General features: G+C 48.9%; 39 protein-coding genes and 1 riboswitch (2 of these 40 only partly in view). Of the genes, 25 read left to right on the top strand and 14 right to left on the bottom strand.

The annotated features are described in order from the left end of the window. The 6 genes from F453_RS0105020 to F453_RS0104985 form a co-directional block, all read right to left on the bottom strand. Nucleotides 1-456: the beginning of a DUF4954 family protein gene (locus F453_RS0105020; protein ID WP_026292461.1), read on the bottom strand. It extends 1,374 nt beyond the left edge of the window; the window shows 456 of its 1,830 coding nt (coding positions 1-456); its start codon is at nucleotides 454-456; its stop codon lies beyond the left edge, outside the window. Continuing rightward, complete coding sequence (gene hflX / locus F453_RS0105015) at nucleotides 453-1,697, bottom strand: GTPase HflX (protein WP_018967028.1); 1,245 nt, start codon at nucleotides 1,695-1,697, stop codon at nucleotides 453-455. The genes F453_RS0105020 and hflX overlap by 4 nt, the downstream gene beginning before the upstream one ends. Before the next feature lie 250 nt (nucleotides 1,698-1,947). Next, entirely contained in the window at nucleotides 1,948-2,268 is a 321-nt protein-coding gene (locus F453_RS0105010; protein WP_018967027.1) for a hypothetical protein, read from the bottom strand. Between the two features lie 35 nt (nucleotides 2,269-2,303). Then, nucleotides 2,304-2,798 carry a DUF4251 domain-containing protein gene (locus F453_RS0105005; protein ID WP_025789917.1) on the bottom strand — a complete coding sequence of 165 codons (495 nt, stop codon included), beginning with the start codon at nucleotides 2,796-2,798 and terminating at the stop codon, nucleotides 2,304-2,306. A 1,865-nt stretch (nucleotides 2,799-4,663) separates the two neighbouring features. Continuing rightward, entirely contained in the window at nucleotides 4,664-5,662 is a 999-nt protein-coding gene (locus F453_RS0104990; RefSeq protein ID WP_018967023.1) for a 2-hydroxyacid dehydrogenase, read from the bottom strand. 44 nt (nucleotides 5,663-5,706) lie between these two features. Next, on the bottom strand, nucleotides 5,707-5,910 hold the full coding sequence (locus tag F453_RS0104985) for a hypothetical protein (RefSeq protein WP_018967022.1): 204 nt from the start codon (nucleotides 5,908-5,910) through the stop codon (nucleotides 5,707-5,709). Between the two features lie 85 nt (nucleotides 5,911-5,995). On the opposite strand from F453_RS0104985, the gene rsmA reads away from it, so the two are divergent. The 9 genes from rsmA (at nucleotide 5,996) to F453_RS0104935 (ending at nucleotide 16,911) form a co-directional block, all read left to right on the top strand. Continuing rightward, complete coding sequence (gene rsmA, locus F453_RS0104980) at nucleotides 5,996-6,799, top strand: 16S rRNA (adenine(1518)-N(6)/adenine(1519)-N(6))-dimethyltransferase RsmA (protein ID WP_018967021.1); 804 nt, start codon at nucleotides 5,996-5,998, stop codon at nucleotides 6,797-6,799. Beyond that, entirely contained in the window at nucleotides 6,796-7,260 is a 465-nt protein-coding gene (msrC, locus tag F453_RS0104975; protein ID WP_018967020.1) for a free L-methionine (R)-S-oxide reductase MsrC, read from the top strand. Before rsmA ends, msrC begins: the two co-directional genes overlap by 4 nt. 204 nt (nucleotides 7,261-7,464) lie before the next feature. Further along, nucleotides 7,465-8,094, top strand: coding sequence for a hypothetical protein (locus tag F453_RS0104970; RefSeq protein WP_018967019.1), 630 nt, complete (start codon nucleotides 7,465-7,467; stop codon nucleotides 8,092-8,094). A 209-nt stretch (nucleotides 8,095-8,303) separates the two neighbouring features. Then, the gene (locus tag F453_RS0104960; protein ID WP_018967017.1) at nucleotides 8,304-8,705 is read left to right on the top strand and encodes an FMN-binding protein; all 402 of its coding nucleotides are present in this window, start codon (nucleotides 8,304-8,306) and stop codon (nucleotides 8,703-8,705) included. A gap of 243 nt (nucleotides 8,706-8,948) precedes the next feature. Continuing rightward, nucleotides 8,949-11,756 (top strand): SusC/RagA family TonB-linked outer membrane protein, encoded by a 2,808-nt coding sequence (locus tag F453_RS0104955; protein ID WP_018967016.1) that lies wholly within the window; start codon nucleotides 8,949-8,951, stop codon nucleotides 11,754-11,756. A 25-nt stretch (nucleotides 11,757-11,781) separates the two neighbouring features. Further along, nucleotides 11,782-13,413 (top strand): RagB/SusD family nutrient uptake outer membrane protein, encoded by a 1,632-nt coding sequence (locus tag F453_RS0104950; RefSeq protein WP_018967015.1) that lies wholly within the window; start codon nucleotides 11,782-11,784, stop codon nucleotides 13,411-13,413. A gap of 250 nt (nucleotides 13,414-13,663) precedes the next feature. Further along, the gene (locus tag F453_RS0104945) at nucleotides 13,664-14,536 is read left to right on the top strand and encodes a DUF8429 coiled-coil domain-containing protein (RefSeq protein ID WP_009236337.1); all 873 of its coding nucleotides are present in this window, start codon (nucleotides 13,664-13,666) and stop codon (nucleotides 14,534-14,536) included. Between the two features lie 72 nt (nucleotides 14,537-14,608). After that, the gene (locus tag F453_RS0104940) at nucleotides 14,609-15,550 is read left to right on the top strand and encodes an efflux RND transporter periplasmic adaptor subunit (protein WP_009236338.1); all 942 of its coding nucleotides are present in this window, start codon (nucleotides 14,609-14,611) and stop codon (nucleotides 15,548-15,550) included. A gap of 848 nt (nucleotides 15,551-16,398) precedes the next feature. Continuing rightward, on the top strand, nucleotides 16,399-16,911 hold the full coding sequence (locus F453_RS0104935; RefSeq protein ID WP_018967014.1) for a ferritin: 513 nt from the start codon (nucleotides 16,399-16,401) through the stop codon (nucleotides 16,909-16,911). On the opposite strand, the gene F453_RS15650 is transcribed toward F453_RS0104935, so the two are convergent. The 3 genes from F453_RS15650 to F453_RS0104925 form a co-directional block, all read right to left on the bottom strand. After that, nucleotides 16,884-17,030 (bottom strand): hypothetical protein, encoded by a 147-nt coding sequence (locus F453_RS15650; protein WP_154650686.1) that lies wholly within the window; start codon nucleotides 17,028-17,030, stop codon nucleotides 16,884-16,886. The genes F453_RS0104935 and F453_RS15650 overlap by 28 nt on opposite strands. A gap of 554 nt (nucleotides 17,031-17,584) precedes the next feature. After that, the gene (locus tag F453_RS0104930) at nucleotides 17,585-18,256 is read right to left on the bottom strand and encodes a bifunctional 4-hydroxy-2-oxoglutarate aldolase/2-dehydro-3-deoxy-phosphogluconate aldolase (protein WP_018967013.1); all 672 of its coding nucleotides are present in this window, start codon (nucleotides 18,254-18,256) and stop codon (nucleotides 17,585-17,587) included. Between the two features lie 12 nt (nucleotides 18,257-18,268). Next, the gene (locus F453_RS0104925; protein ID WP_018967012.1) at nucleotides 18,269-19,291 is read right to left on the bottom strand and encodes a sugar kinase; all 1,023 of its coding nucleotides are present in this window, start codon (nucleotides 19,289-19,291) and stop codon (nucleotides 18,269-18,271) included. Nucleotides 19,292-19,522: 231 nt separating this feature from the next. On the opposite strand from F453_RS0104925, the gene F453_RS0104920 reads away from it, so the two are divergent. The 15 genes from F453_RS0104920 to F453_RS0104850 all read left to right on the top strand — a co-directional run bounded on the left by F453_RS0104920 (nucleotide 19,523) and on the right by F453_RS0104850 (nucleotide 44,417). Beyond that, the gene (locus F453_RS0104920) at nucleotides 19,523-20,893 is read left to right on the top strand and encodes a PTS galactitol transporter subunit IIC (protein ID WP_018967011.1); all 1,371 of its coding nucleotides are present in this window, start codon (nucleotides 19,523-19,525) and stop codon (nucleotides 20,891-20,893) included. 45 nt (nucleotides 20,894-20,938) lie between these two features. Continuing rightward, complete coding sequence (gene kduI / locus F453_RS0104915) at nucleotides 20,939-21,907, top strand: 5-dehydro-4-deoxy-D-glucuronate isomerase (RefSeq protein WP_018967010.1); 969 nt, start codon at nucleotides 20,939-20,941, stop codon at nucleotides 21,905-21,907. A 73-nt stretch (nucleotides 21,908-21,980) separates the two neighbouring features. Next, entirely contained in the window at nucleotides 21,981-22,772 is a 792-nt protein-coding gene (locus tag F453_RS0104910; RefSeq protein WP_009236347.1) for a gluconate 5-dehydrogenase, read from the top strand. A gap of 368 nt (nucleotides 22,773-23,140) precedes the next feature. Further along, nucleotides 23,141-25,441 carry a BT3233 family polysaccharide utilization protein gene (locus tag F453_RS0104905; RefSeq protein ID WP_018967009.1) on the top strand — a complete coding sequence of 767 codons (2,301 nt, stop codon included), beginning with the start codon at nucleotides 23,141-23,143 and terminating at the stop codon, nucleotides 25,439-25,441. A 776-nt stretch (nucleotides 25,442-26,217) separates the two neighbouring features. Further along, nucleotides 26,218-28,476 carry a TonB-dependent receptor family protein gene (locus F453_RS0104900; RefSeq protein WP_025789915.1) on the top strand — a complete coding sequence of 753 codons (2,259 nt, stop codon included), beginning with the start codon at nucleotides 26,218-26,220 and terminating at the stop codon, nucleotides 28,474-28,476. A 40-nt stretch (nucleotides 28,477-28,516) separates the two neighbouring features. Further along, nucleotides 28,517-31,900, top strand: a complete 3,384-nt coding sequence (locus F453_RS0104895; RefSeq protein WP_026292458.1) for a SusC/RagA family TonB-linked outer membrane protein — start codon at nucleotides 28,517-28,519, stop codon at nucleotides 31,898-31,900. A 60-nt stretch (nucleotides 31,901-31,960) separates the two neighbouring features. Continuing rightward, nucleotides 31,961-33,481 carry a RagB/SusD family nutrient uptake outer membrane protein gene (locus F453_RS0104890; protein ID WP_018967006.1) on the top strand — a complete coding sequence of 507 codons (1,521 nt, stop codon included), beginning with the start codon at nucleotides 31,961-31,963 and terminating at the stop codon, nucleotides 33,479-33,481. Between the two features lie 31 nt (nucleotides 33,482-33,512). Beyond that, nucleotides 33,513-34,481, top strand: coding sequence for a putative zinc-binding metallopeptidase (locus F453_RS0104885; protein WP_018967005.1), 969 nt, complete (start codon nucleotides 33,513-33,515; stop codon nucleotides 34,479-34,481). After that, nucleotides 34,471-35,505 (top strand): DUF4302 domain-containing protein, encoded by a 1,035-nt coding sequence (locus F453_RS0104880; RefSeq protein WP_018967004.1) that lies wholly within the window; start codon nucleotides 34,471-34,473, stop codon nucleotides 35,503-35,505. The genes F453_RS0104885 and F453_RS0104880 overlap by 11 nt, the downstream gene beginning before the upstream one ends. Before the next feature lie 28 nt (nucleotides 35,506-35,533). Further along, complete coding sequence (locus F453_RS0104875) at nucleotides 35,534-36,154, top strand: hypothetical protein (RefSeq protein ID WP_025789914.1); 621 nt, start codon at nucleotides 35,534-35,536, stop codon at nucleotides 36,152-36,154. A 38-nt stretch (nucleotides 36,155-36,192) separates the two neighbouring features. Next, entirely contained in the window at nucleotides 36,193-37,362 is a 1,170-nt protein-coding gene (locus F453_RS0104870) for a DUF4856 domain-containing protein (RefSeq protein WP_018967002.1), read from the top strand. Nucleotides 37,363-37,400: 38 nt separating this feature from the next. Continuing rightward, complete coding sequence (locus F453_RS0104865) at nucleotides 37,401-38,552, top strand: fibronectin type III domain-containing protein (RefSeq protein ID WP_018967001.1); 1,152 nt, start codon at nucleotides 37,401-37,403, stop codon at nucleotides 38,550-38,552. A 3-nt stretch (nucleotides 38,553-38,555) separates the two neighbouring features. Next, entirely contained in the window at nucleotides 38,556-39,485 is a 930-nt protein-coding gene (locus F453_RS0104860) for a hypothetical protein (RefSeq protein ID WP_025789913.1), read from the top strand. A gap of 50 nt (nucleotides 39,486-39,535) precedes the next feature. Next, nucleotides 39,536-41,056 carry a leucine-rich repeat domain-containing protein gene (locus F453_RS0104855; protein WP_018966999.1) on the top strand — a complete coding sequence of 507 codons (1,521 nt, stop codon included), beginning with the start codon at nucleotides 39,536-39,538 and terminating at the stop codon, nucleotides 41,054-41,056. Between the two features lie 868 nt (nucleotides 41,057-41,924). After that, nucleotides 41,925-44,417, top strand: coding sequence for a YfhO family protein (locus tag F453_RS0104850; RefSeq protein WP_018966998.1), 2,493 nt, complete (start codon nucleotides 41,925-41,927; stop codon nucleotides 44,415-44,417). 213 nt (nucleotides 44,418-44,630) lie between these two features. Here the strand turns inward: F453_RS0104850 and pnuC are convergent, their stop codons facing one another. Both pnuC and F453_RS0104835 read right to left on the bottom strand, forming a co-directional pair. Then, a complete protein-coding gene (gene pnuC / locus F453_RS0104845) occupies nucleotides 44,631-45,224 on the bottom strand; it encodes a nicotinamide riboside transporter PnuC (RefSeq protein WP_018966997.1) in 594 nt (197 codons plus the stop codon). A 514-nt stretch (nucleotides 45,225-45,738) separates the two neighbouring features. Beyond that, the gene (locus tag F453_RS0104835; RefSeq protein ID WP_018966995.1) at nucleotides 45,739-48,021 is read right to left on the bottom strand and encodes a TonB-dependent receptor; all 2,283 of its coding nucleotides are present in this window, start codon (nucleotides 48,019-48,021) and stop codon (nucleotides 45,739-45,741) included. 32 nt (nucleotides 48,022-48,053) lie between these two features. After that, nucleotides 48,054-48,148, bottom strand: a riboswitch (TPP riboswitch). Nucleotides 48,149-48,413: 265 nt separating this feature from the next. Here F453_RS0104835 and typA point away from each other — a divergent pair. Then, complete coding sequence (typA, locus tag F453_RS0104830) at nucleotides 48,414-50,216, top strand: translational GTPase TypA (RefSeq protein WP_018966994.1); 1,803 nt, start codon at nucleotides 48,414-48,416, stop codon at nucleotides 50,214-50,216. A gap of 895 nt (nucleotides 50,217-51,111) precedes the next feature. Here typA and F453_RS0104825 read toward each other — a convergent pair. The 3 genes from F453_RS0104825 to F453_RS0104815 form a co-directional block, all read right to left on the bottom strand. After that, complete coding sequence (locus tag F453_RS0104825; RefSeq protein WP_018966993.1) at nucleotides 51,112-52,968, bottom strand: glycoside hydrolase family 13 protein; 1,857 nt, start codon at nucleotides 52,966-52,968, stop codon at nucleotides 51,112-51,114. A gap of 197 nt (nucleotides 52,969-53,165) precedes the next feature. Next, nucleotides 53,166-55,139, bottom strand: coding sequence for a type I pullulanase (gene pulA, locus F453_RS0104820; RefSeq protein ID WP_018966992.1), 1,974 nt, complete (start codon nucleotides 55,137-55,139; stop codon nucleotides 53,166-53,168). 203 nt (nucleotides 55,140-55,342) lie between these two features. Further along, on the bottom strand, nucleotides 55,343-57,671 hold the 3' portion of the coding sequence (locus F453_RS0104815) for a 4-alpha-glucanotransferase (RefSeq protein WP_018966991.1). It continues 368 nt past the right edge of the window; the window shows 2,329 of its 2,697 coding nt (coding positions 369-2,697); the start codon falls outside the window, past its right edge; its stop codon occupies nucleotides 55,343-55,345.

The following is a 57,671-nucleotide window of genomic DNA, read 5'->3' as shown; positions in this document are numbered from 1 at the left end:
GGCATTGTGCTTCACCATAAAGGCTGCCAGCTGGCTGTTCAGCCCGCCAAAGAGGGTTATGTTGCCTTCGCCCACCTCGTTAAGCACCGATATGAGGTTGCCTTCACCATAGGTTGCGCCCTCCGTTGTCTCCATCGTGCTAACGTTGGAGATGTAGCATTCTTCGCCGATAGTATAGTTGTTGATGTAGTTACCGATGTTTTCCACCAGACTATTATCGCCTATACACACGTTGCGAAGCGTGGCATTGCGCAGCCCTGAGTGTTTAAGGAAGCCCCTACTCACCTCTATGTTCTTCTCGAACACGCCCAATTGGATGTCGCCATAAAAGGTAACGTCGTGCACGTAGGTGGGTTTGAAATCTTCGGCCACTATGATAGCCTCCCAGTTTTCGGCCTGACAGCCGTGGTCTTCCAGCAGTGCTATCTCCTCATCGGTAAGTAATCGGTACATCATTCCATTTCGTATAAGAAGTCGTTATAGGGATATTTCTGCACGTGCAGTTCGCGAACCTTGGCGTATAGACGATCTCTCAGTTCGTCGACATTGATTTTTTCGCGTGCCGAGATGAATATGCAGTTGTCGTTTAACCGTGCCATCCACGTTCGTTTCAGGTCGTCGAGGGTCAGATTTTCCTTTGTTGCAGGCGTAAGGTCGTCCTCGTCTTTCTTCACGAAGGTGTAATTGTCTATCTTGTTAAACACAATCATGCTGGGTTTGTCGGCACAATCCAGTTCGGTCAACGTCTTTTCCACCACCGCAATCTGCTCTTCAAAGTCGGGATGCGATATGTCTACCACATGCACAAGCAAGTCGGCCTCGCGCACTTCATCTAGAGTCGACTTGAACGAGTCAACCAAATCGGTGGGCAACTTTCGTATAAAGCCCACGGTATCGGCCAAAAGGAAGGGCAGATTTTCAACCACCACCTTTCTTACGGTCGTGTCGAGCGTGGCGAAAAGCTTGTTTTCGGCAAACACTTCGCTTTTAGCAAGCAGGTTCATAATGGTGCTTTTGCCCACGTTTGTATAGCCCACAAGTGCCACGCGCACCATCCGACCGCGATTTTTGCGTTGTGTTGTCTTCTGTTTATCTATCTCGGCCAATCGCTCTTTTAGCAAAGCCATGCGCGAGAGAATAATTCGGCGGTCCATTTCGAGCTGCGTTTCACCAGGTCCACGCAGTCCCACCGACCCTTTTCCTCCGCCACTACCCGATCCGCCACCTTGTCTTTCGAGGTGGGTCCACAGTCGTTGCAGTCTTGGTAGCATGTATCGGTATTGCGCCAGTTCCACTTGCGTTTTGGCGTTAGCCGTTTGCGCACGCATGGCAAATATGTCGAGGATGAGCGAAGTGCGGTCTAATATCTTCACATTCAGTTCTTTTTCGATGTTGCGCATTTGCTTAGCCGACAGTTCGTCGTCGAAAATAACCATTCCCACTTCGCGTTCGGCCTCTTCTTCGGCCAATATATATTGCTTTATCTCTTCGAGTTTGCCTTTGCCCACGTATGTAACCATACTTGGTGCGTTTAGCCTTTGGGTGAAGCGTTTCACCGTAACGGCCCCTGCGGTGTCGGCTAAGAACTCCAATTCGTCGAGATATTCTTTGGTTTTAGCCTCGCTTTGCTGTTGCGTTATCAGTCCCACCAACACGGCGGTTTCGGCTTTAACCTCGGATATTACAAATTCTTTCATTTCAGGTGTCTTATTGCATCTAGTCTATATTAAGTGCAAATATAGTGCAAAAACCTAAAACTACAAAGCCTTGCATCGTGTTTTTCGATGCAAAGAGTCAGGCTGCCGCTTACTATTTGCCAGCTTTGCCAGTATGTATGTTTACAAGTTGAAAGCTAATAGATTAACTCACCTCCGCATAAGCTTGCCAATTATCCGTTTTGTAAACTTACTTGTCGCGGCTACTAGTGTAAAAACGCTCCTCAACTATTCAACTTTTATGGCATTGTTTGTTATTTTTAACTGCCACAGGGTTATCGTTCGAACCCCTCATAAACCCATTCGATGCGAACAATTGCTCATAATAAATATCAAGACTTTCCGAAAACAGGTCTTTCTCCAAGCGTTTTAGCTCGTGTACAATTTCTTCTCTCGAGTTAAATTCTTTTGCTATCCACCTTTTGTCATCTTCATCAACGTCTTCTTTTTCTAAGTAACGAAAAAGTATATCGCAAACAAGCACCCTATCATCCGAACAATACCTGGGATGCCATTCTTCAACAAATCGCCAATAAGACATTTCCGCCTTCATACGTCATCCATTTAATGTGCATTTCGTTCTTTGGCTTACCGCCCCACGTCCATCATCCCCGAAAAGCCTATTCGGTCGCGTTCGTCAGACGAGACATCGAGGAAGGCGCGGCCGTTATCATACACTTCAAGGTGGTAGGTATAGCGATCTTCGCGATTGTCCACCTTAATGTCAATGTTCATTCGCCCGCCTTTGCCTTTGGTTATGATGTATTCGGTCATCTTCTCGGCAAAATCCAGTCCCTTTCCACCCCCGTATGGCACGCGATAAGCATGCCCGAAATAGGGCAGATACGAGTAGAGGGAGTCGCCCGACACCTTTATGTAGTAGCCATACGACAAGGCCTTGGCGTGCATTCTTTGGGGATATACATGGTTAACCTCAATGGTATACCGCTGCTTTTTTAGGCCTTCGCTCACCTTTTGGGCTGTTTCGGCCTGTCGTTCCGCCTTTTCGGGCGATAGGTTTTGCGTTCCTGCGCAGCCTGCTAGCACTGCTATAACGATGGCTGCCAATATCATTCGTTTCATATTAACCTCCTTCTTTTGAAGTCTAAGTTACGTTCTTTTCTCGGATTTCGCAACATATTGCCGTGGCTTTAACTCTTTTTACCCCTCCTGTTAGGTTGAAAAGGCAAATTGAAGATTAAAGGCGAACGATGCCAAATGGGGCATATCGGTGGGTAGATGGTGGAATTTATGGTAAGATGGGCGATGTTTTGCAAGTGGACGAATGTAGATTTGTACGCAAGTTTGGGATAAGAGGAACTCGTTATACCAACTACCGCGTAGCGGTTGGTCTGTTGGTAGGGCAGGGTTGGGAACGAAGTGAGCTACCCTGCCTTGCAAATGGAATAACAAAACTAGGCCGAAGGTCTTGGTCTTTTTATGCTTACCGCAGCTGTCGTCTAGTCGATAGACGGATAGAGTGGTAAATGCTATTGACGTTGGGCATTGTTTTTATCCATTGGTTTCACCAAACAGATTGTTCAAATGTAAAAAGACCAAGGCCTTCAGCCTAGCTTTTCCCACGTACGACTTAGGCAGGGTAGGTCGCCGTTGCTCCCAACCCTGCCCTACCAACAGACCAACCGCTACGCGGTAGTTGGTGAGATAGTCTTTCGCTTTTTATCTAATCTCCTCGAAAAGCACGGTACCTTATCCCGAATTCGCGTAGATTTGTAATATTTATCGCCCGTTTTTTAACATTATGAGCACCCTTCTAACCCATCATGTTCCCATCGCCTGCCAAATAATCGATTCTCGCACGTATTCGGCGAGCTCAAAAGGAGATACTTAGCCACTTGATTTTGCGTGTCAATCAAACCGTCTTTGCGAGACCGGCAAACATCCCTAGGCAACCCATCTTATCTCCAATCTGTTGGCCAACCATCAGCTACGGCCTGCCGACAAACCTGCGTTAACGCTTTGTTTAAAGGCTTTACGCAGTGCATTTAACATGTGGGACGAGTGTTACCACTTAGCCGGAACACGGTTCCATATCATTTGGAACATCGTTCCAGATGAACTGGAACACTATTCCAGCTTAGCAAAAACCATCTGTTTTGTGCAAAATATAATTACAAAAACAGGCGAAACGGAGGACGGGGAACAAAAAAAGGCCAACGGATTGCACAGTGAATTTTGAAGATATAGCGCAAGGAAGTAAAGCCCAAAAGAGACCCAAAAGCGTCGATAGAAAAGGTAATAGACAAGAGACAACCTCACATCTCGACCAATTTGCATTCCCGAAAGAAGCCATTTTATCCTCTAAAACCGCTAAAAACACAGATTAACGTCCCTAGAATGGGAAGTGCCCGAAGGCATATTTTGTAAATTTTATCTACCGCATTTCCCACAAATTCACCAATCGGGATAAGCACTAATGATTCGAGTTCGAGATAAGAGAAATTCGTTGTACCAACTATCGCGACGCGGTTGTTGGCGTAATAGATGTCTGTTACATCTAGCCTAGCTTAAAGTATATGGTGCTTAATCTCAAATTAGGGAAGTGTAGATGTTATCAAACCTTGACCATCTTCAAAACCAATGATATGTTATCCCAAGCTAGCGCAGGTATGAAACTTGCCAGCCACAGAATAATCGCCCATCTTTACAACAAAGAACAAAAGGCACCTGATTACCGCAGGCTGTCATCATGCGCAATAAAAGAGACAGAAAAAGGGGCTGCCTAGATGGCAACCCCGCTGTTTTTGGATTGGGAAGTGACGTTTTAGAGTTTCTAAGCTCGTAAGTTTACGAAGCTTATAAGTTATCAACTATCGAACTTTTACAGAGTTAGTAAATTCGCAATCACCTTATTTGTGGGTGTTCACGATAAAGCTCGCATGTCCAAAAGCTCATGAACTCAGAAACCTAAAACCCCTACTTCACTCCTATTGCTCCATCACTTCATTCGTAAGAGCCTTGCCTTCGCTAAACTCCTTGATGCTTTCAAGTGTGGTAAGGGCAATATTGTGCATGGCCTCGGCAGTGAAGAAAGCCTGATGTGAGGTAAGAACCACATTGGGCATCATCAGCAAACGGGCAAGCACATCATCGTCGATAATCTTATCGCTACGGTCTTCGTAGAAGTAATTCTTCTCTTCTTCGTACACATCTAGGCCTGCCGACCCTACTTGCTTTGTGCGCAAGCCCTCTATTAGTTCCTCGGTATGGATCAGTTTTCCACGTCCTGTATTGATAATCATCACGCCTGGCTTCATCTTCGCAATGCTCTGGGCGTTGATAAGGAAAGTTGTTTCGGGCGTAAGTGGGCAATGTAGCGAGATAATATCGCTCTCTGCGTACAGCTCATCTAATGAAACCATCTTCACGCCATATTGTTTGGCAAACTCCATATCTGGGTAAAGGTCGTATGCCAGCACCTTCATGCCAAAGCCGTGCAATATCTTTATCAGTTCTTTTGCTATCCTACCCATGCCCACAATGCCTGCCGTCTTGCCGTACATATCAAAGCCCATCAAGCCTTTAAGGGCAAAATTACCCTCGCGCGTGCGGTTAACGGCGCGGAAAATCTTACGATTAAGAGCCAGCATCAGCGAAACTGCATACTCTGCAACAGCATGTGGCGAGTAAGCAGGCACGCGAACAACCTTTATCCTATCCTTTGCTGCCTTCAAATCTACGTTGTTAAAGCCTGCACATCGCAGTGCTATGAGCTTCACGCCATTTTTAATCAATTCGTCGATAACGGCTGCATTGCATTCGGCGTTTACGAAAATGCACACCACATCGGCACCTTTGGCCAGCGGAACGGTTTTAAGATTGAGATGTTCTTGATAATAACGGATGTCGAAACCATAATCGGCGTTCGTCTTGTTGAATGATACTTCATCGTATGATTTGGCGTCGAAGAATGCTACTTTAATCATAAAGTTGTGATTTTTTGAATGTTACTAACTACGTTTGCTTGGCCTCATGCGGTGCGTTTATGCATACCGCCACTGGGCGAAAACCGCTCTTGCGACTCGTCTTTGGTTATCCTGTCATGGCCAAACATCATTCTTACAGTCTGCAAAGTAAACACTTTTTTCCGAGATAACGGCCGTTCGGGCAGACAATATATGGCAGCGAGGGCGAAGTTTGCCACTTCGCGCAGGCCATAGCCAAACAAAAACATCACCTTTATCCCAAACAAACGACCTAAAAACGACCCTATTCCTCCTATATTTTACTAACTTTGCAAACGCAACAACATATTTAAGATGAAGCTTGTACGACCCAAAAAGCATCTTGGTCAGCATTTCTTGACCGACCTAGGCATTGCCCGACGCATTGCCGACACCGTAGACGCGTGCCCAGAACTACCCATTCTCGAAGTGGGACCAGGTATGGGCGTGCTCACCCAATATCTTGCCACCAAGGAAAGACCACTGCGCGTGGTGGAAATAGACACCGAATCGGTGGAATACCTGCACAAGAACTTCCCCCTTTTGGCAGAAAACGTGTTGGGCGAAGACTTCCTGCGCATGGATCTCGACGGTGTTTTCTCGGGTCAACCCTTTGTGCTGACGGGCAATTACCCTTACGATATCTCCTCACAGATATTCTTTAAGATGCTCGACAATAAGCACCTCATCCCCTGTTGCACAGGGATGATACAGCGCGAAGTGGCCTTGCGCATCGCTTCGCAGCCTGGAACAAAGGCCTATGGCATTCTGTCGGTGCTTATTCAGGCGTGGTACGATGTGGAATATCTCTTTACCGTAGACGAAAACGTGTTTAATCCGCCGCCCAAAGTGAAGAGCGCGGTTATCCGCATGACGCGAAACAAAGTAGAAAATCTTGGTTGCGACGAGGCATTGTTTAAGCGCGTGGTGAAAACGGTGTTTAATCAGCGACGCAAGATGTTACGTGTTAGCCTTCGTCAGCTATTTGCTGGCATGCCCGCTTCTGCCGAATTTTATGCGCAAGAGATGTTCACACGCCGCCCCGAACAGCTTTCGGTGGCCGAATTTGTGCAGCTAACCAACATGGTAGAACAAGAAATGAACGCCCATAAACAATGAATAAGGAAACCACCTACACCGCCCTTTTGCCGCAGATAGCAGCTCTCATTAAGGGCGAGAGCAACGAAACCAGCGTGTTGGCCAATGTTGCAGCCGCCTTGCACCAAGCTTTCGAGCCGTTCTTTTGGACGGGTTTCTACCTGCTTCACCCTGATGGCATGTTGCGTTTAGGCCCTTTTCAAGGTCCGCCAGCCTGCTATGCCATCGCCATTGGTAAGGGCGTGTGTGGCCAGGCGTTTGAGTTGGGGCGCACCTTGGTTGTTCCCGACGTGGAACAATTCCCTGGACACATCGCTTGCAGCACCCTTTCGCGGTCGGAAATCGTGGTGCCCGTATTCGCTAAATCGGGCAAACCCGTTGCCGTTCTCGACATCGACAGCAAACAACTTGCTGCTTTCGACGATACCGACAAGCATTATTTGGAGCAAGTGGCACAGTTGCTCACCGACACGCTGTACTAAACAGCACATCGCCTACTCTCCACCCACTCTCCCTCTCATGTACACCTATTATTATATACACATACACGAGGGAATAGAAACTAACCACAAGCAGAAGTGTTGAACAACTATCCACGGGTTTAGAAGGCATCATCGCCCTCCTGAAACACGCCATACTTTGACTCTTTGTATTAGGAAATATGATATAATAAATGGGTGACTTATATGAAACGGAAATACTTCTTTATACTCTCGACTTTGCTCTGCCTATTCCTCACTGCATGTTCTGCCATATATCGCACTTGGTATTACACCTCGGAATCAGAAGATTGGAAAAGGGTGGAACCCCGTTATGCGGGCGGTGTAGCATACGGTTATGAAACAATTCCCGACACAATCACCCTTGTTGTTAAGGCAACACACACGTCAGCTGTGATTGTAGGGCCGATATTTCTTCCCGTTGTTTTCCCTACATGCCTTCAATTTTGGGCGAAACAAGAGTTTAAATCTACTGTGGATGCCACGTTCAACACGTGCCAGCCCTTTACGCTTTATCCGCAAACCATTCGTTTTATAGACAACAAAGGGCAGGCAATGACTCCCACTATGATAGAATGTTTAAATGTGGAAGATGAACGAATTGCGTCTAAGCTAGACTCTACTGCCATTGAACAAGGAATAAATATAAGTAAAACAATAAAGATACGTTGGCATTTTAAAGACAAACAAGCAAAAGTTAAGGGCTTTAGTGTTTTTATGGATGTTCCACTTACCAACGAGAAAGATGGTAAACCGCTGTCTATTAAGTTTAGGCGCGGAACATATTACCAATACGTTCCGCTGATTGTTCCTTGATTTAAGATTCAGATTTAAGCCACTAGAAAACACCTAAATCATAACATCTTCGCATACAAAACACCCACACCTACATCACATTTTACCCTTGCCTTGAGGTTTTTCTCTTTTTTTATTCCTACCTTTGCATCAAAGGCGCCCCTGTATTCTGTGTACAAACGGAGAATAAGCGGGTAGCCCAAGACTAACATATCAGTAAATAAAGAATTATGAGAAAGGTAACATCTAGATTGTTATTCGGAATAGCCGCCGTGGCTTTCACGGCAACACTGACGAGCGCAGGTCGCAACGACGGCGTTATAACCAAAGAAAACGGAATGACCGTTATTAACACCACCGAACTTACACGCGATGTTAAAGGCTTCAAAGGCGGAACACCCGTGAAGATTTTCATCAAGAAAGACAAGATCGTAAAGGTGGAAGCACTGCCCAATCGCGAAACGCCCAAGTTCTTCGAGATGGTGAAACCTATGCTGAAATATTGGGAAGGAAAGAAGGTTAGCAAAGCCATTAAGAACGAGCCTGATGCCGTTACGGGTGCCACATACTCGTCGGATGCCATCATGAAGAATGTGCAAATAGGCTTGGAATACTATAACGCCCATAAATAAGCAGGTTTTACAGCACCAAAAAAAATAAAAGCCAGCGACCCACAACATGGGGCAGAGCCACCACATGGGGCATCAATCCAATGGCTTTACTGAACATACTAAGAGGAATACGGCATATATTGCCACGTTCTTAAACCCTACAATCTGCGGGCGAGCATATAGGCCACCGCCCCAACACTCGCCCGCAGGTTTTCGCACTACCATCCACCTCGACCACTACAACCACCCTAAACAGTCGCCCTTATGAATATTGATGGTATTTTTTCGTATCCTAAACAGCGTCTTTGCTCCTTACAGCAAGGCAAAAGTAAAGCTACATCGCGCATTTGGCTTGTAGCATGCGTGCTTACGGCATGGTTCTCGACCTTTATTTGCCCTGAAAGCGCTTTTGCGCAAGTAAGCCAAGGCACTCCCAAAAACATGTCGCCCATACATCCCGACAGTTTAATTGGCGACCATGCACTGATACACATCCAACGTAAAACAGGTGGCTTTGGCGACAAAGGACTCGTTTTTAACCCCCTCGACGCAATTAACGGTCGTCTGCCAGGCGTAAATGTGTCGCGTGGAGGCGACCAACGCCAGGCCATGCTCACAAGTGTACGTGTACGTGGAACGACCTCGCTCACTGGCGGTAACGATCCTCTGGTGGTTATCGATGGTGTTTCGAGCGACCTCGCCACACTTTCCACAGTATTTCCATCCGATATTCTTTCGTTCAAAGTTCTGAAAAACGCCTCCGAAACAGCCCAATACGGTTCGCGTGGAGCATCGGGCGTAATCCTCGTAACCACTGCCAAGGGTGCGCGCGGTAAGTTCAGCATCTCTTACGATGGCAATGTGGGCTTCGAAACGGTATATAAGAACCTCGAAATGCTGAGTGGACGCGACTACGTAGCTACGGCAAAGGGCCTCGGACTGAGCGTTAACGATGGTGGCGAAGACAACGATTACCTACGCGCCATCACACGAACGGGATTTATACAGAACCATCACTTGGCCTTTTCGGGTGGTACCGACCAAAGCAATTATCGCGCATCGATGAGCGTTATGGACCATCAGATGGTGGTTCGAACCAATAGCTACCGCAACTTCACAGCCAAATTCGACCTGATGCAAAAAGCATTCGATGACTGGCTCACGGTCAATTTCGGCCTTTTCGGTTCGTCGTTATCCAACAAAAAGATTTTCGACACGCAGAAACTATTCTATTCTGCCGCCTCGCAAAACCCCACTTTCTCTACCCGCCAGAATGCTTCTGGAGGTTGGGACCTCAATACCCTGGCCTCACAGATTGCCCACCCCATGGCGCTTTTACGTCAAAAAGACCACGATCGTGGCTTTAACTTCAACACACACCTATCTTTCGACTTTGCCATTGCTAAGGGTCTTACGGCTCGTCTCTTTGGTTCGTACTCGTTTACGACGCTCGAAAACGCGCTCTTTCAGCCTACTTGGACCGAGGCGCAAGGTAAAATGTATCGTCGCGAGAACAAGAACGAAGACCTGCTGGGTAGCGTACAGCTGAATTACAACAACACTTGGGGCGCACATAAGCTAGAACTGACGGGTACGGCAGAATATCAGAACAACCGCAAACAATTTTTCTTCACCACCGTGAAGGGACTTGTGAGCAACGATTTTGGCTACGACAACCTTATGGCTGGTAACATCCACCCCCATGATGGCACAGGAAGCGGCTACGAATCGCCTAAGTTAACCTCGTTCATGGGTAACCTTTCGTACACACTTTTAGGTCGTTACGCCCTTTCGCTCTCGCTTCGTGCAGACGGTTCGACGCTTGTTGGCAAGAACAACACATGGGGTTACTTTCCCTCAACAGGTTTAGAGTGGAACATGAAGGAAGAAAACTGGTTGAAAAAGGTGCTTTGGCTCGACCAACTTAAACTGCAAACCAGCGTTGGACGCTCGGGAAATCTTGGCGGAATAATGGCCTATTATGCACTCCAAACGTTGATGCCCAACGGCATAGTACACCATTATGGCATCCCCACCGTTACCTTGGGACAATTGCGCAACGTCAATCCCGACCTGAAATGGGAAACCCGCACATCGTTTAATGTGGGCTTAGAGGCTGGATTTTTTAAAAACCGGATACACCTTTACGCCGAATATTACTACTCGAAAACCACCGACATGCTCTATAACTACGACGTTAGCGTACCGCCTTTTGCATATAACAAGCTGTTGGCCAATATCGGCAGCATGAGCAACAGCGGCTTCGAGTGCGGTCTGGGCGTAGATATCATCCGCAAAAAAGACATGGAACTGAGCGTGAACATGAACCTCTCGCTCCAGAAAAACAAGTTGCTGTCGCTCAGCGGGACGTATGACGGCGAGCATTTGTCATCACCCGACATCACACCCATTGGCGGATTAAACGGCGCGGGCATGCACGGCGGACACAATTTTATTACCTATCAGATAGTGGGACAGCCTCTCGGCGTGTTCTATCTGCCCCATTGCACGGGTCTGAAGCAGAACGCCGACGGCTCGTATAGCTATACCTGCGCCGACCTAGACAACAACGGACGCATCAATTTGGAAGATGGTGGCGACCGTAGGGTGGCTGGACAGGCCGTACCAAAGGCTACACTGGGTTCAAACATTAGTTTCCGCTATCGCCAGTGGGATGTAACCATGCAGCTAAACGGTGCCTTCGGGCATAAGATATACAACGGCACGTCGCTCACCTATATGAACATGGCCAGCTTTCCCGACTATAACGTGTTGCGCGAAGCACCTCAACAGAACATCAAAGACCAAACCGCCACCGACTATTGGTTGGAAAGGGGTGACTATCTGAACATCGACTACCTCACCATCGGTTGTAACCTACCCGTTCGTTCACGGTTCGTAAGCGCGCTGCGCCTATCGCTTAGCGTCAACAACCTTACCACCATCACGGGTTACAGTGGTTTAACGCCCATCATCAACAGTTATGTGGTGAACAATACGCTTGGCATCGACGACAAGCGTTCGTATCCTCCGTATCGCTCTTTCTCATTAGGGCTTAGCGTTCAATTCTAACATCTCACACTAAACAACGTGCATCATGAAACCCAAGTCGCACATCATACACCTTGCCCTCATAGCCATTACGCTGCTGGGCATGTTCGGAAGCTGTCTCGAAGACGAAGCGCGCGACCGCATTTCGGAAGACCAGGCCATCACTTCGCCCACTTCCTTGTGGATTAACAGCATTGGAACATTGTACAACAGCATTGGTTCGGCCGAAGAAGGAAAGGGACTTCAAGGTACATATCGAGGCATATACGACTATAGTACCTTTACAACCGACGAGGCCATAGTGCCCATTAGGGGTGGCGACTGGTACGATGGCGGCTTTTGGAAACGGCTGTACACACACGAATGGAATGCCAACGACCAAGAGCTTTACAACCTATGGAGCTATCTTTTCCAATCGGTGGTGCGCTGCAACGATGCCATCGCCCTTATTGACAAGCATAAACACCTGCTCACTCAAGCCCAATTGAAAGCCTACGACGCCGAAGCAAGAGCCATCAGGGCCATGTATTACTATTACTTGGTAGACCTCTTTGGCAACGTTCCGCTATTAGAGCGCAACCACACGTCGGTTGCAGAAGTGTCTAACACACGCCGCAGCCAGATATTTTACTTTGCTTTCATAGAACTGCAACAGGTTGCACCCTATCTGGCAGATGTCCATTCCAATCTACAAGGAGAGTATTATGGTAGGCTAACACGTCCTGTTGCCCACTTCCTACTAGCTAAACTGGCCTTAAACGCTGAGGTATTTCTCTGCGACAATCCTGTACGACACGCCCACAAGCAAGGTAAAGACATTATTTTCCCCGTCGATGGCGAACAACTTAACGCTTGGCAAACCACCATTCGCTATTGCGAAAAACTGCAAGCGGCAGGCTATACGCTCGAAAACAACTACGCCGACAACTTCAAGGTGCATAACGAAACGTCGCGCGAAAACATCTTCACCATCCCGATGGACAAGAATCTCTACCCCAACCAATACCAATATCTCTTTCGTTCGCGCCACTACAACCACGGCAAAGCATTGGGTATGGGGGCAGAAAACGGAGCCTGCGCCACCATTTCCACCGTTCGCGCCTTCGGATATGGCACTACGGGAAAGCTAGACACACGTTTTAAACAGAACTTTTACGCAGATACCGTGCTGGTAGATGGCGATACCGTCCGGCTAGATAATGGTCAACCGCTGGTGTATAAGCCGCTAGCCGTAGCCGTAGACCTCACTTCCTCGCCGTATATAAAGACTGCGGGCGCACGTATGGCCAAATATGAGATAGACCGAAAAGCCTTTTTAGACGGTAAACTGCAAGATAACGACATCGTGCTCTATCGTTATGCCGACGTGTTGCTGATGTTGGCCGAGGCCAAAGTGCGTAACGGACAAAGCGGGCAAGCCGAATTAGACGCTGTTCGCAAACGTTCTGGCATGCCTACACGCACCGCTTCGCTGGCAAACATTTTGGAAGAGCGCCTGCTGGAACTAATGTGGGAAGGCTGGCGACGACAAGATCTCATACGATTTGGCCGTTTTACGCATAGCTACGACCTACGTCAGGCCCTCGAAAAAGAAGATACGGGATACACAACACTCTTCCCCATACCCAACAGGGCCATCGAATCGAACAAGAACTTGCGACCCAACAGCGAGTTCTAAGCGTGTGCATGCCCCAAGATAATTGTTCACATCGCGCCCCGCACATGGTTCGGGGAAAATAGCCCATTGTTCGTTTGCGCGTCATTCTTGGTCAAATTAACACCAAAAATGGCGTTATTACCCCCTGCGAGCATGCAATCTACATATTTTAAGTTATTAAATGTTTGGATGCACACAATTATTTTGTCATATCGTTAGAAATATATAAATTTGCAAATATAATCAAATCCGTATATAAGCGATTGACTTTATGAACAAGAAATTTTTGATACCCACCATCATCGTGGTACTAATCTTGGCCGGTGCAACGGCCTATCTCTTCATTAATTTGAATAAACAGAAGGAAGAAAACGCAGCTATTAAGGAGCTGGCAGAGATTGACAAGAAAGAGATGGAGAACGAGTATCAGCAATTTGCTCAGCAATACAGCGAGATGAAGACGCAAATCAACAACGATTCTATCGTTGCGCAACTCACCGCTGAACAAGAAAAGACCCAAAAATTGCTTGACGAGCTGCGCCGAGTAAAGAGCACCGACGCTCGCGAAATTACCCGTTTGAAGAAGGAACTGGCAACAGTGAGGGCGGTAATTCGCAGTTACGTGATGGAGATAGACTCGCTCAACAGGGTGAATGCCAGTCTTACGCAAGAAAATACGCGCGTGAAAGGACAATACGAAGCAGCCACCCGACAAATAGAAGGATTGAGTACGGAGAAGCGTTCATTATCTGAGAAGGTGGCCATAGCCGCTCAACTCGATGCAACGGGTATCTCGCTCGTAGCCAAGAACAAGCGCGGCAAGTCTACCGACCAAATAGAAAAGGCCACAACGCTACAAGTAAGCTTCAACATTACACGCAACGTTACGGCCGCCAGTGGCGTTAAAGACATCTATGTGCGTATCATGTCGCCCACGGGCAACTTGCTCAACGGTGCTGGTTCGTTCAGTTACGAAAACCGTACGCTACAATATTCGATGAAGCGCAGTGTGGAATACAACGGCGAAGAAACGCCCGTTAGTCTCTTTTGGAACGTGTCGCAAGCCCTTGTGGCTGGCACTTATCAAGTGAGTATCTTTGCCGATGGCAACATGATTGGCTCGCGCAGTTTCGCATTTAAATAACATATAGAAACTGCCGACTCACGCTCAGTGGCTCGCAAACGCGTGCCATACCCTTTACCCCTTAACTTAACCATGCAAAAAAAGCGGCGATTAAAACTCAAACTGTTTATTGGCGGAACGATACTTATCGCTCTGGCGGCAGCTGTTGCCATAGCTGCCAATAGGATGATGACCCCCAAAGCCCAGCTTATTGAAGGGCAAGTAGAGGTTTTGCAGTATTGCGTGCAGGTGCAACAGAAGGGAAAAGTGCTCGAAATAAGGGTGAAAGAGGGCGACTATGTGGAAGTGGGCGACACGCTGGCGCTATATCGAACCGACGAGACGCCTATGCCCGAAGACCCCACACTTGAAGTGTTGGCAACCACATTACACCCCTTCCGCACAGGAAACAAAACCGTTGACCGCGCTTACGGACGATGGCAGCAAGCCAAGTTGGCCGAAGAACAAGCCGTGAGAATTTACAACGACGTGCAACAGAAGTTCTTAGACGGGAAGGCACCTGCAAGCTTACGCGACAATATTTTTACCGCATACAAGGCCTTACAGGCGCAAACGTTATCGAACAAGGCCGACTATGACAAGGCTTTGCACAACTTCAGGTCCGAGAAATCCAACTATAAAGGTCCGCAAATCATCGCCATCGTAACCAAGGTAGAAGGCGAAGTGAGCGAGATTAATGCAAAGCGGGGCGAGCAACTATCGGTTAGCAACACCCTGATGAACATCGCCTTGCTCGACAACCTGTGGGGAACTATCGCCGTGAACCGCAAAGAAAAGCAACAGTTTAACGAGGGCGACACCATTCAAGTGTACTGCAAGCCCTTCAACATGTTCATCCGCATGCGCGTGTCGGGCTTCAAAGCCAACTTCGATTTCTTAAATTCCGAGAACTACAGGCAAGGCAACGAAGGCTCGCAAACATGGGAAATGCAACTACGACCAGTATATAAGGTAGAAGGTTTGCGGCCTGGCATGCAACTATCCGTAGCGTTAAAGCCCGAAGAAAAGGCGTAATACTGCGACAGAAACCGACAGGACGAACTCCGGAAGACAAGTTGCCCCAACCTAACTCATCAAGCAACTGTCACCATGAACCGCTTACCAGCCCTTCCATTCCTCACACTTTTAATGCTCGCCGCTTTTATTTATGCTGCGCATACGTACGAAATTGGTAGCCCAATAAGAGCCTCAACGCCATCACTCACCAAACAACAACAATTAAACAATATATGTAAGGAGTGAAAAACGGGGACCAAACAATATAATAAGGAGCAACACCCATGGGCGAAATATACAGCCCCACTCTTCTCATTACAGCCCCATAGCATAGCCACACCAGACTATCCAACAGGTATCATTCACCCCGCAGCAAGTAAACAACAGCTATAAGAAAAGCCGATGTGGCTAACACTGTACCCTACCCGCTAAAACATGTCACCTTATCGAAGTTTTCAAGATGACACTTTTCATGAGAAAGAGCCATATTTTCTTATCTCATTTCGTGTAACGAAAGTGGCATAAAGTTTGTTCGTAAAGCAATAAAGGAGGATTTAAGGAGTTATGTAGTTAAGGAGTTAAGCCAATAACTTATGAACAGGGTGGTAAATGGTCTTGTCTATTCATCAACTTGTCAACTCGTTAACTTATTAACTGAAAGTTGAGTTAAGCCAGCAACCGATGAGCAGCGTGACAGATGTCACTATCAGCTTGTTCACTAGTCAGCTTGTCAACTGACTTATCTGACAACTTGTCAACTCCCAGAAACAAAGCATATCACTCTTCTCTCCCCTTGAAGAGGGGTTAAGGGGATGAGTCCGATAGCTAACAATTAAATATTCACCATATTTTAACCAAGCAACATTATGTTAAAGAAGAAAATCGAAGATGCGCTCAACGCGCAAATCAACGCCGAGATGTGGTCGGCCTATCTATATCTTTCCATGGCAGCTTATTGCCACGCACAGGGTCAGCCCGGCATGGGAAAATGGTTTGAGGTGCAGTTCAAGGAAGAGCAAGACCACGCCAAGATACTTTTCAACTACGTTATCTCGCGTAACGGCAAGGTAGACCTTCGCCCCATCGAAGCCGTTCCCACCGAGTGGAATGGCATCCTCAACGTGTTCGAAAGTTCGTTGCGCCACGAACAAAGCATCACCGAAAGCATCAACAAACTTTTCGCCCTCACCTCCGAAGAGAATGATTATGCCACACAAAGCATGCTGCAATGGTTCATCGACGAGCAGGTGGAAGAAGAAGAGAACGTGCAAACCATCATCGACAATCTTAAAATGATTAAGGATAACGGCTATGGCGTCTACATGATAGACAAAGAATTGGGCCAGAGAACCTACAACCCCGCCAGTCCGTTGGCATAAACACCATCGGTGGGTTTGTGGTCTAACGATTGGCATACGTGCTGCATCCGTCGTTCGTTTTGCACGCGTTCGCCATCCCTTTCTCCCACATAACCGCTCAAAACATGTTTTTTATTCAAGCCTCACGTATGCACATCACAAACATACGTGGGGCTTTTTTGTTGGTAAAAGCAAGCAAACGCTTTACGTGAGATCATGTTGTTCTGGATAAAATACCATTGGTTTTGAACTAAGCCAGATGTAACAGGCATCCAACGAACCAATCGCTACGCGGTAGTTAGCACAACATCGCTAACATGTACATAAGCTATTATGCGTTGTTTACTTATCCCGAACAGACGTTAAGATCAGCGTTCGAGAAACGAATGATAAGGGTTTAAAACACCCTTTATGATGAAGGGATTTATTTTATGCCAACTGGAACCCTGTTCCACATAAGCCGGAACAAGGTTCCAATTAAGCTGGAACACTGTTCCAACTTATGTGGAACAGCAGTACATTTAAGATGGAACACACCAAGGTACGAAAAAGCGTATTGCGAACGTTGGTAAATGATGCCCCAACAGCTATGCCTTTTGGTTTATTAAAAAGAGGAAAACATAGCCTTTAATATGCTGCCTATCGCTTTTCTTCACGCTATTTAGCCATGCGGAAAAGCTCTGCGGGGCTAGTTTTATCGCCCCTTTATCTGGGCGATGATGTCAAGACACTCACGGCATTTGTTGGTAATGTCTTGCCATTGACCAGCTGCGACCACCTGTTTTGGGAATAGCTGCGAACCCATACCCACACAATAAGCGCCCGCAGCAAACCAAGCTTCAAGGCTCTGCTGTGTAGGGGCGACACCGCCAGTGACCATTACCTTCGCCCAAGGCATTGGCGCCATTACGTTCTTTACGAAAGCAGGGCCATAAACATCGCCAGGGAAAACCTTGGTAAGGTCTGCCCCCAATTCTTGCGCTTTGCCAATCTCGCTTGCCGTACCACATCCTGGGCAATAAGGCACAAGACGGCGGTTGCACACAGGTGCCACATCGGGATTGAACAACGGACCCACGATGAAGCAGGCACCAAGCTGAATGTACAGCGCAGCTGTTGCAGGGTCAACCACCGTACCAGCTCCAAGAGCCAGTTCGGGGCATTCCTTGTCGGCCCATTTTACTAGTTCGCCAAATACTTCGTGAGCGAAATCGCCACGGTTGGTAAACTCAAAAACCCTTACGCCACCTTCATAGCAAGCCTTCACCACCTGTTTGGCGGTTTCAAGGTTGGCATGATAATACACAGGCACCATGCCCGTGGCGGCTATCTTCTGGAATACTGCAATCTTATCAAATTTTGCCATCGTATATAAAGTTTATCTTTGTACCCTACCACTTGCATTACCTTGCACCAGACTTTCCACCTCGTCGGCCGACATCAGGTTGAAATCGCCATACACCGTATGCTTCAAAGCCGATGCCGCAACAGCAAACTCCAAGGCTTCACCCTGCGTTGGCTTCGTAAGAAGTCCATGAATAAGTCCCGCCGCAAAGCTATCGCCACCGCCTACACGGTCTATGATGGGGTTGATGTCGTAACGACGACTCTCATAAAACTCCTTACCATTATATATAAGTGCTTTCCAGCCGTTGTGAGTTGCACTATACGACTCGCGAAGGGTAGAAACAACATACTTAAACCCAAACTCGCGTGCCATCAACTCAAAAATGCGATGATAGCCTTCAGCATCGGTCCTGCCCCCTTCAACGTCTGCATCGGGTTTAAAACCAAGGCACAGCTGGGCGTCTTCTTCATTTCCGATGCAAACATCTACATATTGCATCAATGGGCGCATCACCGAAATGGCCTTCTCTGAAGTCCAAAGCTTCTTACGAAAATTAAGGTCTACACTTACCGTAACACCGTTTCGGCGGGCAGCTTCGCAAGCGCGCTTCACCATTTGGGCAGCATTATCGCTTAATGCAGGCGTTATGCCACTCCAATGAAACCATTGCGCCCCTTTCATTATCGCATCAAAATCGAACTCATTGGGCGTTGCTTCGGCAATGGCAGAGTGTGCACGGTCGTAAATTACCTTACTGGGGCGCATCGACGCACCAGTTTCCGCATAATAAAGACCCACCCTATCGCCGCCCCGAACGATGTATTGCGTATCTACTCCGTAGCTACGCAGGGCGTTAACGGCAATCTGCCCAATCTCGTGCTTTGGCAATTTACTTACAAAACAAGCCTCATGCCCGTAGTTGGAAAGGCTAACTGCAACGTTAGCTTCCCCTCCACCGGGGACGATACAAAAATGATTGGCCTGCACAAAGCGGGCATTACCTTCGGTAGACAGGCGAAGCATAATCTCGCCTAGCGTTATAATCTTAGACATGGTTTGTTATATTGGTTTATTGTTCGTATGGACAAAGGTAATGATTTTTATATGTTTGCGCACACAAAAATTACTCAGAATAGGTAAATTATCGTAATTTAAGCGATTAATGCACATTTTTTGTTGGCAAGAGGCTATGAAAACCCCAAAAAAGGGCTAATTTTGCAACTGACCATTAAACAACCATAAAACCTAAAAGTTCCGTTAAACATTAAACCAAATATAATCAGTATGAACGTATTTAGTTACATCATCCAATTGGGTGCATCGGTGATGATGCCAGTAATTTTTACCATCATTGGCCTGTGCATTGGGATGAAGTTTGGCAAAGCCTTAAAATCGGGCTTGTTTGTTGGTGTCGGTTTCGTTGGCCTTGGTATCGTAACGGCCCTGCTTACCGACAACTTTAAAGACCCATTGAAAGCCATCGAGAGCCTATTCAACCTTAACCTCAGCGTGTTCGACATGGGTTGGCCCGCTGCTGCCTCTGTTGCTTACAACACGGCAGTGGGTGCATTAATCATCCCCATTTGTCTTGGCATCAACTTTTTGATGGTTATCACTAAGACCACGCGCACGGTTAACATCGACTTATGGAACTATTGGCATTTCGCCTTTATAGGTGCGGTGGCATATTTTGTGTTCGACCAGAGTTTGGCGTGGGGTTATTTCGCGGCCATTATCTGTTATGTGATAACCCTCGTGATGGCCGACCTTACGGCAGAAAAGTTCCAGAAGTTTTATAATCTCCCTGGCATATCCGTGCCGCAACCCTTCTGCCAGAGCTTCACACCTTTCGCCATCGCCATCGGATGGTTGCTCGATAAGATACCAGGGTTTAACAAACTCAATGTCGACGCCGAGGGATTGAAGAAGAAGTTCGGTGTTCTGGGCGAGCCGTTGGTGCTAGGTGTTATCGTGGGTTGCATCATTGGCATCGTGGCCAAATGCAATGTGAAGGGCGTTTTGTCGTTGGGCGTAACCATGGGAGCCGTAATGGAACTCATTCCACGCATCACCAAGCTGTTTATCGACGGACTAATGCCCATCTCCGACAGAACCAAGGAAGTGGTAGACCGCAAGTTTAAGGGCAAAAAGGTACATATTGGCATGTCGCCCGCACTTGTTATAGGCCACCCCACAGCATTGGTTTGCACCTTGTTTCTTATCCCCACATACATCATCACAGCCGTTTTGTTGCCCGGTAACGAATTCTTGCCGTTGGCTTCGCTTGCTGGCATGTTCTACCTTTTCCCCATGATGCTACCCTACACTAAGGGAAATGTGGTTAAAACCTACATTGTGGGTTTCGTTACGCTTATCGTAGGGCTTTGGTTTGTCACCAATATGGCTCCCGACTTCACCAAGGCAGCCACTGCCGTTTATGTACAAACGCAAGACAAGGCTGCTCATGTGCCCGATGGTTTTATGGCAGGCAGCATGGACTTTGCCAGCTCGCTCATCGGATATGCTATATATGCACTCACCAAATACGCTAAGTTCTTCGGTGCAGCAACGCTTCTAGCCATTGCTTTCGTGCTGATGCTGATTAACAGGAAACGTATCGTTGCAGACGAAAGGGCATCTAATGCCACCAACTAACAAACCCTATTAGACATCGTATATAAACAATTAAACAAAGATATAATGAAAAAGACATTTGTGATTGCCACTTTATGTGCCTTTTTTGTAGGGGCGAAAGCCCAGTGTGGATGGACTGGCTACGAGGTGAAAGCCGAAAACAACTACACCAATTACAATGTGCGCTATGCCTCGAACCCCAAAGACGCACGCCACTACGATACCAAACGTATGCGTGGCGAGTATCTAATAGAAAAGGTTTTCGCACCAGGTGAGGTCAATTGGACCTATACGCTGTTCGACCGATTCCTTATTGGCGGTGCTCAACCTACCACCACGCCACTTAAACTCACGTCGATTGCCCCGCTTTACGTAGACGAGAGCAAGGGCGACAACGGCCGAAACCTGCTCGATAACCGCGAACTAGGTATCATAAACGTTGGTGGCGAGGGCACGGTTACGATAGACGGAAAGAGCTACAACCTAGCCTTTCAAGAGGCCCTATACGTTGGCAAGGGTGCAAAAAGCATCACCATGGCGAGCAAAAACGCTGCCCAACCGGCCAAATTTTACATGAACTCGGCTTGCGCCCATCAGACTTTCCCCACAAAAAAGGTAAGTTTGAAAGACGCCAACAACATCAAAGCCGGTAGCATGGCTGAGAGCAACGACCGCGTTATACACCAAATGATTATCGATGGTGTTGCAGGTGTGCGCACTTGTCAGCTGCAAATGGGCATCACCGAGCTAAATGTGGGCTCGGTTTGGAACACTATGCCCGCCCACACACACCTTCGTCGCATGGAAGCTTACTTCTATTATAAGGTGCCACAAGGCCAAAAGGTGTGCCATCTGATGGGCGAACCGCAAGAAACGCGCAACATTTGGCTGAACAACGAGCAGGCTGTGATAAGTCCCGAATGGAGCATTCACTGTGCAGCTGGTACCAGCAACTACACCTTTATTTGGGGAATGGCGGGCGAAAACCTCGTTTACAAGGATATGCAAGTAACCAAAATCCCCGACTTAAAGTAAGCTTAGCAACCCATAAACGCAACAACCCAATAACTCATAAACTCAATAACTCATAAACTTAGAACCTCAAATAATGATTAACTTCTCTCTTGAGGGCAAAGTGGCCCTCGTTACAGGCGGTGCCTATGGCATAGGTTTCGCCATCACACAAGCCCTCGCCGAGGCTGGGGCACGTGTCGCATTCAACTGCCGCAGTGAGCAAAACCTTGCCAAAGCCCTAGCCGACTACAAGGAAAAAGGCATTGATGCCAAGGGCTACATTGCCGACGTAACCGACGAAAAGCAAGTGCAACAATTGGTAGCAAACGTTGAGCGCGACCTCGGAACGATCGACATATTGGTTAACAACGCTGGAATTATCAAGCGTATACCGATGCTCGAGATGAGCGTAGAGGATTTCCGACAGGTGGTTGACACCGATCTCAACGCGCCTTTCATTGTTGCCAAGGCCGTAATACCTGGCATGAAGAAGAAGGGACATGGCAAAATCATCAACATCTGTTCGATGATGAGCGAGCTAGGTCGTGAAACCGTATCGGCATACGCTGCTGCCAAAGGTGGCCTGAAGATGCTTACCCGAAACATCTGCTCAGAATTTGGCGGATGCAACATACAATGCAACGGCATCGGTCCTGGCTATATCGCCACGCCTCAAACAGCTCCGCTGCGCGAACTGCAACCCGATGGCAGCCGTCATCCTTTCGACCAGTTCATCCTTTCCAAAACTCCTGCCGGACGTTGGGGCACTCCCGAAGACCTCATGGGTCCTGCCGTGTTCCTCGCCAGCAATGCCAGCGACTTCGTTAACGGCCACATTCTCTACGTAGATGGCGGCATCTTGGCATACATTGGCAAGCAACCTTAACCGCACCCGCATGTATAATAAGGAGAAGATAGCCGTGATGAGATTGCCCTTCGCCTCGTTGGTTGCCCTCATGCATACGCAGACAACAACGCGATGAGCAAGGGCGGGAGCACCAGTTCCTAACCGCATCCACGGCTATCTTTATTTCCACATAAGCCACAATAGCGCAAACACGACCTTCGCACTCACTAGCGACGGCCTTAACTGCCACAACTTCAACACAAGCGCTAGACGAAACCACCAAGCAACGCTGCCTTTCAAGGCCAACAAAGACCAACCCTAGCCCCACATTAAGGTGTGGAAAGGCATGCACCCTTCCAAAAACCACATTTGGAAAGACGATATTCTAACTAACGACAAATGGTGATATGAGAACCATCAAACTTTTAATGCCCCTCTTATGGCTTACCCTTTGTGCCACGAACACAAGTGCACAAACCGACAAACAGCAACTGGAGAAGGTGGAAAACACCATCTCTCTGGTTAACGACTATTGGCAAAGCCACAACAACTACGCCACATCCGCCTTCTGGAACTGGGCTGCATACCACACGGGCAACATCGAAGCCTACAAGCTTTTCACCCATGAAATAGCCACAACAGCATCTAAACAAAAGGCTAACACATGGCTCAAGTTCTCTGAAAACTGGGCCGAGCACAACAAATGGAGCGGTGCAACAGAGAAAGACAAGAGCAAATGGCTATATAACAAATATAGCAACGGACAAGAATACGTACTTTTCGGCGACTGGCAGATTTGCTTTCAAACCTACATAGACCTTTATAACATCAAGCCCAACGCCAAACGGGTTGCCCGAGCAAAAGAAGTGATGAACTACGTGGCCGACTCTAAGGCCACCGATTATTGGTGGTGGGCCGATGCCTTGTACATGGTGATGCCCACAATGACCAAAATGTACAAGCTAACCGCACAACAAAAGCATCTCGATAAGCTCTACGCCAATATCCTTTATACAGATAGCGTCATGCTCGATGCCCAAACGGGCATTTACTTTCGCGATGGTCGGTACGTCTTCCCCAAACATAAGGCAGCCAATGGGGGCAAAGATTTCTGGGCGCGAGGCAATGGGTGGGTGCTCGCAGCATTGGCAAAGACGTTGCAAGACATGCCTAAAACCTACAAGCACTACCAGTTCTTCGTAAACAAATACCAACGTTTGGCACAGGCTGTGGCAGCATGCCAACAACCCGAAGGCTATTGGACGCGCTCCATGCTCGATAAAGACATGGCCCCAGGACCAGAAACCAGCGGCACGGCCTTCTTCACTTACGCGCTGTTTTGGGGCATCAACAACCAACTACTCTCTGAAACCGACTATCTCCCAGTAGCTTCAAAGGCCTGGACTTACCTCTCCAACACCGCCCTGCAAAGCGATGGGAAGGTGGGATATGTACAACCCATCGGCGACAGAGCCATTCCCGAGCAAACCATCGACAAAGACTCGCAAGCCGATTTCGGCGTCTGTGCCTTCCTCCTTGCTTCGTGCGAGTACTATCGTTGGCTCAAATCCAAGCTAGAAAAGACCCCAACTGCCAGCATAACCATCAGCAATCCTTCCGCTACCACCCGACAGCAAGTGGTAGAAGTAGACGCTTCCGCCGTACGGAAAGCGTTAGGCATAGCCAACGATATGCCTTTTGTGGTGAAGAATGCATTGGGCCAAGAGCTTGATTTACAAATCACCTACGACAACAAATTGCTGATCGACGCCAGCGTTCTTCCCATGGGCAGCTTCACCGTTTACGCCTCCGCGGGTTGTCCCAAAGCCATGCAGAGCAAGGTTTATGGTGCCGTTTACAAGATGCGAAAAGACGACTTGGCATGGGAAAACGATCGTTGCGCATACCGTGCGTATGGTCCTGCCCTGCAACGCACTGGTGAAAAGTCGTTTGGTATCGACATTTGGGTGAAGAATACGCCCGCTCTTGTGCTCGACAAACGCTACAACAAGTATTACCAAAGCAAGCAAGAAGCCCAAGCCATAGACGAAAAAGGGCGAAAGACTGAAGCCCATTTCCTGCGCACGAACGGCTCTTTCCACCTCGATCATGGCGATGGAATGGATGCATACAGCGTAGGCGCAACGCTCGGTTGCGGTGCTCCTGCACTGATTGATGTCAGCCGCTTCATCCTGCCATATTGCTACACGCAACACGAAATTCTCGATAACGGTCCCCTGCGCTTCACTGTTCGTCTTGACTTTGGCACCAATGCCGACGGCATTACCGAACATAGAACAATCAGCCTAGACAAAGGAAGCCACTTTAACAAGGTAACCGTGCACTACGACGGCATGAAAACGCCAATGACTTTCTGTGCAGGTGTGGTGCTAAACGCCAACGGAAAAGAACAAGAAGGCAACGGCTGGCTAACCTATGCCGATGTTACCGACAACCCCAAAGTGCATGGTTCGGAGGTATATGTTGCCGCGCTGTTCCCACACAACAAGGTAAACATAGGCAAGTCGCCCGACCAAAAGAATGTCATTGGCATGATCGCAGACTATAAGGGTCAACCCGTTACCTATTACACTGGTGCTGCATGGAGCCGATACGACATACCTAACTTCAACTTCTGGAACACGTATGTTGCCGAATGGATGAACTATTATCAAACGCCCTTAACGGTAACGATAAGCAAGCAATAGGCATTCGGACTATTTCCGCAAATCGCCTTTCACCCATTTTAAGGCTAATTCCACCAACCCACGTACAAAACGCATCCCAACCTACCACCCTTTTAACGCCAAAATATCAGCGTTGGGAAAACAGACATTAAGACCTAGAGCATCGTTTTATCATCTCTTGCCTCGGTAACACTTAGATGTAACCCTGTTCCATTTCATCTGGAATGCTGTTCCAGCTAAGTTGGAACCCTATTCCACATCATCTGGAATGTTGTTCCAGATGATGTGGAACAAGGCGTTAAGTGTAAAAACGGTGCTTTTGGCCTTATTTCCGTGTTCCCATTTTCATGTCATTCATCGTTTCGGTAGTCAGCGGTGAGTTACTTGTATCGTTGTTCGCCACTGTTTAACTTTGCTAACTAGCCTCACGTTTAGTTGCAAATAGACTGTGGCGAGGTAGCCCTACGTTATCCCTTCATCAACACATCCTAGTATAAAACTACGACAAACACAAACCACGAGAGTATAAAAATACCAAGAAATGGTGATTGCATAAAAGTTAATTATTTATTAATTTTGCGCCCGATAATAAAGAAACGGCTAGAAAAAGCCAATTTACATACTGTTTTTACTGACATTATCTACTTGACAAACAAAGGCATTTGCGGATAAATCACAACGCCATGCCAACCTGCTGCAAGGGCAAATGCGCTCTGCCAGAACACATTTGCGCATATCGGGAATATAATACCTGTCGAGAAAATACCGTCAGAAGATAAACAGAACACCCCAAAATCATGATGAGTAAAACATTCAGGACGAAACCTTTCATCGCATTTGCCACCCTTACACTTACCGTGTGCATGCCCGCATACGCACAAGAAGCAGACAAAAGCAAAGCCATGACCGACTCTGTGCACCGCATCCGCGAAGTGGTGGTGCGCTCCAACCAAATGTTGGGTAGTAAATTCGAGGCTCGCAACCGCACAGGTTCGGCCTATTACCTATCGCCCACCGAACTGGCTAAATTTGGTTACACCGACATTAACCGCATGTTGAAGAGCGTTCCCGGTGTTAACGTGTACGAAGAAGATGGCTTTGGCCTCCGACCTAACATCAGTTTGCGCGGTACGAAGGCCGAACGAAGCGAGCGTATCTCGTTGATGGAAGATGGTGTGCTGGCTGCACCCGCTCCATACGCTGCGCCCGCCGCCTATTATTTCCCAAACGCCGCCCGCATGTATGCCATCGAAGTGCTTAAAGGTAGCAGTCAGGTGCAATACGGCCCCTTTACTACGGGTGGTGCAATCAACATGGTTTCTACGCCCATTCCCCAACGGCTGTGGGGCAAAGCACAGGTTTCGTATGGCAGTTACAACACCCTGAAATCGTATGCAGGCTTTGGCAACCGCCACAAGCACGTCGGTTACATGGTGGAATACCTGCGTTACCAGTCGAAAGGCTTTCGTCGCGACGAGCCAGACAACCGCACGGGCTTTAAGCGCAACGACCTCATAGCCAAGGTTTCGGCACAAACCGACAACGAAGAGGGAGTGAACCACCTTTTTGAGCTTAAATTTGGCTTCGCCAACGAAACCTCCGACGAGACCTACGTTGGTCTTTCGCAAGCCGATTTCGCCCTACGGCCTTACTTTCGCTATGCTGGTGCACAACGCGACCAACTTACCACGCGCCATACACAATGGGTTGGCACCTACATCATTGAGAAAGCCAACAAGTGGAAGGTAACCACCAATCTCTATTACAACCGTTTCTTCCGCAATTGGTACAAGCTTAACGACGTGAGAGCAGGCTACACCAAGCCCGAAAAACGCTCTATTGCCGACGTGCTTACCGACCCCGACACCAATAAAGACTACTTCGACATCCTTACAGGCGCAAAAGACTATCTGGGCGAAGCCCTTATGATACGTGCCAACCATCGCACATACCGCTCGCGAGGCATACAAAGCAAGGCCGAATATCGCACCATGCTCTTCGGCGGATACTTCACCGCGGAGGCTGGTTTGCGCTATCACGCCGACAGCGAAGACCGTTTTCAGCAGGATGATGCCTACTCTATGCAGCAAGGAACAATGAACCTGTTCCTCGCAGGCATGCCAGGAAGTCAGGCAAACCGTATCACCACGGCCCACGCATGGGCTGGATACGCCCTAACCAAGTGGGCCAAAGACGCCCTAACCTTAACTTTGGGCGTTCGCTATGAAGATGTTGACTTGCTAAAACGCGACTATACCGCCGCCGATCCACGTCGCACGGGTATGGTTCGCATAGAAACGCCCAACCACGCACGAGCTTTCTTGCCCGGATTGGGCGTTAGCTATCGCCTGCTTCCTGTGCTTTCGGCTTTCGGTGGCGTGCATAAGGGCTTTGCTCCACCCAGTGCCACCCTCTACCAAAAGGCTGAAAGCAGTGTAAACCTTGAAGCGGGGTTGCGCCTTACCACCAATAACTTGAAGGCAGAAGCCATCGGCTTTTACAACAACTACGACAACATGCTGGGCAGTGACCTTGCTGCACAAGGCGGACAAGGCACATTAGACCAGTTTAACGTGGGCAAAGCCGTGGTGAAAGGTCTTGAACTGATGTTGCATTATCAACCCCTACCCCGTCATTGGGGTGTGCAATTGCCCTTGCAATTGTCGTACACCTACACCGATACCGAGATGCGAAACACGTTCAGTAGCGAGTCGTGGGGCGACGTTGTTTATGGCGACGAGATACCTTATATATATAAGCACGCTTTCAATGCCCAACTAGGCTTTGAACACAAACGCTTTGAGGCCAACATAGGTGTGCGTATAAACAGCGATATGCGTACCCAACCAGGACAAGGACGCATTGCCGAACGCGAGAAAATTCCCGCCCATGCCATCGTAGACGCATCGCTCAAAGGGCATATCAACCGCCATTTCACCCTCACGCTTAATGCCATCAACCTCACCAACAAGGTTTACCTCGTGTCGCGTCACCCATCCGGACTTCGCGCAGGTCACCCTCTTGGTATTTATGGAGGTGTGCTTTGGCGACTGTAATTCCGACACATACAACCTCTCTGTTTAAGTAAACAAACTTATGACTACCAATATATCAACCCCTTTGAAAAAAGTCCTCACCCTCTGCCTTGCGCTCTTGGCTTGCCTGCAAGTGGCCCTAGCGCAAACCGCCAACACCATAACGGGAACGGTGAAGAACGAACAAGGCGAAACGCTAGTGGGCGCCTTGGTGCAAGCCACAGGCTCTACGGAACGCGCCGTGACCGACATCGACGGACACTTTACCCTAAATGCCAACCCAGGCCAAACGCTACAAGTGAGCTATGTGGGCATGACCACCCTGCGAACGAAGGCCCAAGCCAAGCCCATGACTATCGTGATGAAGGCCGATAGCCGAATGGTAGACGAGGTGGTGGTAACGGGTTACCAAAACATTCGTAACCGTGTGTACACTGGTGCAGCAACTTCGGTTAAGATGAACGACATCAAGCTGGAAGGTATAGCCGACCTCTCGCGCATGTTAGAAGGACGCGTGGCCGGTCTTTCCATACAAAACATATCGGGAACGTTCGGTTCTGCCCCGCGAATTAACATCCGCGGCGGAGCCTCAATCATCGGTAACGTGCAGCCGCTGTGGGTTATCGATGGTGTGGTTTACGAAGACTTGGTACACCTTAACCTTGACCAACTGGCATCGGGGGATGCTGCCACGCTGGTAGGATCGGCTGTTGCCGGTCTTAACCCTGCCGATATAGAAGACATTCAGGTGTTAAAAGACGCCTCGGCAACCTCTGTTTACGGTGCACGAGCTCTTAACGGCGTTATCGTTGTTACCACCAAATCGGGTAAAAGAGAAACGCCCCTGCGCGTAAGCTACGCTACAGAGAACACCATTCGCATGAAACCGCGCTACAGCAACTTTGACTTGCTGAACTCGCAAGAAACAATGGGCCTCTATCAAGAGATGAACGACAAGGGATATTTTGGACTCCGCAATGCACTTTATGGCCGGAGGGCAGGCGTTTACCACGAGTTGTACAGAGGTCTGAGCACCATCGACCCCGCAACAGGCCAATACCAAATAGCCAATACGCCAGAGGCCCGCAACGCCTTTCTGCGTGAAAGGGAATACGCCAACACCGATTGGTTCGACCTGCTCTTTACGCTCAACCCCACAACCAACCATTCACTCACTTTCGCTGGTGGTGGAAAGAACGTGGCAACATACGCTTCTGTGGGCTTTTATCACGATAGTGGCTGGACCATTGCCGACAAAGTGAGCCGCCTAACGGCCAACATCAAGAGCACCTTTTATATTAATGAGAAGATGCGCGCCACGCTTTCGGCACAAGGCAACATACGTTCGCAGAAGGCTCCAGGCACTATGCCCCAACGCAAAAACCACACTTTGGGCGTGTTTGAGCGCGATTTCGACATCAATCCCTTCTCTTACGCCCTCGGCACAAGTCGTACGCTGCGCCCATATAACGCAGACGGTAGTCTCGCTTACTATCGAAACAACTGGGCCCCGTTCAACATTCTGAACGAATATGCCAACAACAGCACCCACGTAGACGTGCTTGACTTTAAGCTACAAGCTGAAGGCAGCTACCAAATAACGGCAGACTTGGCCGTGAAACCTCTGTTTTCGGTTCGCCGTGCAAACACTGTTACCACCCACGAGGTAAACGAAGGCTCTAATGTAGTACAGGCTTATCGCGCCAACGATAACCCCACGGTTGCACAAGAGAACATTTACTTGGTGCGCGATAAGGATAATCCGCTGCTCCAACCTAAGGTGGGGCTTACCCATGGTGGTATATTCAACCGCACAGAGACATCAATGACCAGCTTCTTAGCACGTTTAGCCCTCGATTTTGATAAGCGCATGGGGCTGCACGACCTTAAAGCGTTCGCCTTTACCGAAGTTCGCGCCGCCAATCGCTCTAACCAACCCTTCCAAGGTTACGGCATACAATACGACCGCGGCAACCAAGTGTACACCAATCCGCTTATTTTCGACAAGCTGACTAACGAAGGTAACAGCTACTTTGGCCTGCATAAGCGTAACGAACGCGGTGTAACTTTCTCGCTAAACGGTACCTACGGCTACGCAGGACGTTACGTTTTCAACTTCGTTCTCAACACCGAGGGCTCTAATAGTTCGGGTCGTGGCGCACGTGCACTATGGTTACCCACATGGAACGTTGGTGCCAAGTGGAACATCGACCAAGAAAAGTTTCTTAAAAATCATGCTTGGATATCGCGCTTAGCACTTCGCGCCAGTTACGGACTCACGGCCAAGATGAACGAAGAGGCCATCAACGCCAATGCCGTTTACCAAAGTGGCATCGTAAACCGCTACCATTTTAACGATCGCGAGAACAAACTCAACATCCTGCATCTTGAAAATCGCGACTTGACTTGGGAAAAAATGTATGAGCTGAACTTGGGTGTTGAACTGGGAATGTTCAACAATCGCATCAGCGCAACTCTCGACTTGTACCAACGCAACACGTTCGACCTCATCGACCTTGTACGCACTTCGGGCGTTGGAGGTCAGTACTACAAGTACGCTAACTTTGGCGACATGCGCACAAGAGGCGTAGAACTGGGTGTGCACACCAAGAATATCGTTACCGATAGGTTCTCTTGGACCTCCAGCCTTACGCTTAGCGCCATGCATCAAGAAATCACCCGTCTGCTAAACACACCCAATGCATTCGACATGGTGGCAGGTCGTGGACGCGGAAACATCGTTGGATATCCCAAAGGTTCGCTCTTTTCGTACAACTTTCAAGGACTGGACGGCAACGGATTGCCCACTTTCAACTTCGGCCGTTACCCTTCTAGTCAGAACGCTTACGCTAAAAACGCAGGCGCCGACTTTCTAGACACGCAGTATGCAAAGAGCTATCTCATCTACCACGGTCCCATAGAGCCGCAGGTTTTAGGTGGATTGAACAACACTTTCAAGCTAGGTGCGTGGGAATTGTCGTTCTTTCTCACCATGCAGGCAGGCAACAAGATCAGGCTCAACCCAACTTTCGACCCCGACTTTGCCGACCTCAACGTCTTCTCTAAGGAGTATTACAACCGCTGGCTCAACCCTGGCGACGAGCTACGCACAGATGTTCCCACGCTGCCATCGCAAGAACTCATCGCCAAAGTGGGTAAAGAGAACATCGAGAAAGCATATAACACCTACAACTTTTCGCAAAATCGCGTGGCCGATGGCAGTTTCGTGCGTATGAAGAACATCTCGTTGGGCTACACATGCACGCCTGCTTTACTCAAAAAGTTGCACTTGCACGCCGCATCCTTACGTCTCAACGTCACTAATCCCTTTCTCATCTATGCAGATAGTAAGCTGAAAGGGCAAGACCCAGAGTACTATCGCACGGGCGGTGTGTCGCTTCCCACACCCCGTCAGTTCACTGCCACGCTCAACTTAGGGTTCTAAACAGCGGTCGAACATACGATATAAACCCCACCAACATAACGAAACCACTCCATAATATAAATGAAGAATAACATCTTGCTACTGGCGTTGCTCGCGCTCTTTACGGCCTGCAACGACTTTCTGGACCAAAGTCCCGACTCCGATCTCGATGTAGCCATCGACACGGAAGACAAGATTGCCGAGCTACTTACGGGCGCTTACCCCCAAGCTAGCTACATCCCGTTTCTCGAAACACGTACCGACAACGTTGAGGAACGACCCAACGGCGTGCATTCGCGACTGAACGAGGCCATGTTTTTTTGGGAAGACTACGACCAAGAAGACCTAGACACGCCCCTAAACTATTGGAATGCCTGCTACAAAGGCATCGCCCAAGCCAACAAAGCACTGGAATTGCTCTCTACCTACCCCAAAAGTGCGCGCGTAAAAGCACTTTATGGCGAAGCGTTCTTGCTGAGAGCCTACCTCCACTTCATGCTGGTTAACATCTGGGCACAACCCTATTCCACCCAAAGCACCGACCCAGGCATCCCCTATATCACCAAACCCGAGAAAGAGGCACTGGTAGATTATAAGCGACAAACGGTGAGCGAGGTGTACGAACTGATTGAAAAAGACCTGAAACGAGGCATAACGCTCGTTGCCGACGAGTATTACAAGCACCCCAAATTCCATTTCAACAAGAAGGCAGCCTACGCCTTTGCCACGCGTTTCTACCTCATGAAGGGCGACTGGGAGCAAGTGGTGGCATACGCCGACTACGTACTTGGCGGTGACCCTAAGACCCAATTGCGCCCTTGGCGAACGTATGCCAACGAGTTAGAGTTCAAGCACCAAGACCTCTTTCGTCGCTACACGTCCACCGACGAGCCTGCAAACCTCTTGCTAACCACCACCGAAAGCCGCTTGGCACGTAGCCTTCCCACCGAGAAATATGGCTCAACGTTCAACACCGTTAATAAAGTGTTCGCCCAAAAAGGTATTGAGGGCGGTGGCGATTACGAGAAAATGAACTTCATCGGCACGTATATCTTCACCTCGGGTGTGCTCGGTGTGCCCTCAAGTAGATATTTAGCCAAGTTCGATGAGTTGTCTACCACCGAGAGTGTAGGCAGCAAACCGCGTGGAATGTACGTTACCAACGTGCTGTTTACTGTCGACGAGGTGCTGCTCAACCGCATGGAGGCTCACGCTATGCTAAGAAACTACACCAAATCCATCGACGATTTGCTGCAATATATGCAAGGAAAGTTCGGCTTTATGCCTTCTATCGACCGCGATGTATACACAACGACCAACCGCAACAACTACAAAACATACACCCCCTTCTACGGAATGACCCTCAAACAACTGGCCTTGGTGAAAACCATCGTTGGTTTCCGACAGCAAGAATTCTTCCAAGAAGGCCTGCGTTGGTTCGATCTCCGCCGCTTCCATATCGCCGTGAAGCGCTCGTCTAAAAGCACCTACTACTTCCCTTTGGAGAAAAACGACCCGCGAAAGCTGTTGCAAATACCGGCCGAAGCCATTAACCGAGGGTTGGAAGATAACCCACGCGAACGCAACGAACCCCTACATTAAAAGGCTTTTAACGTAAAAAGAACTATAAACGATGAATATAAAGAACATTATCTGCCTGTTGTTGCCATGCCTTTTGCAGGCTTGCACCAACGATTCGCTTAGTCCGCAGAGCGTGGTGGATGCAGGAACGGTGCAAAACCCACAGACCGAGCTAGACCATTGGATAGCCGACAGCATCACCGCACCTTATAACATCGAGGTGGTCTACCGCTGGCAGAAGAACGCCAACACAGGTACGACCTTCGTTTCACCACCAAAACCCGATAACGTGAAGGCCATTTTAAGGGCTGTTCGCGAACTATGTTTCGAGACTTATCGACAAGAAAGCCTCGGAGGAGAACACTTCTTACAAGGTAAAACGCCACTACGAGTGTATCTATATGGTGGAAAGAACGTAGACGAGAATGGCGTTGAACTGCTCAACAACCCATTGCTTACGCCCTCGGAGATGTGTATCTTCCGCGTAGACGACTTTAAAGCAGGCGACGCCGACAAAATGTATGCCCTCATGCGCAGCGTACATCATCAGTTCGCACGCCGTTTGGCAGAGCTTGTAGCCTACGATCGCGACAAGTTTACGGCCATAAGCGGACATCGATACACGGGTTCGACCGAACCTTTGGCCGCCCCTTTAGGTTACTCGAAGAAAGAAAAAGACTACTTCGGACTAGCCGATTATGCCAATAAGCGCGGCTTTTACACCATGCAAGCCTTTCTTTCGGCCGAAGACGACTTTGCTGAAATCATCAGTTCAACCCTCTGTGCCACGCCCAAAGAGGTGAACGACGCCATCAATACGGCTCAAACGCCCGACCAAGACAGTGATCCCGAAGTGCAGCAACAATACAATAAGGAAGCCGAACAGGCCTACAAAGAGATTGTGGCAAAGCAAGCGTTCGTGGAACAATACATGCAAAAGAGCCTGCACATCAACTTTAAGCAGTTGCAGATTGCCAGTCTGCGCCGCATAAACAACTACATCAAACAACATGCACAGTAAAACCAAAGTTTGGCTAACCGCCATCTTAGCAACATTACTCGTGGCCTGCGATGCCAACCACGACGCTTTCGACCGCTCGCCAGCACAGCGTAACGCGGAAAGCATTGCTGCATTGAAAGCCGAACTCACCAAAGCCGAGCATGGTTGGCGGGTGTTATATTTCCCACGAACCGACTCATTGCTCTTCTCCAATCCCTCGGAACTAATCCCGCAATTTGGTTTCCGTGGGCGATATGGCTATGGTGGGGATAGCTTCACCATGAAGTTTAACCCCGACAACACCATGGAGATGAAGGCCGATTTTACCCAACAGGCTGCCACCACACCACAACAAAGCGAATATCGTGTGGGCAGAAACAGCTTCACCCAGCTGAGTTTCGTCACCCGCAACTACGTGCATCAGTTGGTTAACGATGCCTTTCGCGCCTCTTCCGATTGGTTGTTCGTGGGCAAGAACGAAGATGGCGATCTCGTTTTTCGCACCGCCAGCTACCTAGAACCCGCTCGCGAATACATCGTTTTCACTATGCTTGCCAGCGAAGAACAATGGAAACAAACGGCCGAAAAAGCTTTCGAAAACCGTGATTTCTTCGAGCACATGGTCAATCCACAACTCTCCATACATCGTGGTAGCCGCATTTTCTTCCGCAGCGACGTTTATGTGAAGCGCGATGTAGAGACAAACAAATCGCTGTTACGCGAAATCAGGGAGAAGAAATACTACCTCTTTCTCTTTGCACAGAAGAAAAATCCCATACCAGACTATCCAGCAAAAGAGATTGTTGGATTGGGTTCGGGCTACGCTGGCACAGAACACGGCATCACATTCCGTGCTGGATTGCGCTACGACAGTAAAATCAAGTTCTTCGATTTCCAACGTGTAGGTCAACGTTTCGTTGCCGAATTGGTAGAAGTTTACGACCCGCTCTTGCGCAAAACGCGCCTTGTAAGCAAACATTTGCACCCCGAAGGCAAGCCAACAGGACTTGTTGCAGAGATTTGGGACGAAGGCGACGACCGCTGATACACCATCTTTAAAACAAACTGAACACATGAACGCAATGAAATATACGCTCTTGGCATTGGCTGCACTACTTGTAAGTTGCTCGCGTAACACTGCCGATTATGCCGACGAAGACTACGACAAGCTCTTCCCTTTCACAGGTGTAGAGAAGCCAAAGGTTTCTTACGAAGACCAAATCGTACAACTGGGCAACCCCGATGCACCCGTTTCCGACTTCGTTTACCCTGGAGTGGAGATAACCAAAGACGTGCGAACCTACGACGTTACACTCACTTGCTCGTTCCGCGAGGTAGATATCATGGGCAATAACGTACCCGAAGCCGATCTCGCTTCGCGCTATGTGGTGCGTTATGTGGCAGCAAACCGCGCACTTACCACCATTGCCACCAACAAAACTAACGAAGACGCGTCGGTCTATCTGTCTAACGGCAAGCAACACGAACTGCACTTCAAGGCACAGTCGGGTTTCCCAATGTACCTTTTGGTTAACGGTGTTGGCCCGCGTGGTTCATCGATAAAAGCCACCATCTCTGCCATCTCCGAAGACGGTTTCACCATAGTGAAGCCCCTAAAAGTGAACGAACACCAAAACGAAGAAGGCATAGGTAAGATAAAAGGTCCGTTCTGCGCCTACATCATCTTGCCCTAACCCCCACCCCACACACATTATATATATAACGACACACGATGAACCACAAGATATTCTTGGCGCTTTTGTTGGCGCCGCTCGTCTTTTCGGCGTGCAATCGCTGGGAAGGAGAAACGGTAGAATCGGCATATATCATGCCCCCCTACCCAGATCCGCAGTACAAATTTGCAAGGAATGGCATCAGCAGCGTAGACTATTTGGAATGCACTTTGCTGCGCGACCCACTCGATTATATTTACGACAGCTATCTTAAAGAGGCCCGAATTGAGAACCGAACACTGCTGGAAACGATGAAGGGTTATTACAATAACGGCGAATTTGGGTTGAAACCGCGTCGCGAACTGTCGGCATCGCCAACCCACAAAGCCGATAGCGCCCTCGTAAAGAAAGACGTGGAAGACATCTTCAACCAAGCCGCAGCACTCAGCGGAATGGGTAAAGAAGGGCCAGGAACTGCTCGTAACCAAAAGGCTAAGCCAGGAAAAGGCGGATATGTAGGCCGTAACATCGGCGATGTTAACCTCGCTTTTGCCAACGAAAAGGGGTTAGTGGTGGCCGAACTCTTCCAAGGCATCGTCTATGGTGGCATCTATCTCGACAAGATTCTTAACACCCACCTCAACGACAGCGTGCTGAACAGCGAAGCCCTACGCAAAGATCACGAAGACAACGTGCTCGTTGCAGGCCACAACTACACCGAGTTAGAACACCATTGGGACCTTGCTTACGGCTATTATCAATTCTGGTTGCCTTACGTTCAGGCTGCCAACACACCCGCCTTACGCCAATCGCGCATCACGCTTTACAATGCTTTTGCTGCCGGAAGGGCTGCAATTACCCAATATCGCTATGCCGACATGCTGCGCCAACAGGTTATTATTCGTGCCGAACTTTCGAAAGTGGCTGCCATTAGAGCCATAAACCTACTTACAGGCGAAACTACCATGGCCAATATAGATGAAGATGCAGCCAACGCCCTTACCTTCTTGTCGGAGGCATGCGGTGCTGTCTATGGCTTACAATTCACCGCACAGGCATCGGGCAAGCCCCATTTCACCTACAACGAGGTAAAAACCCTCATCGAGCAGCTAACCGCCGGCAGCGGACTATGGGACAAACAACGACTCCTTGCCGACCCATCCACCACGGGTTCACTGCGAAACGTGGCCTGGCAGGTGGCCCAAAGGTATGGCATAAGCCTGCAATAAAGCCACATATACATTGCCAACACATCAATAAGAACTATATGAAACAACTACATATTCTTGCCCTTGCGCTTGCCTTTGCACAGGCTGGCATGGCCCAAACACACGAAGAGTTGGTTATCGACGGTGGATTTGAAGTCTATGTTGCACCCCAACCGACCAACAATAACGACGACGAAGAGGGCACTTCACCCTCGTTCGACCCCTATCTCAAACCCCAATACTGGTATTTCAATTCGTCGCTGTCGCGCGAACGCACAAAAACGGCCCACAGTGGCAACTATGCCATACGCGTTTATCCCAATGGAGGCTCGTTCATCGCACGCGATAAAGACTTCAATACGCATTATATCAAGGTGCAACCAGGTGCCGAATACGAGCTATCTTATTGGTATCAAGGTACCGTTACTAAGCCCAACATCTTGGCTTATATCGATTGGCATAAGGGCGATAAGTTGGTTAAGAAAGACGAACGGAAGGCACAAAAAGACTTGGCCAACGGTTTCTCGGCCACATGGAAAAAGAAAACGCTCACCTTTAAGGCACCCGCAGGTGTGGAAACGGCTTCATTGGGCTTCTACATCCAGTCTGTTTACGAAGACGCCGAAGCGGGAAGATACATCCTTATCGACGATATATCGCTGGTGAAAACCAAAGAAGGCATCGTGCCCAACAAGCCCGAACCACCCGCTAACCTACATGCCACGCCCCAGCAGAGAGAAGTGGTGCTGTCATGGAATGCCGTGGCCGAAACGGACGTAACCTACGAAATAACCATCGACGGCAAAACGGTGGCAACCACGCAAGCTACAAAATACGTTGTCACAAGGCTCGAACCGGGAAAGCGTTACGCCTTCAGCGTGAAAACCATCAAAGGTTCGGTAGCCTCGGATGCTTCTGCGCCCGTGTCGCAAACCACTCTCCCACTGAACTTCGGCATTGAAGAAGAAGACCGCATACCTTATTTATATATGGTACGCGAACAAGGAACGGCACCCCGCACACTACCGCTCTACTATCACGACTTGGCTAATCCCGATGCCAAAATCCTTTACTGGGTAGACGGACAGGCCGTTACGCCAACTTCTAACACCATCACCTTCAGTTCAAAAGGCGAACATACGCTACGCATAGAGATTGAAGAAACGCCGACGCGAAAGTGGGAAATAGAATACAAACTTAACGTAGACTAAACGATGACAACACCAATATACAAAACGGCAAGTCGCCTCTGCCTTCTGCTGGCTTTTGCTGCAATGGCATTGACCAGTTGCGATAACTCCACAGACACCGAACTCTCAAACATCACCTTCGGTGCCAACAACACCGATTCGGTGGCACTGAACAAGCAATCCACACGCATCGTGCTGCTTCATGGCGGAACGGGGAAGTACCAAGCCAACATCGCCGACTCGAAGGTAGCAAGCATTTCGATTTCGAAAGACACGCTGCGCATCAATGGCCTACTGGAAGGCGACACCTACGCCACCATCCTTTCGGGCGACTTTAAGCGTAAACTAAAAATCAGCGTTGTGGTTCCGCCCATCAGCATCAGCGACTCCGAGATTCGCCTTTACCCACGCGACGAGAGCAAGTTTGTTAGTCTTGCAGGCGGTGGCGACCTTGCTCGGCTCACCATCGACGACCCCGACAGCATACTAAACACCAAATGGAACGCCAAGACTGGCATCCTTGAGATTGCCGCCGCATACGAGGGCGAGGCCAACATAAAGGCTATTGGCGAAGACGGCAAATACAAAACGCTTAAAGTTACCGTACGTTGCAGCGGTTCGGCACAAAAGGTGGGCGTATACGGCACAACCTCACGAAGCATCTATCCACAAATGAACACCGTGATGGCCGTTCGCCGACCGGGTATCGGCGTTTGGCTGATGAACGGTGCGCGCCCCGCAGCTGCCAGACGAGTACTTAAGATAAAACCCACCATCGTTGCGCCAACGCTTGGCCAAAAACTGGAAGTGAACATCGGCATGAACTATCCCGAAGAGTTCAGCGGCACGCTTCTGCGCGAAGGCAAGCACAAACTCACTGTCGAAGAGGTGAGAGACCAAAACGTGGTGTTGCGTGGAAGGGGCTTTAAACTGGTGCTTCCCTACGAACGCTAAACGCAAACAAACGATCAACAAATAACCTTTTAAATATATATAAACAATACATGTTACAGATTTTTACAAACAAAAAGAACATCGCCCTCATGGCTTTTGCCTTGATGTGCATCATGGCCAACGCCCAACAAAAGAGCGTTACGCTTACCCAAGCCGGAACGTTGAACAGCCAAATCACTGCCGAAGAGAAGTTCAACATCACCAACTTGACCGTCTCTGGCCCAATCAACAGCGCCGACATTCTCTTCATTCGCCAGATGGCTGGCACTGATAGCGAAGCCAACACGTCTACCAACGGTAAGCTTACGCACCTAGACCTGCAAGCAGCAAGCCTAGTTAGCGGTGGCGGCTCGTACTATTTCGTAAAGAAAGGTACAGCAAAAAAGGGATATGGCGTATCTGAAAACAACCTCGTAGACCACTACATGTTCTCTGGTTGCGAAAAACTGGTTGAGGTGAAGCTACCCGCCAGCACGCAGAAAATAAACAACTACGCCTTCTTTGGTTGCAAGTCGCTTACCAGTTGTGTCATCCCCGCATCGGTAGACCACATCGGCGACAACGCCTTTGCCCAATGCCAGGCCCTGAAAAACATACAGATACCCGCAGCGGTAGCCACCATGGGCAACGCGGCTTTCAACAAGTGTACCGCCCTCGAAACCATCACATTCGACGAAGGCTGTGCAATAACCATCATAAACGCCAACACTTTCAACGGCTGCACCTTGTTGAAGGACGTGAAACTGCCCTCAACGGTAGAGGAACTAGGCAAACTGGCTTTCGCCAATTGTAGTGCGCTCACCGCATTCACCTTGCCTGCTGCGTTCATTGAGAAAGCGGCCGACACCTTTCAGAACACACCCATCAAAGACTACGATGTAGAAGAAGGTAATGAAGGCTTCTCGGCTGTAGATGGAGTTGTATATAATGAAGATAAGACCGAACTGCTTCTCTACCCCATCGCACGCGAAGAAAACTCGTTTACCGTGCCCAATCAAGTAGGTGGAATTGGCGAACAGGCCTTCTTTGGCGCCAAAAACCTCAAACAGATAACGCTCTCCAACAAGCTCACCAACATCCTATCGAAAGCCTTTGCACAATCGGGCCTTACCGAAATTGTATTCCCTGCCGAGCTAACCTCTATCGATGCAGAAGCCTTTTCGGGTTGCAAAGCTCTCACCACAGTCACATTTAAAGGCGGCCCAAGCGGCATTAGCGAAAAGGCTTTCTTTGGTACAGGCCTCACCACCGTTACCTTCAATCAGATGAATGCTGTACCCGAACTGCACCAACAAGCTTTCTTCACCGCCCGCACAACGATAAACTTCTTTGTGCCTGCCGACAAAGTGGACGCCTTTAAGCAAGGCCTCACCGCAGCCAATGCCGTTTCACCCACCCGATTTGAGGTGAAGCCCCTCACCACTTCGTCTATTTACGGCCTCCAACAAGAGGGTTCTGCTGTCGAAGTATCGCGCTTCAACGCTGCTGGCCAACGCATTTCGGCCCCCGTTCGCGGTTTGAACATCGTGAAGATAGCCAACGGAAAGGTGGTAAAGCGTATCGAAAAGTAAGTCGGACGCAAGCCTCACAGGCACAAACAACTCCTTTTTAGGAGTAATCTTCATAACCTGCATGCAGAGATTTTCATAAACAGAACATCTCCGCATGCAGTTTTTTATTCGCCCACAGGCAAGCGAACATGTCGTAAGCGGTAAGCGGTTGGAAGGCGATAGACAAGGGTTTAAGCTGAGCTTTTAAAGTTATCGGTTTGTTATCGCTATGATGTAACCCTGTTCCATGTCACATGGAATGCTGTTCCAGCTAAGCTGGACTGCTGTTCCATCTTAGCTGGAACAACAGTCCAAAACAAGTGGAACACCTTGCTTGGTTAATAAGCATGCTACAATAGACAAAAAAGCGACGTCTTATCATTCTCTTATCGCACGACGTTAGCATACTTTCAAGCTGCTCTATGAAGAGAGTTGACAAGTGAATAAAGATACTAGTTGGGGATATAAAACTATCATCACGCCAGCTTACGCTACATGGCAGTTCGCGAAATAGTCACTTATTTACCCCCTCTGGTCTTGCTCAAAGTGTATAGGATCTTATCCCGAGCCCATAAAGTTGAATATACAAGCGGTGTTTTCATCATCAAATATCCTTTCATTTTTTCACCTTTTCCCCTTTCATTTTTTCCCATTTTCACCCTTTCACCTTTTCACCTTTTCCCCCTTTCATCTTTTCACCTTTCCACTTTTCCATCTTTTCACTTTTTCACCCTTTCACCTTTAAACACCCTTTCACCTTTTATAGCGTGGCTGGGACTTAAGCTATTTATTCGTAATAACGTGCCATCGTGTCAAAATTAATGGCATAATGGCCGCGAAATACACATATTATATATATCTTTGCAGAAAAGATTTCATATATACCATAATGGAAATACTAAAAAAATACCTGTTCGATGTGGTAGCGGTTATAGCCTTTGCCGTGGTGGCTTACGCCTATTTCATGCCTGCAACCATAGACGGACGTATCCTTTATCAGCACGACAGCGCAGCAGGAAGAGGCGCAGGAGAAGAGGTTTTGAAGTATAAAGAGAAGACGGGAGAGACTTCCAGGTGGACCAACGCCACGTTTAGCGGTATGCCCACCTATCAAACTTCGCCCTCTTATCCCAGCACAAGCGTGCTTTCGGCTACCACCAAGGCCTACCACCTATGGATGCCCGACTACGTTTGGTATGTTTTCGCCTACCTTTTGGGCTTTTACATATTGTTGCGCGCATTCGATTTCAGGCAGTCGTTGGCTGCTCTTGGTGCGGTGATATGGGCCTTTTCAAGCTATTTTTTCATCATCATCGCCGCCGGACACATTTGGAAAGTGATGGCCCTAGCCTATCTGCCGCCCATGATTGCGGGTATAGTGTGGGCTTATAGGGGGCAATATGTGCGCGGACTGATAGTTACGGCCGTGTTTGCGGCCTTCGAGATATACGCCAACCACGTGCAAATGACGTACTACTACTTGTTCGTCATCCTCTTTATGGTTATCGCCTATCTGGTGCAAGCCATCAGGGAGAAGCAGTTGGCACGATTCCTTAAAGCCACTGCAGCATGTGCCGCTGGCGCAACGCTCGCCGTTTGCATCAACCTAACTACACTTTACCACACTTGGCAGTATGGACAAGAGTCGATGCGAGGCAAAAGCGAACTGGTGAAGAAAGACAACGCCAACCAGTCGAACAGTGGTTTGGAACGCGACTACATCACGCAATGGAGCTACGGCATTGGCGAAACGTGGACCCTCTTGGTGCCCAACACCAAGGGTGGAGCATCCGTTCCCATGTCTGCCAACGCCATTGTGCAAGAGAAAGGCAACCCCGAGCTGAGCTATCTCTATCAGCAGATAGGCCAATATTGGGGCGAACAGCCTGGCACATCAGGCCCGGTGTACGTCGGGGCGTTTGTGCTGATGCTCTTCATATTGGGACTTTTCATCGTGAAAGGTCCGATGAAGTGGGCCTTGTTGGCAGCTACGGTGCTGTCGATAGCACTCTCGTGGGGTAAGAACATGATGTGGCTCACCGACCTTTTCATCGATTACATGCCGCTCTATGCCAAATTCCGCACAGTGGCCTCTATCCTTGTCATCGCCGAGTTCACCATTCCGTTGCTCGCCATGATGGCCTTAAAGAAAATCATCGACGAACCCGACCTGCTCACCCACAACATCAAATACGTGTATGCGAGCTTCGGACTAACCGCAGGCTTTGCCTTGCTGTTCGCCCTCATGCCAGGTGTGTTCTTCGGTTCGTTCGTTTCTAGCGACGAGTTGCAAGCCCTATCTCAGTTCCCCCAACAACAACTCAACCCCATCCTTGCCGATCTTACCTCGGTTAGGCAGGCCATATTCAGGGCCGACTGTTGGCGTTCGTTCTGGATTATCGTTATCGGCACAACTTTCTTGTTGCTCTATAAGGCCAAGAAATTGAAGCCCGCATATCTCATTGGGGCACTAACGCTGCTGTGCCTTATCGACATGTGGCAAGTGAACAAACGCTATCTGCACGACGATATGTTTGTGGAGGCTTCCGTTCGCGAACAACCACAACCCATGGATAATACCGACCGTTTGATATTACAAGACAAGGGGTTGGATTATCGTGTGTTGAACTTGGCATCGAATACCTTTAACGAGAACGAAACATCATACTACCACAAGAGCATTGGCGGATATCACGCAGCCAAACTGCGTCGCTATCAAGAGCTGATCGAGGCCTACATCGCACCCGAAATGCAGGGTTTGATGAAGTCTGTGGCCGAAGCGAGCGGTGACATGACGCGTGTAAAAGGCGACTCTATCTACCCTGTTATTAACATGCTCAACACCAAATACTTTATCTTACCGTTGCAAAACAACCAGAAAGTGCCGCTTCTCAACCCCTACGCCTTTGGCAATGCGTGGCTGGTAGATAAGGTGAAGTATGTGGATAACGCCAATGCCGAACTGGACGCGCTGGCAAAACTAAACCTTCGACACGAGGCTGTGGCCGACAAACGTTTTGAAAGTGTGCTGGGAACGAGCACCCAACAAGGCACGGTAGCTAAGGCCGAGTTGACGAAATATGCACCCAACCAGTTGCATTACAACGTGGAGAGCGACAAGGGTGGCGTGCTGGTGTTCTCGGAAGTGTATTATCCTGGCTGGACTGCCACCGTAGATGGGCAGCCCATAGAGTTGGGACGCGTGAACTATCTGCTGCGTGCGCTCGCCATAAAGCCTGGTAAACACGAGGTGGTTCTTAGCTTCTTCCCCAAGAGTATCGATCGAACCGAAACCATCGCCTACATCTCTTACGCCGCATTGCTGCTGCTTATCGCCGCAACGGTGTTCTTAGATTGGAGACGAAAGAAAAAAGAAGCGTAAAGCGCTAAACATAAAACCGCCCCGAAATGCAATGCACTTCGGGGCGGTTTTATATTCGGTTAATGGCAAATTGGCGAACGTACAAATCGACAAAGACTGTGCCTAACATCACATCGCATGAGGATTGCGGGCCACGCTCTAGCCATATTGCTTGTATGCCATCAATTCATGGCCCACGAAACATTGGCCCAACCTCTTAACTTCATCTTTGCTTTAGCTTCTCACCACCGCTTCGCGTTTCCACTTTCTGTATCCTGCCACGGCAATAATCACGTACAGGCCATACAATCCGGCCTTAAAGGGAATACCTTTATATATATATAGGCCCGTGCAAACCACGTCTACAGCAATCCAAAACAGCCATTGCTCAACGTATTTTCGCGCCAAGGTCCAAAGGGCAACAATGCTGAGAGCGTTGGTAAAGGCATCTAGCGCGGGCACATTGCTATCGGTAAAGGTTACCAACACATAATAGGTGACACCCCATGCCACAACGAAAAACACGATGGTAGGGATAAATAGCCGACGTGGCATGTGCGTAATGGGCATTGACTGCCCTGCCGTTTGTCCGCGTTTTCGTCCAAACTTCCATACAACGTAACCATAAATGGCGGCCAACGCATAGTAAACGTCCATGCCTGCATCACCATACAGTCCGTGTTGCCAATAAAGCCACACATTAAGAATAGGCATCACGATACCCACAAGCCATAAGGCGATGCTCGCACGATACTCTAACCAGATGTAAAGTAAGCCTAAAATGGTTGTTAGGATGTCGAGCCAATGAAGGGAAAGGAAAGAAAGCATACGCGAAAAATTATAAAACAGCCTCACCCCCAGCCCCTCTCCAAGGAGAGAGGAGGGTGACTAGCCTTGTTGTTTTTATATTGGCACACATCCACTTGGCTATAAACTCGGGAATGAATGCCTTATTTATAGCCCCTCGACCCCAACTCCCCATGAAGAGGAGCTGAGGTTTAAGGGCCATATTAGATAATTTGCTCAGTCAAGGTTGTTAAGGATAATTGCCAATTAAGGCGGTAAATCCATGATCTAACATTGTGGCAGCGACGAGTTCACAAGGAGGTTCACCACGCTGTAACTAGACATTTGGCGTAACTTCATAATCACCTTACTACTCTACTCCTTAGTCTTTTGCTACTCACTAGAAAGCATTTGGCTTAACTTCATAATCGCCTTACTACTCTACTCCTTAGTCTTTCGCTACTCACTAGAAAGCATTTGGCTTAACTTCTTAACTCCATAACTCCTTAACTCCTCAAACTTACTACTTACTTCTTTATTACTTACTACCTAAAAATCAAAAATTCACCGCCAACCTAGCCATAAAATGGAAAGGTGCAGAGGGTGCGAAGCCAGCCGCATCGCTGTCGCGCGTGCCCCAAGTATTCTCTGCCACGAGCGTAGAACCATCCAAACGATATTGGGGAGCAGCCCAACCGTTGTTGTCGTACTTAGAAGAGAACACGTTGTAAAGCGTTACGCCGATGGTGGCATCCTTCAAAGCCAAGGCTTTAAGCGAGAAGGTGTACGACAAGTCGATGTCGGTGGTGAAGTATTGTTTCAGCGAAATCAAATCGTTCACCGTGTTTTTGTCGGCGTCTTTGGTCTGCATCGTCTTAAAACCTGTGTTAGTTAGGTTCTGTTCACCCACAAAATGGCTCATCACCATTCCGCGGAAACCAGCCTTATCGAACGTAAACACGTTGTTGAATATCGTGTTAGGCGAGAAAGCCAGCTGACTTTCACCAGCGATAGTGTACACCGTTCCATCGGTAAGCTTTACCGTTACGTCCTTCACCCTATTCTTAGAGAAGGTGGCGTTGGCATCCCAACGGAACCAATCAACGGGCATCCAGGCGGCCGAAAGCTCAACACCCATGCGATAGCTCTTGTCGAAATTACGCGTGATAGGCTTGTCGAGCTTCAACTCGCCCGTAGGAACGAGCTGGTCTTTATAGTTCATGTGGTAGAGGTTAAGCCCCGCCGTGAAGTTCTTCGCGGTGAACTCGTACCCCACTTCGAGGTCGTTTAGACGTTCGGCACGTGGCTTTTCCAACTGTGCATCCATGTTATGCTCGTAGTTGCTGCGTACAGGTTCGCGGTGAGCGATGGCATAACTGGCATACAAACGATGCAAAGGCGATAGCTCGTAGTTAAGTCCGAACTTGGGATTGAAGAAGTTAAACGTTTCGTTTACGTCGTAACTGAAACTCCGCTTTGCGCTTGTGGCGTCGGCCGGACCAACCATGCGTATCTTCACATAACGATATTGCAGGTCGGCAAAGGCGCTAAGACCCTTCACAAACTCGTAAGTGGCTTTCAGATAAGCGTTATAGTCGGTTTTCTTCGTATTGTTATTGTAATACTCGTGCTTAGGCATAAAGTCGTCTACAGGCTTCTTCACCCAGGTAACATAACCAAAGTGGTCGTTGCTATACCTGTTCCAGCCCTCGCCCAACGTAGCGGAGAAGTTGCGTTTGTTATCGTAATTCAGGGCGGCAACTGCTCCATAGAAGTAGCTATCAAGCCATTTCTCGCGCACAAGCGAACTCTTTGCCTTCGTAGCACCAGCATCTAGGCCATACTGCGCCAGCTCGCGGTTCTTCTTATACTGCTCGTAATAGCCGCTACCCTTGGTATAATGTAGGGCAAGGTTCAAGTTCCAGTCGGTTCCAAGCAGCTGATTCCACAACAGTTGATAGTGCTGTTGGTGGTAGTTATCGTTCTGATTCTTGTAGAATTGAGCGTTTCCTGCGGCGTCTTTCTCCATCTTTCCGCTTGGGTTGTATGTGCGTCCGTATTGCTCTTGGTCGTATTTCGAGGCGAAATCCCATGCATGATAGGTTTGCTCCACACCGTTAAAGGTGATGAATTTCACCACGGTGCTCTCGCCGAAATAGCCTGCTTGCAGGAAATAAGAGTTTAATTTAGACGATGCACGGTCTACATAACCCTTCGAACCAAGGTTAGACAGTCGGCCTTGGATACCCCAATGTCCGCCCATCAGTCCCGTTCCGAAGCGCACGGTTTGCTTATGCGAGTAGTAAGAGCCACCCGACAGGTCGAGTGCAGCCCAAGGTTGCAGTCCGATGTTTTCGGTTTGCATGTTCACCGTTGCACCAAATGCACCAGCACCGTTGGTAGACGTACCCACGCCGCGTTGCACCTGAATGCTTCCGAGACTAGATGCAAGGTCGCCCATGTTCACCCAATAGAGCTGGCTACTTTCGGCATCGTTCATCGGAATACCGTTGGCGGTAACGTTAATACGGCTTGCATCGGTGCCACGAATACGCATGGCGGTGTATCCCATACCATTGCCCGCATCGCTGGTTGTAACAACCGAGGGCATGGTAGCGAGCAAAAAGGGAATATCGCGCCCTGTATTAAGGCGCTTAATTTGTTCTTGCGACATGTTGGTAAAGGCCATTGGCGTTTTCTTTGAGGCACGCGTGGCCACCACTTGCACATCTTGCAGCTGGTAACTGCGAAGCGTATCAAGCGTTTCTTGTTTGGGATTGGCCGAATAAGCCGATGCTGCACTAATCAGTGCAGCAAGGAAAGTCATTGTTTTTTTCATTTTCCTTTTGAATGAATACATACAAAAGGGGTGTTTATCCTTCTTCGAATTCCTACGCCAGCATTGTCTGGTTCAGGTCAGAGGGTTTCATCTCAGCCCGAAATATCGAGCACCCCTTAACTCACGCTTTGTAAGTCGGGTGCAAAATTAATACTTTTAAAACGAAAAAAGGTTGAAAATGGAGAAAAAGAAATCACCACTCGCATTAAAGGTTCAGACAATTTGGAGAAAGGGCGACAATAATATTAGGCGCATTGGCTATCTAATTCTAACGCCATAAGCATCTTTCTCATTGCCCCAATCGTGCCAAAACATCAGATTTAACGCAGTTACGGGGCCATTTGCCAATAATTATCAGTAACTTTGCACCCGATTTCATTTAAGTAAAGACAATGCAAGACATTAGAAATATAGCTATCATCGCCCACGTGGACCATGGAAAAACCACGCTGGTTGACAAGATGATGCTTGCTGGAAAACTCTTTCGCGAAGGGCAGGACAACAGCGGACAGGTGCTGGATGCCAACGATTTGGAACGCGAAAGGGGTATAACCATCCTTTCAAAGAACGTATCGATTACGTGGAAAGGCGTAAAAATTAACATCATCGACACCCCAGGGCACTCCGATTTCGGTGGAGAAGTGGAACGTGTGCTAAACATGGCCGACGGCTGCATTCTGCTCGTCGACGCTTTCGAAGGGCCTATGCCGCAGACGCGTTTCGTTTTGCAGAAGGCTTTACAGCTGGGATTGAAGCCCATCGTGGTAGTAAACAAGGTGGATAAGCCTAACTGCCGACCCGAAGAAGTGTACGAAATGGTGTTCGACTTGATGTTCTCGCTCAACGCCACAGAAGATCAACTGGACTTCCCCGTGGTGTATGGCTCGGCCAAAAACGGCTGGATGTCTTCGGATTGGAAAAAGCCCAGCGACAATATAGACTATTTGCTCGACGAGATTGTTGAGAAAATACCTGCCCCAAGACAGATTGAGGGTACGCCGCAGATGCTTATCACCTCGCTAGACTATAGCAGTTACACGGGCCGAATTGCTGTGGGGCGCGTTCATCGCGGTACTTTCACCGACGGAATGAATGTTACCGTGGTGCATCGCAATGGCGAAAAGGAACGCACACGCATCAAGGAGCTACACACTTTCGTAGGTATGGGACATGTTAAGACCGATTACGTGGACAGCGGAGATATCTGTGCCGTTATCGGACTTGAAAGATTCGAGATTGGCGACACCATCTGCGACTTCGAAAACCCTGAACCGCTACCGCCAATTGCCATCGACGAGCCCACGATGAGCATGCTCTTCACCATCAACGACAGTCCTTTCTTCGGCAAAGAAGGTAAGTTTGTTACCTCACGCCACATCAACGACCGCCTAGAAAAGGAGTTGGAGAAGAACCTCGCCTTGCGCGTGCGCCCCTTCGAAGACTATACCGACCGCTGGATTGTTAGCGGACGTGGTGTGCTTCACCTCTCGGTGCTTATCGAAACCATGCGTCGCGAGGGCTACGAACTGCAAGTGGGTCAGCCACAGGTTATCTACAAGGAGATTGACGGACAGCGTTGCGAGCCCATTGAAGAACTAACCATCAACGTTCCCGAAGAGTTTGCCAGCAAAATGATTGACATGGTGACACGCCGAAAGGGCGAAATGACCTCGATGGAAACACAAGGCGAACGCGTGAACATAGAATTCGACGTGCCATCACGTGGTATCATCGGGCTTCGTACCAACGTTCTCACTGCCAGTCAAGGTGAAGCCATCATGGCCCACCGCTTTAAAGAGTACCAACCTTTTAAAGGTGAGATTACACGACGCACCAATGGTTCGATGATTGCTATGGAAACGGGCACTGCCTTCGCCTATTCCATCGACAAGTTGCAAGATCGTGGCAAGTTCTTTATCGATCCAGGAGAAGAGGTTTACTACGGACAGATTGTTGGCGAGCATGTTCACGACAACGACTTGGTTATCAACGTAACCAAATCTAAACAGCTTACCAACGTGCGCGCTAGTGGAAGCGACGACAAGGCACGTGTCATTCCCAAGGTTATCATGTCGTTGGAAGAGGCCTTAGAATACATCAAGGGTGACGAGTTTGTAGAGGTTACGCCCAAAAGCATGCGTATTCGTAAGATGACGCTCGACCATAACGAACGTAAACGCTTGAATAAGGAATAACGCTTGGCACCAATTGCCCAAGCTAATAATAAATGTAGGGATGTGCAGAAGTGTGCATCCCTATGTTCGTTTTATTCTAAATCGTATTGTAAGGATAAAAGGTGTTGAAGGATAAGTTGCAAACATTTCCACTATTATTTTGTTGCGCTGCACCCACTTTTAACACAACCCCATACAAACTAACCAACAGAAAAGGACCAACACCTACGGCGTTGTGGGATTAAACATATCGTTATGACAGGGTAGGTCGCTTTCGCTCCCAACCCTGCCCTACCAAAAGGCCAACCGCTACGCGGTAGATTGCACAACATCCTGCACATGTACATAGATCATTATGAGTTGTTTGTTATGTCGAACTGGGCTTTATTGAATACGCATTTACATTATCATAAATCCGTATTAATCAAGGTCCACGCCACCTACAATCAAATCACGCATTCTTTAAAAGCCCTATTTGCAACACGCCAAATAAGGGTTAGAACTGCGTTTTCACACTTCCCGTTGGATTATATGTAAGCTGTACCCCTGTTACTTGTTATATGTAACGTTGTTCCAGTTGATATGTAACAGGGTTACATATCAACTGGAACAACAGTACAAGCTGCATGTTACTCACCAATATGCCGTTAAACACCATCTAATACCTTTCTAAAGGGATTGCGCTTTGCCATTAACCACAATTCAAGACGTAAGAACACGCCCTGCAAACGTTCGTCTTTTCTTCCGTAGAACGCACGTACACATTATTATATATACGCGCGCGCGAGGGACCGTTCGTTTACAGGGTGTGTTCTCAGGATGTTGTCGTTAGTAGAACCAACAATGGCTCTCACTCGGATAGGCATCGCCGTTTATGCAAGCTTGCCAAACCATTTATCGGTTCAAGTTTTGTCTTTCATTCGCTCCACTCCAACACCAATGTCTCGCGGGGATTGAGTTGTACGTCGTCTTGCAGACTTATTGTGCGTCCCGTAAGTACGTCGCGCACTTCATCTGCATCGCCAATCACCTCGGCATAACGAGCTACGGGCATGGTAGCGGGCTTTGATGTGCCGTTCATTACGGTGAGAACGTGGCGACCTTCGAGGGTTCGCGCCAACACGTAGACGCCATTAAAGGGGATGAAATGGGTCTGCTTGCCCTTAGAAATCACCTCGTTGCCCTTACGCCAATGCAACAGACGGCTCAGCCAAGAGAACATCGCGTTTTGCTCTTTGGTTCTTCCCTCGGCTGTAAAGGCGTTTTGCTTGTCGCCAGGAAAACCGCCGGGGAAGTCCTTACGCACATGTCCATCGGTCTTTTCTTTCGTTCCATTCATCAATATCTCTGTGCCATAGTACAGCTGCGGAATACGATTCATGGTGAGCAAAAGGGCTAAGGCCTGTTTTAGCGCTAAGGTATCGTTGCCGTTTCCGAGAAAACGGTCGGTGTCGTGGTTCTCTATAAAAGCCATCACCGACGAGGGATTGGGGTACAGATAATCGTAACACAGACCGTTGTACACCCTATTCAGACCGTTCCACCAACCATCGGTCTCTTCGTTCTTAGCCTGATTGATGCGCTCGAAGAAAGCGAAATCCATCACCGATTTAAGGTTGCTGTTGATGTTAGAGAGCTTCGAGTCTTTTTGCCAAGCTGCCGTGTAGGCGGGTTCTGTAACCCATGTCTCGCCCACAGTGTTGAAGTTGGGGTACTCTTTGTTAAGTCTGTCCATCCATTGTGCCATCGCTTCGCGGTCGGCATACGGGTAAGTGTCCATCCTGATGCCGTCGATGCCCACCGTTTCAATCCACCAAATGCTGTTCTGGATAAGGTAACGCAGCACGTGGGGGTTGCGTTGGTTAAGGTCGGGCATAGAAGGCACGAACCATCCATCAACCGTTTCGTCCATATCCACTTCCGAAGCGTAGGGATCGAGTGCAGGTGTCAGCTTGTAGCTGGTTTGCAAATAGTTGTTTTTATAATCGGGTCGATTGAACCAATTACGTGAAGGCATGTCCTTAATCCATGGGTGTGTGATGCCACAATGATTGAAAATCATGTCCATTACCACTTTCAAGCCCTTGCTGTGTGCCTCGTCTATGAGTCTGCGATAATCGTCGTTGGTGCCAAAACGCGGGTCAACGCGATAATAGTCGGTTGTGGCATAACCGTGATAAGTGCTTTGTGTCTTGTCGTCGGGCGTGTTATTCTCCAACACTGGCGTAAACCACAGGGCCGTAACGCCCAACTGATTGAAGTAATCTAGATGTTGGCGAATACCTTCGAGGTCGCCGCCGTGCCGCAAACTGGGCTGCGAGCGGTCTACACGATAGGCGTTTAGGCCAGGCATGGGATGCTTTTTAGTGCCGCTCGCTGCAAAGCGGTCGGGCATGAACATGTAAAGCACGTCGGCATTGGTAAATCCCATGCGTTCTTCACCTTGCTTATCGCGCGCTTTAAGCTCGTAGTTCACAATGGTTTTCTGCTTTCCTTGTGTGAACATCAACGGCACATTACCCGCCTTGGCATCACCAACGTTGAGGTAAACCAAGAGGTAATTGGGGCTATCCATACGCTCTACGCTGGTTATTTTCACACCGGGGTAAGTAGTGGAAACATTGGCATTGCGTATGCCCTCGCCGTAAACCATCAGTTGTAACGAGGGATCTTTCATACCCACAAACCAGTTGGTGGGGTCTATTCTCTTCACCTTTACGGCAGCCGATGCCGTCAACGAGAACAGCGTAAGGGCCAAAAGCATTTTCTTCATTCTTTTTTAGGAGTTAAAGAGTTATGGAGTTAAGGAGTTAAGCCAAATGTCTTCTGGTGAGTAGTAAAGGAGTAAGGAGTTATGGAGTTAAACCAAATGCCTTCTGGGGAGCAGTAAAGGAGTAAGGAGTTATGGAGTCAAACCAAATGTATAGGTGTCATCAGCCATTTTTCACCTTTTCATCTTTTCACCTTTAATCAGCTAGGCATATCACTCCCCTCTCCCTTTGGAGAGGAGTTGGGTGTGAGACCGCTCATCAATATCAATGCCGACTGTGCATCGACGGTGGCTTTTCCACCCTTCATAGTGCCCAATCCGGATTCGTTTACTACACCATCGCACACCACAACACGGTATTCGCCCTGCGGAATATCCACCACTTGTGCCTCGCGATTGGCGTTAAGTAGCACCACGATATCTTTTGCGGCATCGCCTCCAGCATGGTCTTTCAGGCGGTAAGCCACCACTTTGGCAGGTGCATCGATAAATTCGAGATGCTTACGCACCAGTTCGGCGTTGCCCAAACGAAACGCGGGATGAGCCTTGCGCAAGGCAATAAGCCCCTTGTAATAGGCAAACACCTGCGGATAACGTTCGAGGTTGGTCCAGTTAAGCTCATTAATTGAGTCGGGCGAGCAAAAACTATTGTGCACGCCTTTTTTATCGCGAAGCATCTCTTCACCACAAAGCATGAACGGAACACCTTGCGACGTGAACACAAACGTTTGTGCCAAGAGGTCGAGTTTTATCACTTCGGCAGTGGTTATGCCAGGTATCGAGTTGCGTATGCGGTCGGTTAGGCACATGTCGTCGTGACAACTAACGTAGCTTATCATCTGCGTTGGCTGGTTGGCCCATGGCTTTTTACTGTAATTTACTTGACTCATGTCTACCTGTGGATGAGCGATAGCGCCCACAATACCGAATTTCAAGCTTTCTTCGTTACCGTCGAGAGCGGCCAAGAAAGCAGGTTTGTGGTCGTCGGAGAAAGGTCCACGCAGGGCATCGCGCATCTCATCGCTAAACGCTCCGATGCCCGGCATCTGCCCCGTGTTGGCTTTCATGGCCAGTTTTTCTTGCGGATAGGCGCACGTACCTGCACTCCATCCCTCACCATATATATATATGGAGGGGTCTATCTTTTGCATTTCGGCCTGAATGAGGTTCATCGTTTCGATGTCGTGAATACCCATGAGGTCTACGCGAAACCCGTCGATGTGGTACTCTTTCACCCAATGCTTCATCGATTCTATCATAAACTGGCGCATCAGGGGCTGTTCGCTGGCCGTTTCGTTGCCACAGCCCGACCCGTCGGAATACGTTCCATCGGCACGTTTACGGTAGAAGTAGTCGGGCCAGGTGCGTTGAAATGCACTGCCCGAAAGGTCGTAGGTGTGGTTGTAAACCACGTCGAGAATAACGCGAATGCCAGCCTTATGCAGCGCTTGCACCATCTGTTTAAACTCGCGTATGCGCACTTCGGGGCGATAGGGATCGGTGCTGTACGAGCCTTCGGGCACGTTATAGTTCAGCGGATCGTAGCCCCAATTATACTGCGGTTTGTCTAGTCGCGTTTCGTCTACCGAAGCATAGTCGAACGAAGGCAGAATATGCACGGCATTAATGCCTAGTTGGCGCAGGTGGTTGATGGCCTTCTCTTCGGTTAGAGCAAGGAATTTACCCTTGTTCTTGATGCCCGACGAGGGGTGAATGGAGAAATCGCGATGGTGAAGCTCGTAGATAACGAGGTCGGCAGGCGAAGCCAACGGCGGGCGTTTGTCGGCATTCCATCCCTCGGGATTTGTCTCATCGAGATCTACGATGGCTGCTCGCCTACCGTTTACACCCACTGCCTTGGCGAAGATACCAGGCGTTTCGCCTTGGTTAAAGGCAGGGATGTCGAAGGTATAAAAACGTCCTTTGAGGTCGCTTTTTGCCGTAACGCTCCACCTATCTTTGCCTGCGGGTTTCATTCGCAAGGTTTGCAAAGGCTGCCCACCCTGCCCTTCGGCGTAAATCTTTACCAACACGCGCTTTGCGTTCGTAGGTGCGTGAAGCTTAAACACCGTCTCGCGGGGCGAGTAAGTCATCTCGTTCATGTCTTGCGCACGTGCTTCAAGCCCTTGGGCGCAAACAAACAAGGCAGCCATGATCAATCCTTTTATGTCCATTTCGTTGCTTTTTATTTTATTCTTAACAAGCCGACGAGGTGACAGGAGAATGAATGGATGAGTTAACGAGTGAATAAGTTGACAAGTTAACGAGTAGACAAGTTAAGAGGCGAAGCCATCTTTTCACCCTTCCACTCTTTCATCTTTTCACCTTTTCACCCTTTCAACTTTTCATCCTTTCACCCTTTCAACTTTTCCCTTTTTCATCGTCCACTTTGTTGAACCATATCCCTAACGGCCGCGCAGAAAGGCGTATTGACCATCAAGTCTTCAATATTGAGGTGCATACGATAACGCCAATAGTGACGTGGGTTGGCTGGAATGTTGATGCGTTCGGCGTCGGCGTCGGGCAAACGCAACGCGTCGTCGGTGGCCAACCAGTCTTGTATGCTGAGAATACACAGCATTGAGGGCGACATAAGCTGGCGCAACACGATGTCGCGAGCCAACAATCCCGAGAGCGGATGTGGTGCAGGACCACCCTTATAGAGCATCGTGTTATAGTATTCTTGGGTTCGTTCCCAGTTCTCGTCCCACCATTGGCGAAGCGTTGGCATGTCGTGACTGCTGAAGGTGTTTACCGAACGGTAGGGGAAAGCAGAGAGATTGCCGAAGCGCACACGTGGATCTTTGGGCATAGACTGCACTTCGAGCGACAGAATGCGTAGCTCGTCCATCACCCACGCCACGCAATCGGGCACCATACCAAGATCTTCGGCACATACAAGCATGCGTGTAGCCTCTACCAACTTGGGCAGTTTCTTCATCGCCTCGTGGTACCAGAACTGGTTGTTGCGGCGATAATAGTAGTCGTTGTATATGCGGTTAAACACGGCCTTGTCTTTATCCCAAAGCGCCTCGTACACAAAATCGTGCTGAACGGAGATGCGCGGATGGAACTTAGAGGGGTCTTTACGGTCGCGAACGAAAAGCACATCGCTTACCAAGGCATACAATCCATCGCGCAACCAGCGGTCGGTTTCCTCGTTCTTACCCTCAAAGGCTTGTTCAATCTTACGCTGCGTGTCGAACTCGGGACGCAATTCCCAGATGTCGTCGTGCAGTGGCTGCAAATAGGTAGCCTTCACTTGGGCAGCGTTCTCGCCAAACATGCGGTCGAGAACCCAATCGCTGATAAACGGACGGGTAAACGCCTCTTCGTTGAAAGGCAGTCCGTAGGCCTCTATTTCCTCGCGACTCATGCCCAACGAGGGCGAAAACTGACCCAACAAGCCATCTACACACGACACGGGAATTTCCCAAATGCGGAAGAAACCCAGTACGTGGTCGATGCGATAGGCATCAAAGAACTTCGCCATGTTTTGGAAACGACGCACCCACCAGGCGCAATCGTCGCGCAACATCTCGTCCCAGTTGTAGGTTGGGAAACCCCAATTCTGCCCTTTAACCGAGAAATCGTCGGGCGGCGCGCCTGCTTGTCCGTTGAGGTTAAAGTAATGTGGTTCGGTCCACACGTCGCAACCATGGCGGTTTACACCAATGGGGATGTCGCCTTTCAGTATCACACCCTTGGCGCGAGCATGTTCGTGGGCATGGCGCATTTGGGTGTAAAGCAGATACTGAACGAAGTAATGGAAGGCCACCTCCTTATAAGCCTTGGTTGTAGACGTAGAGAGTGGTTTGCGTTCGGCCTCGTCCCAAGTGTTGTGATCGGGCCATTGGGTGAAATCGGCAGTGCCGTAGAGGTCGCGAAGGTGGCAATATTGGGCGTAGGGTACTAACCAATAAGCCTCTTCTTCAAAGAATTTTTTGAACTCGCTGCTCTTCATCATCTCCTTGCCTTCTTGCTCAAACAGCAGTTTGAGATAAGCCGTTTTGGCGTTGTTCACACGCTCGTAGTCTATTTGCGATAGCGCATTAAGCTCTTGTCGCAAAGCTTCGAAGGCCATGCGGTCGTCTTCGCTCTTCAATAGCGGCAGCGCATTGAGGTCTACATACTGCGGATGAAGGGCGAAAATGCTGATGCAGCTATATGGATAAGAGTCGGTCCAGGTGTGTGTTGTGGTGCTATCGTTGATGGGCAACACCTGCAACACGCGTTGGTTGGTATGCGCCACAAAGTCGATCATGGCCTTGAGGTCGCCAAAGTCGCCCACACCGAAGCTGCGTTTGGTGCGCAACGAGAATACGGGTACAAGCGTTCCGGCAAAGCGTTCGTCCCAAAGTTCGAAGAAAGCTTGGTGCAATTGGTAGACACAAGCTTCGTTCATGCCAACCAGCGGCAACTGTAATTCGCGGTTATAACCCGTCTCCCAAAGCGGTGCAACGCGCTTATCGGCATCAATAGCCACGAACTTCACGGCTATTTCTTCGCCTTTCAACTCGCTGAGGTTGAGGTCTATGGCCCATTCGCTGTCGTTTATCTCCGTCATGGGCAAGGCCCTGCCAAGCGACCACGCACCAAGCGCGATGTCGTCGCCCACCAACACGAGGCGTTGAGAGCTTCGAAGCTGTGGCGCACGCACCACCAAACGCAGCGTCCGCTCGTAATCAGATGCGGGCAAGGCCTGA

Source organism: Hoylesella loescheii DSM 19665 = JCM 12249 = ATCC 15930, assembly GCF_000378085.1.
In the GTDB taxonomy this organism is placed as follows: Bacteria; Bacteroidota; Bacteroidia; order Bacteroidales; family Bacteroidaceae; genus Prevotella; species Prevotella loescheii.
Note: the sequence above shows the minus strand (reverse complement) of the source record. Positions and strands in the feature narration are given on the sequence as shown.

Coding starts and splice junctions, on each gene's coding strand:
- F453_RS0104990 (WP_018967023.1), bottom strand. CDS start 5,662: ATGATTAAAGTAGCATTCTTCGACGCCAAATCATACGATGAAGTATCA.
- F453_RS0104825 (WP_018966993.1), bottom strand. CDS start 52,968: ATGAAGAAAATGCTTTTGGCCCTTACGCTGTTCTCGTTGACGGCATCG.
- F453_RS0104900 (WP_025789915.1), top strand. CDS start 26,218: ATGATGAGTAAAACATTCAGGACGAAACCTTTCATCGCATTTGCCACC.
- rsmA (WP_018967021.1), top strand. CDS start 5,996: ATGAAGCTTGTACGACCCAAAAAGCATCTTGGTCAGCATTTCTTGACC.
- F453_RS0104910 (WP_009236347.1), top strand. CDS start 21,981: ATGATTAACTTCTCTCTTGAGGGCAAAGTGGCCCTCGTTACAGGCGGT.
- pulA (WP_018966992.1), bottom strand. CDS start 55,139: ATGGACATAAAAGGATTGATCATGGCTGCCTTGTTTGTTTGCGCCCAA.
- pnuC (WP_018966997.1), bottom strand. CDS start 45,224: ATGCTTTCTTTCCTTTCCCTTCATTGGCTCGACATCCTAACAACCATT.
- F453_RS0104870 (WP_018967002.1), top strand. CDS start 36,193: ATGAACCACAAGATATTCTTGGCGCTTTTGTTGGCGCCGCTCGTCTTT.
- F453_RS0104925 (WP_018967012.1), bottom strand. CDS start 19,291: ATGTCTAAGATTATAACGCTAGGCGAGATTATGCTTCGCCTGTCTACC.
- hflX (WP_018967028.1), bottom strand. CDS start 1,697: ATGAAAGAATTTGTAATATCCGAGGTTAAAGCCGAAACCGCCGTGTTG.
- F453_RS0104855 (WP_018966999.1), top strand. CDS start 39,536: ATGTTACAGATTTTTACAAACAAAAAGAACATCGCCCTCATGGCTTTT.
- F453_RS0104905 (WP_018967009.1), top strand. CDS start 23,141: ATGAGAACCATCAAACTTTTAATGCCCCTCTTATGGCTTACCCTTTGT.
- F453_RS0104865 (WP_018967001.1), top strand. CDS start 37,401: ATGAAACAACTACATATTCTTGCCCTTGCGCTTGCCTTTGCACAGGCT.
- F453_RS0104985 (WP_018967022.1), bottom strand. CDS start 5,910: ATGTTTTTGTTTGGCTATGGCCTGCGCGAAGTGGCAAACTTCGCCCTC.
- F453_RS0105010 (WP_018967027.1), bottom strand. CDS start 2,268: ATGAAGGCGGAAATGTCTTATTGGCGATTTGTTGAAGAATGGCATCCC.
- F453_RS0104960 (WP_018967017.1), top strand. CDS start 8,304: ATGAGAAAGGTAACATCTAGATTGTTATTCGGAATAGCCGCCGTGGCT.
- F453_RS0104850 (WP_018966998.1), top strand. CDS start 41,925: ATGGAAATACTAAAAAAATACCTGTTCGATGTGGTAGCGGTTATAGCC.
- F453_RS0104945 (WP_009236337.1), top strand. CDS start 13,664: ATGAACAAGAAATTTTTGATACCCACCATCATCGTGGTACTAATCTTG.
- F453_RS0105005 (WP_025789917.1), bottom strand. CDS start 2,798: ATGAAACGAATGATATTGGCAGCCATCGTTATAGCAGTGCTAGCAGGC.
- kduI (WP_018967010.1), top strand. CDS start 20,939: ATGAAAAAGACATTTGTGATTGCCACTTTATGTGCCTTTTTTGTAGGG.
- F453_RS0104860 (WP_025789913.1), top strand. CDS start 38,556: ATGACAACACCAATATACAAAACGGCAAGTCGCCTCTGCCTTCTGCTG.
- F453_RS0104940 (WP_009236338.1), top strand. CDS start 14,609: ATGCAAAAAAAGCGGCGATTAAAACTCAAACTGTTTATTGGCGGAACG.
- F453_RS0104970 (WP_018967019.1), top strand. CDS start 7,465: ATGAAACGGAAATACTTCTTTATACTCTCGACTTTGCTCTGCCTATTC.
- F453_RS0104895 (WP_026292458.1), top strand. CDS start 28,517: ATGACTACCAATATATCAACCCCTTTGAAAAAAGTCCTCACCCTCTGC.
- F453_RS0104875 (WP_025789914.1), top strand. CDS start 35,534: ATGAACGCAATGAAATATACGCTCTTGGCATTGGCTGCACTACTTGTA.
- F453_RS0104935 (WP_018967014.1), top strand. CDS start 16,399: ATGTTAAAGAAGAAAATCGAAGATGCGCTCAACGCGCAAATCAACGCC.
- F453_RS0104930 (WP_018967013.1), bottom strand. CDS start 18,256: ATGGCAAAATTTGATAAGATTGCAGTATTCCAGAAGATAGCCGCCACG.
- F453_RS0104880 (WP_018967004.1), top strand. CDS start 34,471: ATGCACAGTAAAACCAAAGTTTGGCTAACCGCCATCTTAGCAACATTA.
- F453_RS0104890 (WP_018967006.1), top strand. CDS start 31,961: ATGAAGAATAACATCTTGCTACTGGCGTTGCTCGCGCTCTTTACGGCC.
- F453_RS0104835 (WP_018966995.1), bottom strand. CDS start 48,021: ATGAAAAAAACAATGACTTTCCTTGCTGCACTGATTAGTGCAGCATCG.
- msrC (WP_018967020.1), top strand. CDS start 6,796: ATGAATAAGGAAACCACCTACACCGCCCTTTTGCCGCAGATAGCAGCT.
- typA (WP_018966994.1), top strand. CDS start 48,414: ATGCAAGACATTAGAAATATAGCTATCATCGCCCACGTGGACCATGGA.
- F453_RS0104920 (WP_018967011.1), top strand. CDS start 19,523: ATGAACGTATTTAGTTACATCATCCAATTGGGTGCATCGGTGATGATG.
- F453_RS0104950 (WP_018967015.1), top strand. CDS start 11,782: ATGAAACCCAAGTCGCACATCATACACCTTGCCCTCATAGCCATTACG.
- F453_RS0104955 (WP_018967016.1), top strand. CDS start 8,949: ATGAATATTGATGGTATTTTTTCGTATCCTAAACAGCGTCTTTGCTCC.
- F453_RS0104885 (WP_018967005.1), top strand. CDS start 33,513: ATGAATATAAAGAACATTATCTGCCTGTTGTTGCCATGCCTTTTGCAG.